Origin of the sequence: Devosia insulae DS-56 (assembly GCF_000970465.2) — a bacterium.
GTDB lineage: Bacteria > Pseudomonadota > Alphaproteobacteria > Rhizobiales > Devosiaceae > Devosia_A > Devosia_A insulae.
Genome location: NZ_LAJE02000222.1, coordinates 1 through 49508, shown reverse-complemented (window position 1 = coordinate 49508; position 49508 = coordinate 1). Strand labels below are relative to the sequence as shown.

Annotated in this window: 50 protein-coding genes and 1 riboswitch; of the genes, 28 read left to right on the top strand and 22 right to left on the bottom strand. The window is 65.6% G+C overall.

Translation table 11 applies throughout. The features are described from left to right. Window positions 1-77 precede the first annotated feature (77 nt). A complete protein-coding gene (locus VW23_RS16195; protein WP_069910579.1) occupies window positions 78-692 on the top strand; it encodes an ArsR/SmtB family transcription factor in 615 nt (204 codons plus the stop codon). Beyond that, window positions 689-1912 (top strand): MFS transporter, encoded by a 1224-nt coding sequence (locus VW23_RS16190; protein WP_069910578.1) that lies wholly within the window; start codon window positions 689-691, stop codon window positions 1910-1912. Before VW23_RS16195 ends, VW23_RS16190 begins: the two co-directional genes overlap by 4 nt. On the opposite strand, the gene VW23_RS16185 is transcribed toward VW23_RS16190, so the two are convergent. Together VW23_RS16185 and VW23_RS16180 are read right to left on the bottom strand one after the other, a co-directional pair. Beyond that, window positions 1913-2671: an ABC transporter permease gene (locus VW23_RS16185; protein WP_069910577.1), complete on the bottom strand. Its 759-nt coding sequence runs from the start codon at window positions 2669-2671 to the stop codon at window positions 1913-1915. Window positions 2672-2681: 10 nt separating this feature from the next. Beyond that, on the bottom strand, window positions 2682-3737 hold the full coding sequence (locus VW23_RS16180; RefSeq protein ID WP_201788059.1) for an ATP-binding cassette domain-containing protein: 1056 nt from the start codon (window positions 3735-3737) through the stop codon (window positions 2682-2684). 161 nt (window positions 3738-3898) lie between these two features. Between VW23_RS16180 and VW23_RS16175 the strand changes: the two genes are divergently transcribed. Beyond that, window positions 3899-4507, top strand: coding sequence for a MarR family winged helix-turn-helix transcriptional regulator (locus VW23_RS16175; RefSeq protein ID WP_069910576.1), 609 nt, complete (start codon window positions 3899-3901; stop codon window positions 4505-4507). A gap of 6 nt (window positions 4508-4513) precedes the next feature. Here the strand turns inward: VW23_RS16175 and VW23_RS16170 are convergent, their stop codons facing one another. Continuing rightward, complete coding sequence (locus tag VW23_RS16170; protein ID WP_069910575.1) at window positions 4514-5401, bottom strand: LysR family transcriptional regulator; 888 nt, start codon at window positions 5399-5401, stop codon at window positions 4514-4516. Window positions 5402-5558: 157 nt separating this feature from the next. Here VW23_RS16170 and VW23_RS16165 point away from each other — a divergent pair, with 157 nt between their 5' ends. Further along, window positions 5559-5831 carry a hypothetical protein gene (locus VW23_RS16165; RefSeq protein ID WP_069910574.1) on the top strand — a complete coding sequence of 91 codons (273 nt, stop codon included), beginning with the start codon at window positions 5559-5561 and terminating at the stop codon, window positions 5829-5831. Between the two features lie 440 nt (window positions 5832-6271). On the opposite strand, the gene VW23_RS16160 is transcribed toward VW23_RS16165, so the two are convergent. Together VW23_RS16160 and VW23_RS16155 are read right to left on the bottom strand one after the other, a co-directional pair. After that, on the bottom strand, window positions 6272-6967 hold the full coding sequence (locus tag VW23_RS16160) for a gamma-glutamylcyclotransferase (protein ID WP_069910573.1): 696 nt from the start codon (window positions 6965-6967) through the stop codon (window positions 6272-6274). A 12-nt stretch (window positions 6968-6979) separates the two neighbouring features. Next, window positions 6980-7459, bottom strand: coding sequence for an invasion associated locus B family protein (locus tag VW23_RS16155; RefSeq protein WP_069910572.1), 480 nt, complete (start codon window positions 7457-7459; stop codon window positions 6980-6982). Window positions 7460-7850: 391 nt separating this feature from the next. Between VW23_RS16155 and coxB the strand changes: the two genes are divergently transcribed. The 13 genes from coxB (at window position 7851) to VW23_RS16095 (ending at window position 21249) form a co-directional block, all read left to right on the top strand. Further along, window positions 7851-8759, top strand: coding sequence for a cytochrome c oxidase subunit II (gene coxB, locus VW23_RS16150; RefSeq protein ID WP_342029927.1), 909 nt, complete (start codon window positions 7851-7853; stop codon window positions 8757-8759). Between the two features lie 60 nt (window positions 8760-8819). Continuing rightward, window positions 8820-10514, top strand: coding sequence for a cytochrome c oxidase subunit I (gene ctaD / locus VW23_RS16145; protein WP_069910570.1), 1695 nt, complete (start codon window positions 8820-8822; stop codon window positions 10512-10514). Between the two features lie 55 nt (window positions 10515-10569). Next, on the top strand, window positions 10570-11499 hold the full coding sequence (locus VW23_RS16140; RefSeq protein ID WP_069910569.1) for a heme o synthase: 930 nt from the start codon (window positions 10570-10572) through the stop codon (window positions 11497-11499). Further along, entirely contained in the window at window positions 11499-11657 is a 159-nt protein-coding gene (locus VW23_RS29025) for a hypothetical protein (protein WP_176730420.1), read from the top strand. The genes VW23_RS16140 and VW23_RS29025 overlap by 1 nt, the downstream gene beginning before the upstream one ends. Further along, window positions 11657-12220, top strand: a complete 564-nt coding sequence (locus VW23_RS16135) for a cytochrome c oxidase assembly protein (protein WP_069910568.1) — start codon at window positions 11657-11659, stop codon at window positions 12218-12220. Before VW23_RS29025 ends, VW23_RS16135 begins: the two co-directional genes overlap by 1 nt. Before the next feature lie 2 nt (window positions 12221-12222). Next, the gene (locus VW23_RS16130; RefSeq protein WP_069910567.1) at window positions 12223-13062 is read left to right on the top strand and encodes a cytochrome c oxidase subunit 3; all 840 of its coding nucleotides are present in this window, start codon (window positions 12223-12225) and stop codon (window positions 13060-13062) included. A 70-nt stretch (window positions 13063-13132) separates the two neighbouring features. Further along, window positions 13133-13750, top strand: a complete 618-nt coding sequence (locus tag VW23_RS16125; RefSeq protein ID WP_069910566.1) for a pyridoxamine 5'-phosphate oxidase family protein — start codon at window positions 13133-13135, stop codon at window positions 13748-13750. A 3-nt stretch (window positions 13751-13753) separates the two neighbouring features. Further along, window positions 13754-14131: a DUF983 domain-containing protein gene (locus tag VW23_RS16120; protein ID WP_069910565.1), complete on the top strand. Its 378-nt coding sequence runs from the start codon at window positions 13754-13756 to the stop codon at window positions 14129-14131. After that, the gene (locus VW23_RS16115; protein ID WP_069910564.1) at window positions 14124-14909 is read left to right on the top strand and encodes an SURF1 family protein; all 786 of its coding nucleotides are present in this window, start codon (window positions 14124-14126) and stop codon (window positions 14907-14909) included. The genes VW23_RS16120 and VW23_RS16115 overlap by 8 nt, the downstream gene beginning before the upstream one ends. 98 nt (window positions 14910-15007) lie before the next feature. Then, window positions 15008-16408, top strand: a complete 1401-nt coding sequence (gene thrC / locus VW23_RS16110; protein WP_069910563.1) for a threonine synthase — start codon at window positions 15008-15010, stop codon at window positions 16406-16408. Beyond that, window positions 16409-17671, top strand: a complete 1263-nt coding sequence (locus tag VW23_RS16105) for a M16 family metallopeptidase (protein WP_084646222.1) — start codon at window positions 16409-16411, stop codon at window positions 17669-17671. A gap of 18 nt (window positions 17672-17689) precedes the next feature. After that, the gene (locus VW23_RS16100; RefSeq protein ID WP_069910561.1) at window positions 17690-18292 is read left to right on the top strand and encodes a GNAT family N-acetyltransferase; all 603 of its coding nucleotides are present in this window, start codon (window positions 17690-17692) and stop codon (window positions 18290-18292) included. 74 nt (window positions 18293-18366) lie between these two features. Further along, the gene (locus VW23_RS16095) at window positions 18367-21249 is read left to right on the top strand and encodes an EAL domain-containing protein (protein WP_069910560.1); all 2883 of its coding nucleotides are present in this window, start codon (window positions 18367-18369) and stop codon (window positions 21247-21249) included. Window positions 21250-21289: 40 nt separating this feature from the next. Here VW23_RS16095 and VW23_RS16090 read toward each other — a convergent pair whose 3' ends face one another. Continuing rightward, window positions 21290-22162 carry a translation factor GTPase family protein gene (locus VW23_RS16090; RefSeq protein WP_069910559.1) on the bottom strand — a complete coding sequence of 291 codons (873 nt, stop codon included), beginning with the start codon at window positions 22160-22162 and terminating at the stop codon, window positions 21290-21292. Then, on the bottom strand, window positions 22155-22733 hold the full coding sequence (locus tag VW23_RS16085) for a YqgE/AlgH family protein (RefSeq protein ID WP_069910558.1): 579 nt from the start codon (window positions 22731-22733) through the stop codon (window positions 22155-22157). The genes VW23_RS16090 and VW23_RS16085 overlap by 8 nt, the downstream gene beginning before the upstream one ends. Before the next feature lie 157 nt (window positions 22734-22890). On the opposite strand from VW23_RS16085, the gene VW23_RS16080 reads away from it, so the two are divergent. The 7 genes from VW23_RS16080 to gcvPB all read left to right on the top strand — a co-directional run bounded on the left by VW23_RS16080 (window position 22891) and on the right by gcvPB (window position 29885). Continuing rightward, the gene (locus VW23_RS16080) at window positions 22891-23682 is read left to right on the top strand and encodes a protein-disulfide reductase DsbD domain-containing protein (RefSeq protein ID WP_176730419.1); all 792 of its coding nucleotides are present in this window, start codon (window positions 22891-22893) and stop codon (window positions 23680-23682) included. Between the two features lie 60 nt (window positions 23683-23742). Then, window positions 23743-24240, top strand: coding sequence for a peroxiredoxin family protein (locus VW23_RS16075; RefSeq protein ID WP_069910556.1), 498 nt, complete (start codon window positions 23743-23745; stop codon window positions 24238-24240). 11 nt (window positions 24241-24251) lie between these two features. Next, entirely contained in the window at window positions 24252-24839 is a 588-nt protein-coding gene (locus tag VW23_RS16070; RefSeq protein WP_069910555.1) for a hypothetical protein, read from the top strand. Between the two features lie 196 nt (window positions 24840-25035). Beyond that, window positions 25036-25124, top strand: a riboswitch (glycine riboswitch). Window positions 25125-25272: 148 nt separating this feature from the next. Then, complete coding sequence (gene gcvT / locus VW23_RS16065; RefSeq protein WP_069910554.1) at window positions 25273-26442, top strand: glycine cleavage system aminomethyltransferase GcvT; 1170 nt, start codon at window positions 25273-25275, stop codon at window positions 26440-26442. Continuing rightward, window positions 26439-26792 carry a glycine cleavage system protein GcvH gene (gcvH, locus tag VW23_RS16060; protein WP_069910553.1) on the top strand — a complete coding sequence of 118 codons (354 nt, stop codon included), beginning with the start codon at window positions 26439-26441 and terminating at the stop codon, window positions 26790-26792. Before gcvT ends, gcvH begins: the two co-directional genes overlap by 4 nt. A gap of 175 nt (window positions 26793-26967) precedes the next feature. Continuing rightward, the gene (gene gcvPA, locus VW23_RS16055) at window positions 26968-28323 is read left to right on the top strand and encodes an aminomethyl-transferring glycine dehydrogenase subunit GcvPA (RefSeq protein WP_069910552.1); all 1356 of its coding nucleotides are present in this window, start codon (window positions 26968-26970) and stop codon (window positions 28321-28323) included. Then, window positions 28320-29885 (top strand): aminomethyl-transferring glycine dehydrogenase subunit GcvPB, encoded by a 1566-nt coding sequence (gene gcvPB / locus VW23_RS16050; RefSeq protein ID WP_069910551.1) that lies wholly within the window; start codon window positions 28320-28322, stop codon window positions 29883-29885. Before gcvPA ends, gcvPB begins: the two co-directional genes overlap by 4 nt. On the opposite strand, the gene VW23_RS16045 is transcribed toward gcvPB, so the two are convergent. Then, the gene (locus tag VW23_RS16045; protein WP_069910550.1) at window positions 29773-30735 is read right to left on the bottom strand and encodes an alpha/beta fold hydrolase; all 963 of its coding nucleotides are present in this window, start codon (window positions 30733-30735) and stop codon (window positions 29773-29775) included. The genes gcvPB and VW23_RS16045 overlap by 113 nt on opposite strands. 202 nt (window positions 30736-30937) lie before the next feature. Between VW23_RS16045 and VW23_RS16040 the strand changes: the two genes are divergently transcribed. After that, window positions 30938-31501 carry a methyltransferase family protein gene (locus VW23_RS16040; RefSeq protein WP_069910549.1) on the top strand — a complete coding sequence of 188 codons (564 nt, stop codon included), beginning with the start codon at window positions 30938-30940 and terminating at the stop codon, window positions 31499-31501. Here the strand turns inward: VW23_RS16040 and VW23_RS16035 are convergent. From VW23_RS16035 to VW23_RS15995, 9 genes are all read right to left on the bottom strand, one after another. Further along, window positions 31498-32199 (bottom strand): TIGR02117 family protein, encoded by a 702-nt coding sequence (locus VW23_RS16035; protein WP_069910548.1) that lies wholly within the window; start codon window positions 32197-32199, stop codon window positions 31498-31500. The genes VW23_RS16040 and VW23_RS16035 overlap by 4 nt on opposite strands. A 420-nt stretch (window positions 32200-32619) precedes the next feature. Further along, the gene (locus tag VW23_RS16030; RefSeq protein ID WP_069910547.1) at window positions 32620-33123 is read right to left on the bottom strand and encodes a F0F1 ATP synthase subunit B family protein; all 504 of its coding nucleotides are present in this window, start codon (window positions 33121-33123) and stop codon (window positions 32620-32622) included. A gap of 6 nt (window positions 33124-33129) precedes the next feature. Continuing rightward, the gene (locus VW23_RS16025; RefSeq protein ID WP_084646219.1) at window positions 33130-33792 is read right to left on the bottom strand and encodes a F0F1 ATP synthase subunit B; all 663 of its coding nucleotides are present in this window, start codon (window positions 33790-33792) and stop codon (window positions 33130-33132) included. An 85-nt stretch (window positions 33793-33877) separates the two neighbouring features. Then, a complete protein-coding gene (locus VW23_RS16020) occupies window positions 33878-34105 on the bottom strand; it encodes a F0F1 ATP synthase subunit C (RefSeq protein ID WP_055885023.1) in 228 nt (75 codons plus the stop codon). A gap of 68 nt (window positions 34106-34173) precedes the next feature. Next, a complete protein-coding gene (locus tag VW23_RS16015; protein WP_069910546.1) occupies window positions 34174-34929 on the bottom strand; it encodes a F0F1 ATP synthase subunit A in 756 nt (251 codons plus the stop codon). 27 nt (window positions 34930-34956) lie between these two features. Then, a complete protein-coding gene (locus VW23_RS16010; protein WP_084646217.1) occupies window positions 34957-35346 on the bottom strand; it encodes an AtpZ/AtpI family protein in 390 nt (129 codons plus the stop codon). Between the two features lie 281 nt (window positions 35347-35627). Further along, on the bottom strand, window positions 35628-39086 hold the full coding sequence (locus tag VW23_RS16005; RefSeq protein ID WP_069910545.1) for a chromosome segregation SMC family protein: 3459 nt from the start codon (window positions 39084-39086) through the stop codon (window positions 35628-35630). Between the two features lie 24 nt (window positions 39087-39110). Beyond that, entirely contained in the window at window positions 39111-39770 is a 660-nt protein-coding gene (locus VW23_RS16000) for a DsbA family protein (RefSeq protein WP_069910582.1), read from the bottom strand. Window positions 39771-39947: 177 nt separating this feature from the next. Continuing rightward, window positions 39948-40469: a DUF721 domain-containing protein gene (locus VW23_RS15995; protein WP_069910544.1), complete on the bottom strand. Its 522-nt coding sequence runs from the start codon at window positions 40467-40469 to the stop codon at window positions 39948-39950. 63 nt (window positions 40470-40532) lie between these two features. Between VW23_RS15995 and VW23_RS15990 the strand changes: the two genes are divergently transcribed. Further along, a complete protein-coding gene (locus VW23_RS15990; RefSeq protein WP_069910581.1) occupies window positions 40533-41597 on the top strand; it encodes an A/G-specific adenine glycosylase in 1065 nt (354 codons plus the stop codon). A 69-nt stretch (window positions 41598-41666) separates the two neighbouring features. On the opposite strand, the gene VW23_RS15985 is transcribed toward VW23_RS15990, so the two are convergent. The 3 genes from VW23_RS15985 to VW23_RS15975 all read right to left on the bottom strand — a co-directional run bounded on the left by VW23_RS15985 (window position 41667) and on the right by VW23_RS15975 (window position 44995). Continuing rightward, the gene (locus VW23_RS15985; protein WP_069910543.1) at window positions 41667-42797 is read right to left on the bottom strand and encodes a site-specific DNA-methyltransferase; all 1131 of its coding nucleotides are present in this window, start codon (window positions 42795-42797) and stop codon (window positions 41667-41669) included. Window positions 42798-42909: 112 nt separating this feature from the next. Further along, window positions 42910-43581, bottom strand: coding sequence for a ribonuclease HII (locus tag VW23_RS15980; protein WP_244513618.1), 672 nt, complete (start codon window positions 43579-43581; stop codon window positions 42910-42912). 268 nt (window positions 43582-43849) lie between these two features. After that, window positions 43850-44995 (bottom strand): PA0069 family radical SAM protein, encoded by a 1146-nt coding sequence (locus VW23_RS15975; protein WP_069910542.1) that lies wholly within the window; start codon window positions 44993-44995, stop codon window positions 43850-43852. A gap of 276 nt (window positions 44996-45271) precedes the next feature. Between VW23_RS15975 and VW23_RS15970 the strand changes: the two genes are divergently transcribed. Continuing rightward, the gene (locus VW23_RS15970) at window positions 45272-45694 is read left to right on the top strand and encodes a VOC family protein (RefSeq protein WP_069910541.1); all 423 of its coding nucleotides are present in this window, start codon (window positions 45272-45274) and stop codon (window positions 45692-45694) included. Between the two features lie 43 nt (window positions 45695-45737). On the opposite strand, the gene VW23_RS15965 is transcribed toward VW23_RS15970, so the two are convergent. Next, complete coding sequence (locus tag VW23_RS15965; protein WP_244513616.1) at window positions 45738-46130, bottom strand: DoxX family protein; 393 nt, start codon at window positions 46128-46130, stop codon at window positions 45738-45740. 122 nt (window positions 46131-46252) lie between these two features. On the opposite strand from VW23_RS15965, the gene VW23_RS15960 reads away from it, so the two are divergent. Further along, entirely contained in the window at window positions 46253-47134 is an 882-nt protein-coding gene (locus VW23_RS15960) for a LysR family transcriptional regulator (protein WP_069910539.1), read from the top strand. 186 nt (window positions 47135-47320) lie between these two features. On the opposite strand, the gene glyS is transcribed toward VW23_RS15960, so the two are convergent. Next, a complete protein-coding gene (gene glyS / locus VW23_RS15955; RefSeq protein WP_069910538.1) occupies window positions 47321-49345 on the bottom strand; it encodes a glycine--tRNA ligase subunit beta in 2025 nt (674 codons plus the stop codon). Between the last annotated feature and the right edge of the window lie 163 nt (window positions 49346-49508).

Sequence of the window (49508 nt, the reverse complement as noted above, 5' to 3'; positions counted from 1 at the left end):
CCAAGAGCACTGCGTGAGCAGCCACAGATCACAAAGAATCATTTGCAAACATTCCTTTGCGATCGTAACTTCCGGGCATGAAAGCCCCGACCCGCGAGATCACCCGCATCGTTCCCGATGCGACCGCTCTGAAAGCCCTGACGCATCCGGTGCGGCTGCGCATGCTCGGCATGCTGCGCATCGATGGCCCGGCGACGGCCACCCGCCTTGCTGAACGCCTCGGCCTCAACACCGGCGCCACCAGTTATCACCTGCGTCAGCTGGCCCAGCACGGCTTCATCGAGGAAGCTCCCGACCAGCCCTCGCGCCGCGATCGCTGGTGGCAGGCGCGACATGAGTCGACGTCGTTTTTCGAGCCCGGAGGCACGCAGGAGCAGTTCGATACCAGTGTCGCCTTCGCCCAGGCCGCGCTCACCGAGCAGGTGAACCTGATGCAGCGTGCGCAGGAGGAGTTCGTGCGCCTGCCGCCCGACTGGCAGGCCACCACGCACATCAGCGATTTCACCATCGCCATGACCACCGAGCAGGCCAACGCGCTGAAAGGCAAGCTCCTCGAGCTGCTCTGGCAGGCGATGCGTGAAGCCCCCGGTCTCGGCGCCAACCTGCCGCCGGGCATGGAGCTCTACACCGTGATGCTGCACGCCTTCCCGCATCCCGGACGACTCACCGGCGAAGAGGGGGAGAAGACATGAACCGCCGCCCCTTCCTGGCTTTCGCCGTTGCCGAGACCCTCTCGATCTCGGGCACGCGTCTTTCCACCATCGCCATCCCCTGGCTGGTGCTGACCTCCACCGGCAGCCCGGTGCTGACCGGCATCGTCGCCATGGCCGAGATGCTGCCTTATGTCGTCGCCAAGGCGCTGTCCGGCCCACTGATCGATCGCATCGGTCCCAAGCGCCTCGCTATCGGTTGCGATCTTGCTTCCGTGCTGGTGGTTGGACTCGTCCCGCTGCTCGCCCTTATCGGTTGGATCGGTTTCGAGCTGCTGCTGCCCATCGTCGTCGCCATGGGGATGCTGCGCGGTCCGTCCGATGCGGCCAAGCACGCCATGGTGCCCGAGATCGCCCGGCTCGCCGCCGTGCCGCTGGAGCGCGTCACCGGCGTTGCCGGCGTCATCGACCGCCTCGCCTCCACCGTTGGCGCGGCGGCGGCTGGCGGGCTGATCGCGCTCATCGGTCCCGGCCTCGCCCTGGCGCTGAATGCCGCTACCTTCGGGCTCGCCGCATTGGTCGTCGTTGTGGGCATCCCGGCATTTCGCGCCACCCAGCCGGAAACCCGGGCGTCCTATTTCACCGAGCTGCGCGAGGGCTTCGATTTCATCCGGCGCGATGCCCTGCTGGTCGGCATCGTCATCATGATCTCGACCACCAACTTGCTCGACGCCGCCTACTCGGTCGTGCTGCTGCCGGTCTGGACGCAGAGCTCCGGCCACGATGCCGCGCTGCTCGGCCTGCTCTTTGCCGTGATGTCCGCCGGTGCGATCGCCGGCGCCGCTATCGCCACGGCGACCGGCGAGCGCCTGCCACGGCTCACGGTCTACACCGTGGCGTTCCTCATCGCCGGCCTGCCGCGCTTTGCCATCTTCGCCATCGACGTGCCCCTTATCGCCGCCCTTGTCACACTGGCCATTGCCGGCTTTGCGGCCGGTTTCATCAACCCGATCCTCAGCGCCGTGATCATCGAGCGCATCCCATCGGCAATGATCGGCCGCGCCACGGCGCTGATCGGCGCCTTCACCTGGGCGCTCATCCCCTTTGGCGGGCTCGTCGGCGGCGCCTTGATCGCCCTGTTCGGGCTCGGGCCGACGCTGTGGCTCACCGGCCTTCTCTATTTTGCCGCAACGCTGTTGCCGCTTGCCCGGCGCAGCTTCCGTTCCTTCGGAAGCCGGCCGAGCGAAGCGCAGTCGGTCTAGCTATTTCGTCTGCGCCGCCAGCACCCGGCTGCCGACCCAGGCGCCGATCACCACCAGCACCACGGCCAGCAGCAGCCCGATCCACACGATCGGCGAGTCGAATTGTCCGAGGAACACCGCGCGCAGCGCCTCGACGATGTGTTTGAACGGGTTGAAGTTGGCCACGATCTGCAGCCAGGCCGGCGCCAGCGTCATCGGCAACAGGATGCCCGAGAGCAACAGGATCGGCAGTGCCAGGGTGTTGACCATCGGTGCCAGCGCATCCTCGCTCTTGGTCGCCATGCCGATGGCGTTCGAGATAAACGAGAACGCCGCGCCGAGCAGGGCTACCAGCACCAGCCCGATCAGCAGCGCGCCCACCGGTACGCGCAGCCCCAGGAAGAATGCGGCGCCGACCAGGACAATCGCCTGCACCGTGATCACCACCACGTCGCGCAGCGTTCGCCCGGCGATGATCGCCGTGCGCGCCGCCGGCGAGACCAGTTGCCGATCGATCACGCCGGAGCGCCACTCGGCAATAATGCCGAAGCCGACGAACAGCCCACCGAAAATCCCGAGTTGCACGAGGAGCCCCGGCACGAACACCTGCCAGGCGTCACCCTGAAAGCCGGAGGTCGCGGCAATCGTCTGCAGCAGCGGGCCGAACAGCGTCAGATAGAGGATTGGCTGCAGCAGCCCGATCACCACCCAAAGCGGCTGCCGGAGCGACAGCACCATCGAGCGCCTGAAGATGATCCACGTATCGCGAATGAAGGACATGATGCTCTCCTTAATCCCTCAGTGACCGGCCGGTCAGCGTCAGGAACACGTCGTCGAGGGTAGGGCGGTTCACGTCGACGCCGATCGCGTCGATCCCCGCCTTCGTGAGGTCACCGAGCAGCACCGGCAGCGCCGTCGCCCCATCCGGCACGTGGAAGCGCACCACGTTCGCCTCGATCACCGGCGCATCCGCCCCATTGAGTCGCGTCGCGATCCCGCCCGAGTTCACTGCATCGGCCTCGGTCCTCAGCGTCAGCGTAATGGTGTCGCCCGACACCCGCTTCTTCAGCTCGGCTGGCGTGCCTTCAGCGACGATGGTGCCGTGGTCGATGATCAGGATGCGGTCGGACAGCGAGTCGGCCTCATCCATGTAATGAGTGGTGAGGAACACCGTGGTGCCGAGCTCGTCGCGGAGCTTCCTGATGTGATTCCACAGGTTCGCCCGGCTTTGCGGGTCGAGTCCGGTCGAGGGTTCATCGAGGAACACCAGCCGCGGCTGGTGGATCAGCCCCATCACGATATCGAGCCGCCGCCGCTGCCCGCCCGACAGCGAGCCGCAGGTGCGGTCCCAGATCTCGGCGAGGTCGAGCGCCGTGAGCAGTTCCTTGCCGCGCTGGATCGCCACCTGCTTGTCGATGCCATAGAGCCGGGCGTGGCTGACGATTTCCTCGCCGACCTTGGCCTCCGGTGAGGTCGAGCCCGCCTGGCTGACATAACCGATACGCCGCCGCACCTCGACCGGGTCACGGCGGAGGTCGGCGCCGACCACGGTCGCCGAGCCGTCAGTCGGCGCCAGCAAGGTGCAGAGCATCTTCAACGTCGTGGTCTTGCCGGCGCCGTTAGGCCCCAGAAAGCCGACGATCTCGCCCTCGCGCACGCTCAGGTCGATGCCGCGCACGGCGTCGATCGTCTTGCCCTTGGCGCCCTTGGCCTTGAAGCTTCGTTTGAGGCCTTTGGCCTCGATGATGGTGTTGGTCACTTGCGCCTCGTTGTCGTTGTGCGGCACGGCGATCAGCTCGACCGGCAGGCGCCGGATCGGCTGGAACGGATGCGATTGCGGTTTCATCTGCCGGCCCTCCGGCCGTCATCTTTGCGTCGTCTTGGGTTGCGTGGTCTTCATGCTGGTTTGGCGGTCGGCCGGCTTGATTTCGGTTGCTTGAGCCCGGACGACCACCTGCGACATCCAGGAATCTTGCTTTCCCCGATATCTCATCGTATAATTATCTTATGGATCAAGATATCAACGAGTCAAGAGAAACTGCAGCTGAAGGCTTCGGCCTGCATTTCAAGGAAGCCACCCGTGCCAATCAGGCCGCGACCGACCTGTTCGACGAGACGCTGACGCAGTTCCTCGGCATCAATCGCACCGATGGCCGCTGCCTCGACCTGATCGATCAGCGAGGCAGGGTGAGTGCCGGCCAGCTCGCCAATGACAGCGGACTGACCACCGGCGCGGTGACCGCGGTGATCGATCGGCTGGAGGCCGCCGGCTATGTGCTGCGCACTCGCGATACGCTCGACCGGCGCAAGATCTGGATCGAGGTGACCGAGGACATGAAGGCCATCACCCACCGCATCTTTGGCCACTACGAGAAGACCGGGCCGATGATGCTGGCCCGTTTCTCGCCCGATCAGCTCGCCGCGATCATGCAGTTCCTCGAGATCGGTACGTTCCTGCAGACCGAGCTGGCGGCAGCTTTGCGCGAGCACCTCGACCCGCGCGCCACCACTCCCGCTGCCCGCCTGATCCAGGCCCGCGCCTTCGAGCGCGCCGTGGAGGCCAACCGGGGTAGGTTGCAGGCTGAGCTGAGCGGGCTGCTCGACAAGAAGAAGTAGCGGTCGCTACTCCGCCGCCATCGGCAGGCTGTCCTTGCCGTCGAGGTTGCCCATGCTGGCGACGATGTGGCTGGCCAGCGCGTCATAGATGCCGCCATAGGCGTGGCTGGCGCGCATGATGGCGATCTCGGCGTCGCGCAGCCGCGGCAGGTCCTTGTCCTCGGCGATCACCCGCATTCCCGGCTGCAAGGCGCTCTCGGGCAGAAAGCCGACCGCGAGATCGGTCAGCACCGCGCTGGCGATCGCCATGGCGTTCGACGAGGTGTAGGCGATGCGATAATCGCGGCCGATGCGGTTCAGCACCTCGACCGCGTTCTCCTTCCAGCAGCAATGCAGGCCCCCCGCGATCGGCAGCGGCTCGGTAGCGAGCGCCTGCCCACCATGCGAGGCCACCCAGAACATCCGCTCGGTGCGGAACATCTCGCCATACTCGTGGTTGGTGCCCTGGGTGAAGACGATCAGGTCGTAGCGGCCCTTCTTCATCCCATCGAGCAGCTCTTCCGACGGCTGGCAGCGCACGTCGACCACGATCTTGGGGTGGGTACGCTGGAAGCTCGACAGGATCACCGGCAGCAGGCGCACCGCGTAATCGTCCGGCACGCCGAAGCGGATCGAGCCCTTAAGGTCGCCATCCGAGAACACGTCCATGATCTCGGCATTGATTCTCAGCATGCGGCGCGCCCGCGCGTAGAGCGCATCGCCATACTCGGTCAGCGCCACCGTACGGCCGTCACGGCTGAGCAGCGCCTGGCCGAGCCGCTCCTCCAGCCGCTTGATCTGCATCGACACCGCCGACTGGGTCTTGTTCACCCGGCGCGCCGCCTCGGTGAAACTGCCGCAATCGGCGATGGCGCAGAAGCTCTGCAACTGGTCGAGATCGAGGGGAGTGGTCATCCCGCTTCTCCATCACGAAATTTGATGATCGGGATGAAATCTATTTGTTGGACGAATACATGGCAAGGGCTCATATCAGCCGGCATAGGCGGTCGCGTGATCGCTACCCCGCCCCGGCACTCCCTGCCCAGGCAAAAATGAAAATTGGAGAAGGACCATGGTCCACTTGCTTTCGAGCGAGCGGCCGTCGATGGCTGCCGCGTCGTCCACCCCGTTGCGCGCTCTGGTGAACTGGTTCGCCAAAGTCCGGGCTGCACGAGCTCGCCGCGTCGCCTTCGAGTCGCTTCTCGACTACGACACTGCCCGCCTCGAGGATCTCGGCATCAATCGCCAGGATCTGTTCGAAGCGCTCGACAGCCCCAGCCAGCGCCCCGGCTACAAGCTGCAGCAGAAGCGTGCCGAAAGCTCCCGCCATTGGCTTAACCCCTGAGGCTTCCCGCACGGAAGACCATCTGAGCGCGTCCAGGAAGGGTTGCAGCCCTTTCTGGTTCAGCAGCGCGCTCGCTCAGGCCTAGCCTTCACCCATGGCTCAACCCCAGTTGTGCCATCTTCGGGCCGGCTCACCCGCCGGCTCTGTTTCCTGATGAACTGCCGGGCTCTAGGGCCCGGCTTTTTTCATTGGTGGGCTGTTGGCCGTGCCCAATCCCCGCGAAAGGGCACCTCGATGAGCTTGCCACCATAAGCACCCCAAGCTCGGTGTCATCCCCGCGAAAGCGGGGACCTCCGTTTGCGACGGTGCAAAGGCCAAGAAAACAGAGGTTCCCGCTTTCGCGGGAATGACCCGGTGGGTGGGGCGCCGCCATAACTCAGCGCCAAAAGCTTTCACTGAGATGCCGAGCGAGTTGATAGCCCTTCGATCAACGAGTGGGTTCAGGTTCCGTCCAGCCGCTCCGCCACCAGTTCCTGCAGCCGCCACAGATGCGGGTCGTGGATGCCGAGCTGCTCGAGGTGGCTCACCGTGTTGAACAGGTACTCGACCATCGAGCCACGCGAGCCGACGGCCTTGGCCAGCACCTCGGCGATCTGCGCCTCGCTCAACCCCGAGACATAGCGTCCGCTATTGCGATCGATGCAGAAGGTGAAGGCTCGCACCGGACCCTGCTCGGTCATCACCGTCACCCAGCGCGGCGGAAACGACGTGGGTTTGCGGCCCATTTCGCGCCGGCACAGCTTTTCGATGTTCTCCTGGGCGGCGCCCGGCGGCAAGCGGTAGAGCGCGCCTTTGCACGAGCCGCCGCGGTCGAGCGCCAGCATCAGCCCGGGATTGGCCTCAGAGCCACGGAACCAGGTGTTCCAGCCGAGGCAAAAGGCGCGATGCCAGCCGCGCAACAGGCCGGTGCGGATTTCGACGAAGTCGCAGGCCGGCTTCCAGATCAACGAGCCATAAGCGAACACCCAGATCTGGTCCGAGCCGTCGCTGCCGGCGAGGATATCCTCGGCGAACTGCCGAAAATCCTCGTCGGTCGCAGCTTCCTGCGGCGGCAGCGGCCCATCCGGTGTCACCAGCAGCGCCATCCGGGCCACGTGGGCCTCAGTCAGGCGCATCTGCCGAGCGGGCCGGGGCATCGGGCGCTGTCCTTAGGGGAGCTGTGCGAACCCGTCGCCGAAGCCGTTGAGTGACACCGGGATGCCGATGCCTTCTTCTGGTGTCTTGAACACGAAGAAGATGGCGCTCTTACCGGTGGTCAGCTTGGTGATCAGCTCGTCGTCGAGCACCACTTCGGCCACGCACCCATTGGGCAGGCAGCGCACGAACGCCACCCGACCGATATTGGCGCCATCGATATTGAGCCCCAGTCCATTGGGCAGCAGCACGCCGAGCGGCGCCAGGACGCGCAGCAGCCGCGCCTGCTTGTCGGCGGTCTTCAAGACGATCACCGACAGCCCGACATTGGGCTGGTCCTCGGCAGAGACGTTCTGGATCAGCGCGCACTGCTCGAAGCTGGCGCCGGGCGGCGTGTCGCAGCTCATCTGCCAGTCGCCGTACTGTGCCTTGACCACGCCCTGCGCCAGGGCAGGGGACATCAGCCCCGCGGCAATCGCCAGCACCGCGAACATCCGAACAACAAGCCCGAGGATTGGCTGCACCGATCCACTCTCTCTATATGTGACATAACGAATCCCGCGTTCCCGCAGGCTTTTGTACTTAGTCGGCTGGCCCCACGCGGCTGTCAACAAGCCGGCCGGCGGGACGCCGCGGATAAACGCCTGCCAATCAAGGCGAGCGTGAGGCGTGCGAGCCAGGACCGCCGATTTGCCCCGAGGTGCGTTTTGACGCACGGTGCGACGAGAGGCATGAATTGCCTTGGGTCTGCCGATGTGGTTTAGACACGTTCCAAGTTTCAAGCGCTCCGAGGTTGAGTCGGGGCGGCGTTTCGCTATGCCGCATTTGCCCACCTCAACCTGCGCTAGATACCGGACCAGACGGGATCTCAAGGGGGTTTTTTAGGTGACCGGCAAACTACTGAGTTCGATTGGCTCGCTGGGAGCCGCTGCCCTCGCTTTCGCGCCCATGGTCGCGACTGCGCAGGAGCAAGGCCATCCGGTGCCGGGTCAGATCGGGCTGCAGCCCTCCGTGACCCCGATCATGGATTCCATCCACGCCTTCCACGATGGCCCGCTGCTCTGGACCTCCGTGCTGATTGCCCTGCTGGTGCTGGTGCTGCTGATCGTCGTGATCGTGCGCTTCAACGCCAAGGCTAACCCCAAGCCGTCGACCACCACGCATAATACGCTGGTCGAGATCGTCTGGACGGTTGTGCCGATCCTGATCCTTGTGATCATCGCGATCCCCTCCTTCGCGGTGCTGACCGATCAGCTCACCGTTCCCGACGGGCAGCGCAAGTATCTGGGCTCCAACATCTTCTCGTTCGGCGACGTCGAAGTTCCCGCCGCCGCGCTGACGGTCAAGGCGACCGGCCAGCAGTGGTACTGGGACTATGAGTATGTCGACCAGGGCAAGTCGATCTCCTCCTCGATTCTCTCTGAGGAAGCGCGCCAAGCCCAGGTGCCGGTGCAGCCCCGTCTGCTCGCCGTCGACTACCAGCTGGTCGTTCCGGTTGACACCACCGTGCGCATGCAGATCACCGCCGACCCGTCGGGCGTGATCCACGCGTTCGCCGTGCCCTCGTTCGGCATCAAGATCGACGCGGTCCCCGGCAAGCTCAACGAAACCTGGTTCAACGCCCGCAAGACCGGCATCTATTACGGTCAGTGCTCCGAGCTCTGCGGCAAGGACCATGCCTTCATGCCGATCGCCGTGCGCGTCGTGACGAAGGAAGAATTCGCAGCCTGGATGGCAGCGTTCGAGGCGGGTACCGTCGACGACGCCAACGCTACCCTGCCTGCACTCAGCTAAGGACCCGTGCGCGGGTCCTCGACCCGGCGCAGCGAGAATTCGATAAAGGGATCGCTCAGAATGGCCGATACTCACGCTTTGGAAGCCCATGACGGCCACGGCCACGCCGCGGCGCATGATCATGGCCATCCAACCGGCTGGCGACGCTACATCTACTCCACCAATCACAAGGACATCGGCACGATGTACCTTATCTTCGCGATCTGCGCGGGGGTGATCGGTGGCCTGCTGTCCGGTGCCATGCGCCTCGAGCTGCAGGAACCTGGTATCCAGATTTTCCACGGCCTTGCCGCGCTGGTTTACCAGACCGATGCCGATGCCGCGCTCGATGCCGGCAAGCATATGTACAACGTGTTCACCACCGCGCACGCCCTCATCATGATCTTCTTCATGGTGATGCCGGCGATGATCGGCGGGTTCGGCAACTGGTTCGTGCCGCTGATGATCGGCGCGCCGGATATGGCCTTCCCGCGCATGAACAACATCTCGTTCTGGCTGCTTCCGCCGGCCTTCCTGCTGCTCATCCTGTCGCTGTTCTTCGAAGGACCGGCAGGGGCGCACGGCGTCGGCGGCGGCTGGACCATCTACCCGCCACTATCGACATCCGGGCAACCGGGGCCGGCGATGGATTTTGCCATCCTGTCGCTCCACATCGCCGGTGCGTCGTCGATCCTTGGCGCCGTCAATTTCATCACCACGATCTTCAACATGCGCGCGCCGGGCATGACCTTGCACCGCATGCCGCTGTTCCCGTGGTCGGTGCTGGTCACCGCCTTCCTGCTGCTGCTGTCGCTCCCGGTGCTCGCCGGCGCCATCACCATGCTGCTGACCGACCGCAACTTCGGCACCACGTTCTTCGCGCCTGAAGGTGGCGGCGACCCGATCCTGTTCCAGCATTTGTTCTGGTTCTTCGGTCACCCCGAAGTGTACATCCTGATCCTGCCGGGCTTCGGCATCGTCAGCCACATTGTCTCGACGTTCTCGCGCAAGCCCGTCTTCGGCTACCTCGCGATGGTCTACGCCATGATCGCCATTGGCGGCGTCGGCTTCATCGTGTGGGCGCACCACATGTACACCGTCGGCATGTCGCTCGACGTGCAGCGCTACTTCGTGGCCGCCACCATGGTCATCGCAGTGCCTACAGGGGTGAAGATCTTCAGTTGGATCGCCACCATGTGGGGCGGCTCGATCACCTTCCGCACCCCCATGCTCTGGGCCATCGGCTTCATCTTCCTGTTCACCGTCGGCGGTGTGACGGGCGTGATCCTGGCCAATGCGGGCGCCGACCGCGCGCTGCACGACACCTATTATGTGGTGGCGCACTTCCACTACGTGCTGTCGCTGGGTGCGGTGTTCGCCATCTTCGCCGCCTGGTACTACTGGTACCCGAAGATGTTCGGCATCATGTACAACGAGACGCTGGCCAACATCCACTTCTGGATCACCTTCGTCGGCGTGAACGTGATCTTCTTCCCGCAGCACTTCCTCGGCCTCGCCGGCATGCCGCGTCGTTACATCGACTATCCGGATGCCTTCGCGCTGTGGAACCGCGTCTCCTCGATCGGCTACTACATCACCTTCGCCGGTCTGGTACTGTTCCTCTACATCCTGTTCGAGGCTGCCCGTAAGAAGCGTCCGGCCCCGGCCAACCCGTGGGGTGATGGTGCGACCACGCTCGAGTGGACGCTCCCCAGCCCGCCGCCGTTCCACCAGTTCGAGACGCTGCCGCGTATCGGCGCCGACGACAAGCACTGACCAACAGACTGCGCGCGGGACCTCCCGGGTCCCGCGGCAACCAAGGCGAGAGACATTGGCCTACGTGCACCACAGCAATGAGATATCGACCGGCGCCCACGAGGCGCGGGTCGAGGACTATCTCGCGCTGCTGAAGCCGCGGGTCATGTCGCTCGTAGTGTTCACGGCGCTGGTGGGTCTGCTGCTGGCTCCCGGCGGCATCAATCCCTTCATCGGCGCGGTCGCCATCCTCTGCATCGCCATCGGGGCAGGGGGCTCGGGCGCGCTGAACATGTGGTACGACGCCGATATCGACGCCGTAATGAGCCGCACCGCCAACCGGCCGATCCCGGCGGGCCGCATGGAGCGCGATCACGCGCTGGCCTTCGGCCTCGTGCTCTCGGTGTTCTCGGTGGCGCTGCTCGGCCTCGCCACCAACTGGCTGGCGGCTGGCCTGCTCGCCTTCACCATCTTCTTTTACGCCGTGATCTACACGATGTGGCTGAAGCGCTCGACGCCGCAGAACATCGTCATCGGCGGCGCCGCCGGCGCCTTCCCGCCAATGGTCGGCTGGGCTGCGGTCACTGGCACGATCAGCATCGAATCCGTGGTGCTGTTCCTCATCATCTTCCTCTGGACCCCGCCGCATTTCTGGGCGCTGGCGCTCTATAAGCAGTCCGACTACGGCGCTGCCGGTATCCCGATGCTGCCCAACGTCGCCGGCGAAAAGGCCACCAAGGTCCAGATCCTCGTCTACTCGGTGCTGCTCGTCGCTTCGACGCTGGTGCCGAGCTGGATCGGCTTCATGAGTCCGATCTACACCGCCGCCGCGGTCGCTACCGGCGCCGGCTTCCTGTGGTTCGCCTGGGCGCTCTTCCGCACCACCGAGACGGTGGCGATGAAGAAGGCCGGGCGCGTGCTGTTCACTTATTCTCTGAGCTATCTAGCCGTGATCTTCCTGGCGCTGATCACCGACCACGTAGCCAACATGCTGGGATGGCTCTGATGGTCGAACCTGTGAAGCGCGACGAAGCGGCCGAAGCCGCCGCCCGCCGCCGCCGTCGCTCGGTGGCCCTGGGCCTGGCGCTCGCCGCCTTCGTCATCATTGTCTACGTCCTGACCATCGTGAAGATGGGGCCGGCCGTGCTCGATCGGCCACTCTGATGACCGACGCGTCGCTGCCGCAATCGCCGCCCAATTCGCCCCGCAATCGCCGCGTCGCCATCACGCTGCTGCTGCTGGTCGCCGCCATGGTCGGCGCTGCCTATGCCGCCGTACCGCTCTATGCGCTGTTTTGCCAGGTCACTGGTTTTGGCGGCACCACGCAGGTGTCCGCCGGCAACCTCAAGGGCGCCATCGCCCGCGAGATGACGGTGCGCTTCGACTCCAACGTTGAAGGCGCGCTGCCCTGGACCGTGACGCCTGCTAAGCCCGTCACCGACAAGATCGGCAACAAAGAGACGGTGGTCTTTGTCGCTCACAATCTCTCCGACAAGCCCGTCACCGGCCAGGCGATCTTCAACGTCACGCCCGAGCAGACCGGCATGTACTTCAACAAGATCGAGTGCTTCTGCTTCACCGAGCAGACGCTGCAGCCCGGCGAGACCGTCGAGATGCCGATCGTCTTCTTCGTTGACCCCGATATCGCCGAGAACCGCGATCTCGACACCATCCGGGACATCACCCTGTCCTATACATTCTACGCCGTTAAGAGCGAGGGAAGCTGACCATGGCTGCGCACGCCAAGCCCAACCACGACTACCACCTGGTAAACCCCAGCCCCTGGCCCTTCGTCGGCTCGGTCTCGGCCTTTGTCATGGCCGTCGGCGCCGTGCTGTGGTTCCATGAAATCACCTCGTTCTGGATCCTGATCGCCGGCTTGGTTGGCGTGCTCTACACCATGTACGCGTGGTGGAGCGACGTCATCAAGGAAGGCAAGGCCGGTGACCATACCCCGGTGGTGATGATGCATCACCGCTACGGCATGATCCTGTTCATCGCCTCCGAAGTGATGTTCTTCGTGGCCTGGTTCTGGGCCTATTTCGATGGCTTCTTCAACCAGGAAGCGCACGAGCAGTATGCCCGCATCGCCGCCATGGGCCCGACCTGGCCGCCGACCGGCGTCGAGCTGTTCAGCCCCTGGCACCTGCCGCTGTTCAACACCCTGATCCTCTTGACCTCGGGCACCGCCGTCACCTGGGCCCACCATGCGCTGCTGCACCGCGACAAGCGCGGCCTCGTCTGGGGCCTCGCCATTACCATTGCGCTCGGCGTGCTGTTCACCTGCGTGCAGGCGCTCGAATACTCCGAGGCCGGCTTCCAGTTCAGCGGCAACCTCTATGGTGCCACCTTCTTCATGGCGACCGGCTTCCATGGCTTCCACGTGCTGATCGGGACGATCTTCCTGATCGTCTGCCTGATCCGCGCCCTGCGCGACTCGTTCACGCCCGAGCATCACCTCGGCTTCGAGTTCGCCGCCTGGTACTGGCACTTCGTTGACGTGGTCTGGCTGTTCCTCTTCGCCTCGATCTACGTCTGGGGCAGCTGGGGCGTCACCCTGAGCCACTAAGGCGAGGGGTACCCAACAACTTCCCGAGGGGCGCGGCAAAGCTGCGCCCTTTGTTTTTCCGGGGACAGAGATGACCGATCACATCATCCGCGACGTCGAGAGCCTCGAGGCGCTCTATGGCGAGGTCAGCCTCGGCGCCTCGCTCAAAGAGATGCCGTATCTCCACCCGCACTATGCCGAGCTGATCAAGGCTTCGCCTTTCGCCATCCTCGCGACCTCGGGTCCCGGCGGACTCGATGCCTCGCCGCGCGGTGACCCACCCGGCTTCGTCGAAATCCTCGACGACAAGACCCTGTTGCTCGCCGACCGTCGCGGCAACAACCGCATCGACAGCCTCCGCAACGTCATTGCCGATCCGCGCGTCGCGCTGCTGTTCCTCGTCCCCGGCGTCGGCGAGACGTTGCGCGTCAATGGCACTGCCGAGATCTCCGTCGCCCCCGAGCTGATGCAGCGCCTCGCCGTCGCCGGTAAAGAGCCGCGCAGCGTGCTCGTCATCCATATCGACACCGTGTTCTTCCAGTGCTCGCGCGCCCTGGTGCGCTCCGAGCTGTGGAATCCGGCGCGCCAGGTCGAACGCGCCGCTTTGCCGAGCCCCGGTCAGACGCTCGCCGCGACCAGCGAGGCGCGCATCGACGGCGAAGCCTATGATCGCGCGCTGCCCGAACGCCTCAAGACCACGCTGTACTGAGCCATGACCGAGCCGTCTCCCGAACGCCTGCCATCTCCTTTCGCCACCGGCCTTGCCTGCCGTTGCCCGCGCTGTGGGGAAGGGGCCTTGTTCACCGGCTTCCTGAAGCCGGTGTCGCGCTGCGAAAGCTGTGGTGCGGACCTGAGCTTTGCCGCCGCCACCGAGGGGCCGGCGGTGTTCATCATCCTGATCGTCGGTTTCGTCATCGTCGGCGCGGCAGCAACGGTCGAGGGGCTGTTCCATCCGCCGCCGTTCGTCCACCTGCTGCTCTGGCTGCCCAGCACCGTCATCCTGTCGCTGCTGCTGCTCCGCCCGCTGAAGGCGACGATGGTGGCGCTGCAGTACCATAACCGCGCCGGCGAAGGCCGCCTCGATGGTTGACGACAGCCGCCCCAGCCGGCGTGCGGGCTGGTCGTTCTGGGCCTTTATCGGCTTCATGCTGGTGCTGATGGGCCCGTTCGTGATGCTCGGCATCTGGCAGGTCGAGCGGCTCGGCGAGAAAGAGCAACTGATCGCCAACGTCGCCTCGCGCATGACCCTCGCCCCCGAACCGCTGCCGCCGGTCGGCGAGTGGGGTGCTTTCGACGCCGACGCCTGGAACTACCGCCCGGTCACTGCCGCCGGGACTTTCCAGCCCGAACAGACGGTGCTCGTGTTCACCAGCCTTGCCGACCAGCGGGGCAAGTACTCCGGCCCCGGCTACTGGGTGATGACCCCGCTCGAGCTGGCCGCCGGTGGCACCGTCTTCATCAACCGCGGCTTCGTGCCCGAGGAGTCCGCCGGGGCCTTCGCTGCCGGCGGCACCGTCGCGCCGGGCCTCGTCAGCCTCGTGGGCGTCGCCCGTGCCAGCGAGGAGATCAACAGCTTCACCCCGGCGCCCGATACCGCCAAGCGCATCGAATGGGTCCGCAACACCGAGCGCCTGGCATCGCTCTCCGGCCCGGTTTCGCAGCCGGTGGCGCCGATCTATATCGACCTGCCGGCCATGGGCGATGGCATCCTGCCGCAGGGCGGTGAGACCATCGTCAGCTTCCCCAACAACCACCTTGGCTACGCCATCACCTGGTTCGGCTTCGCCACACTAGTGCCGTTCCTGCTGTTCTTCTGGGCCCGCCGTCAGCGGGTGCCCAGGCTACCCAAGCTACCACCCAAGCCATGAAACTTGCGGCGCAGCCGCAGTTTCACTAGGGTGCCGCGCAATCCCAAACCGCGTGCGCAGCAGGCACGTGTGAGAACAAGGCGGGGCGCTTTCCCTACATGCAGTTCGTTTCTACGCGCGGCGGGGCGGTCGTGCCCGGCTTCTCCGATGCAGTCCTTGCGGGTCTGGCAAGTGATGGCGGCCTCTATGTCCCAGAGCACTGGCCGCAGATTTCCCCCAGCGAGATCGCGGCCTATGCCAACCGGCCTTATGCCGAAGTCGCCTTCGACATCATTCGCCGCTTCGTCGCTGGCGAAATCCCCGATGCTGAGCTGAAGCGCATCATCGATGGGGCCTACGCCACCTTCCGGCACCCCTCGGTTGCGCCGCTGGTGGAAATCGAGCCTGGGCACTTCGTGCTCGAGCTGTTCCACGGCCCGACGCTGGCGTTCAAGGACGTGGCGATGCAGTTCCTCGGCCGGGTGATGGACCATATCCTCGCCCATCGCGGCAGCCGCGCCACCATTGTCGGCGCGACCTCGGGCGATACCGGCTCGGCCGCCATCGAAGCCTTCCGCGGCCGCGAAGCCACCGACATCTTCATCCTCCATCCCGAGGGCCGCACCTCCGAAGTGCAGCGCCGGCAGATGACCACGGTGCTCGACGCCAACGTCTACAACATTGCGCTGCGCGGCACGTTCGATGACTGCCAGGACATCGTGAAGGGCCTGTTCAACAACCGCGGTTTCCGCGAGGCGACGCACCTCAGTGGCGTCAACTCGATCAACTGGGGCCGCATCGTCGCGCAGATCGTCTACTATTTCACCGCCGCTGCCTCGCTCGGGGCGCCGCAGCGCGAAGTGATCTTCACCGTCCCCACCGGCAATTTCGGCGACATCTTCGCCGGCTACTGCGCGGCGCGCATGGGGCTGCCGATCAGGACGCTGGCCATTGCCACCAACTCCAACGACATTCTCGCTCGCACCATCGAGACCGGGCGCTACGAGGTCACCGGCGTCACCCCCACCATCAGCCCGTCGATGGACATCCAGGTCAGCTCGAACTTCGAGCGGCTGCTGTTCGAGGCGGTCGATCGTGATGCCGATGCGGTCAAGTCGATGATGAGCGGCCTGAAGCAATCCGGCGGCTTCTCCATTCCCGATCGGGGCATGGTGGCGATCCGCCGGCAGTTCGTCGCCGGGCGCACCGACGAGACCGCAACGGCGGCCACCATCAAGGCCGTAGAGACCGGCTCGGGCTACCTGCTCGACCCCCATACCGCCGTCGGCGTCGCCGTTGCCCGCTCCCTCGTGGGCGGCACCGCCCCGGTGGTGACGCTCGCCACCGCGCACCCCGCCAAGTTCCCGGCGGCGGTCAAGGCCGCTGCGGGCATTGAACCGGCCTTGCCGGCGTGGTTGTCTGATCTTTACGAACGAGAAGAACGCTTGACGGTACTGAACAACGATCAGTCCGAGGTTGAGCAGTTCATTGCGGCACGCTCTCGTGCCGGAGGAGCATAAGTGACGGTCCGGAGTACGACGCTTCCCAACGGCATGACCGTTCTCACCGACGACATGCCGCACCTTGAAAGCGCGTCGCTGGGCATCTGGGTCAAGGCCGGGTCGCGCAGCGAAACCGAAGCCGAGCACGGCATCTCGCATATGCTCGAGCACATGGCGTTCAAGGGCACCAAAACCCGCGATGCGCTGGAGATCGCCTCCACCATCGAGAATGTCGGCGGCGATCTCAATGCCGCGACCTCAGTGGAGCACACCGGCTATTTCGCCCGGGTGCTGAAGGAAGATGTCGCGCTCTCCGCCGACATCCTCTCGGACATCCTGCAGAACTCGCAGTTCGAGCAGCATGAGCTCGATCGCGAGCAGCAGGTGATCGTCCAGGAGATCGGCGCAGCGCGCGACAACCCCGACGATCACGTGTTCGACCTGTTCCAGCAGGCGGCCTTTCCCGATCAGGCCATCGGCCGCACCATCCTCGGCACCGTCGAGTCGGTGAACAGCTTTGGCCCGGATTCGATCCGCGCCTATATGGAGCGCAACTATGTGGGCGACCACATGGTGCTGTGCGCCGCCGGCAACGTCGACCACGATGCGCTGGTCGACATCGCCAATAACCGCTTCCACGATCTGAAGCCCACCGGCGCCCCGCCACCGGAGAAGGCGGCCTATGTCGGCGGCGAGCAGCGCCTCGTCTCCGATCACGAGCAGGCCCATATCGTGCTCGGCATGGAAGGGCGCGCCTACAATTCCGATGGCTTTTATGCCGTGCAGATCCTCGCCTCGATCCTCGGCGGCGGCATGAGCTCGCGGCTGTTCCAGGAAGTGCGCGAGAAGCGCGGCCTCTGCTACTCGGTCTATGCCTTCCACTGGGCCTTCGCCGATAGCGGTATTTTCGGCGTCGCTGCCTCGACCGGCGAGGACGAGGTGGCGGAACTGCTGCCGGTCGTGCTGGATGAGCTGCGCAAGGCCACCGAGACCATCACCGACGAAGAGGTGGTCCGGGTTCGCAACCAGATCCGCGCCGGCCTCCTGATGTCGCTCGAAAGCCCGTCGTCACGCGCCGGACAGCTGGCACGCCAGCAGATCCTGTGGGGCCGCACCATTCCGCTGCAGGAGACGGTCGATCGCATCAACCGCATCACCGCCGACCGGGTGAAGCAGATTGCGCGGCAAGTGTTCGACGCCGGCCAGGTTTCGCTGGCGGGCATCGGCCCGGTCGCCAAGCTCCCCGACTATCGCGACATCGCGGCACAGCTGAAGAACTGAGGGCTTGGCAGCGTCATCATGATGCTCACCTGGTTTGCGCGCGACGATACCCCGGTGCTGACGGGCCAGCGTGTGATCCTGCGCGCGCCACGCGCCACCGACTACACCGCCTGGCGCGACCTGCGCCGTGCCAGCCGCGATTTCCTCCGCCCCTACGAGCCGCGCTGGACCGACTCGGATCTCGGCCAGCGGGTCTACGCCGCCCGTCTCAGACGCGGCCGTGAAGAGGCGAAAGCCGGCACCGACTACGCCTTCTTCATCTTCACCCGCAGCGACGAAGAACTGGTGGGTGGCATCACCCTCTCCAATGTGCGGCGCCGTGCCGCGCAGTTCGTCAACCTCGGCTATTGGATGGGGCACAGCTTCGCCGGCAAGGGCTACATGACCGAGGCAGTGAGCCTCGTGATCCCCTACTGCTTCGAAACCCTGGGTTTGCACAGAATTCACGCCGCTTTCCTGCCCGACAACCAGGCGAGCCGCCGCGTCCTTGAAAAAAACGGATTCACCGAAGAGGGCTACGCCGAACACTACCTTCAGATCGATGGCAGGTGGGCAGACCACGTGCTGTTCGGCCTTACCCGAGAGCGCTACGACGCCGCCGTTAGGCACGGCCGCCGGTGAATGCTTGTCCCAAGGGGGAAACCCCGTTACCTAGGTTCCCCAACCATGACTGCGGCAGGGCCATTTTTCAGCTAATGCGTCACATCCTCTACCTCGCGATGTGTATTGCGTTTGCGCTGGTCGGGACCCTTCCCGCTGCCGCCTTCGACGTCATCACCGCCCCCGAGAACGTCAACGCCGTGAACCTCACCGGCGTGGTCGATATCGTTCCCGGCGAGGCCGGCAAAGTGCAGCTGTCCACGGCCGCCGGTGAGGACGGCATCATCCGCCGCATCGAGGTGCTCGCTTCGGTCGGTGGCAGCAACCCGAACTGGGCGCTGTTCGCGCTGCGCAACGATTCCGACGTGCAGCTCGAACGCCTGCTGGTCGCCCCGTATTTCCGCCTGCCGGGCTCCGGGGTGTTCCGGCCCGATCTCGGCGCCGAGCGCATCAAGGTGCTGACCCCCAGCGCCGGTCTCCGTCCCACCCGCCTCACCGACCGCGAGGCCGACGTGTTCGAGGTGGTGCTCGATCCCGGCGCCACCGTCACTTTCGTCGCGGAACTCTCGAGCGGCGCGCTGCCCGAACTCTACCTCTGGAAGCCCGACGCCTACCGCGACTACGTGAACTCGTTCACGCTGTTCCGCGGTGTGGTGCTGGGCGTTGCGACGCTCGCCGCGGTGTTCCTCACCATCATGTTCGTGGTGAAGGGGCGCGGCATCTTCCCGGCCACCGCGGCGTTCTCCTGGGCGGTGCTGATCTACCTGCTCGTCGATTTCGGCGTGCTCGGGCCATTGCTCGGCATCTCCAATGGCGCGATGCAACCGTTCCGCGCCGCTGCCGAGGCCGGCATCGCCACCACCTTGTTCGGCTTCCTCTTCATCTACCTGAACCTCCATCGCTGGCACCTGCGCTTCATCCATCTGGCGCTGGCGCTGGTCGTGGTGTTCCTGGCGCTGTTCGGCTTTGCCTTCTTCCAGCCCTCGATCGCCGCGACGGTGGCGCGGCTGGTGCTGGCGCTGCTCGGCATTACCGGCTTCTTCCTGATCCTGCTCCTGGCGCTGCGTGGTTACGACCGCGCCGTGCTGCTGGTGCCGACCTGGATCATCTACATCGCCTGGCTGTTCTATGCCTGGCTGGTGGTGACGGGTCAGGTCTCCAACGATGTGGCGCAGCCCGCCGTCGCCGGCGGCCTCGTGCTCATCGTCATGCTGTTGGGCTTCACCTCGGTGCAGCACGCCTTCTCGGAAGGGCAGGTGTCGATCGGCACCCTCTCGGAAGTCGAGCGCCGCGCCCTGGCGCTCACCGGCTCGGGTGATTTCGTCTACGACTGGAACATCGAGCGCGACCGCGTCGCCGTCTCCGATGAGCTCGGCACCCGCCTCGGCGAACGGCGTGGCGCGCTGCGCGGCTCGATCAAGCGCTGGCTCGATCGGGTCCACCCCGAGGATCGCGACCGCTTCCGCACCGCCTTCGATACACTGGTGGAGCTGCGCCGCGGCAAGGTCTCTGCCGACGTGCGCTTGACCGCCCACGATGGCAGCTTCCGCACCTTCCGCATGCGGGTGAAGCCGGTGCTCGGCGGCGACGGCCAGGTCAACCGCATCGTCGGCACCCTGCAGGACGTCAACGAGGATCGCGCCAGCCGCGAGCGCCTGCTGCACGATGCCGTGCATGACAGCCTCACGGGCCTGCCCAACAAGCAACTGTTCCTCGACCGGCTGGAGCGCGCCCTGGTCCGCGCCCGCCTGCCCAACGGCACCAAGCCGGCCGTCTTCCTCATCGATATCGACCGCTTCACCGAGCTCGAGGAGCGGGTAGGGCACTCGGCCGCCGATTCCGTGCTGCTGGCGATCTCGCGCCGCGTCGCTCGCGTCATGCGGCCGCTCGATACCGTCGCTCGCCTCGGCGGCGACCAGTTCGGCGTCATCCTCGCCTCCGAGCAGGCGGCCGGCAAGATCGCCGAAACCGCCGAGCAGATCCGCAAGGCGCTGAAATCGCCGTTCAACTTCGGCGAGCGCGACCTGAGCCTCACTGCCTCGATCGGCGTCACCATCTATGACGGCAACCCGGTGGCCGCGCCCGACGTGCTGCGCGATGCCGAGCTTGCCATGTACTACGCCAAGCGCCTGGGCGGCGACCGCATCGAAGCCTTCCGCGCCTCGGCCCGCTCCATCGCCGCCTACTCCAAGGCCGGCGAAGAGGATCTCGACCGCGGCCTCCGCCATGGCGAGCTGGCGGTGCAGTTCCAGCCGATCATGGACATCCATTCCGGCACCATCGCCGGTTGCGAAGCGCTGATGCGCTGGAACCACCCGCAGCGCGGCGTGGTGGCGCCCGAGGAGTTCGTGCCGCTGGCCGAGCGCACCGGGCTGATCGAGCGCCTCGGCCGCGTTGCCTTCGAGCAGGCCGCCGGCCAGGCCCGCGAATGGGCCGCCTCGTTGCCGCTGCCCGAGGATTTCTTTGTTTCGGTCAACCTGTCGCCGGCGCAGCTCGCCACCGAGTCGCTGCTCAACGACATGCGCGCGCTGGTCTCCGACCACCGCCAGATCGCCCGCCACCTGAAGCTCGAGATCACCGAGAGCCAGGTGATGAGCAACCCCGAGCACTCGGCCTATGTGCTGAATGCGCTGCGGGCCCTCGGGCTTCGCCTGGCGCTTGACGATTTCGGCACCGGCCACAGCTCACTGAGCTACCTGCACCGCTTCCCGTTCGACACCATCAAGATCCCGGCCGCCTTCGTGCAGCTCGGCGATGACACCGGCATGAGCCACACCCAGGTGCCGATCATCCGCGCCATCATCACGCTCGCCACCGAGCTCGATCTCAGCGTCATCGCCGAGGGGGTCGAGACCATCGAGGAAATCGAGCGCCTGCAGCAGCTCAACTGCCAATACGCCCAGGGCTACGCCTTCGGCGCCGCCATGACCGGCCAGGAACTCGGCAAGCGTTTGCAGAGTCAGTTCAGCGGGAAGTAAGCACCGTCGGTGCGTGGGGCCGCCCGGCAGGGCCGGCCCGTCAGGCCCGCATCGCCATCGCGGGTCCGAAGCGGTCGTCAGGGTCGACGCCGCCTGGTACCTCGGCATAGTGGCTGAACCGTATGGTGTACCGGCCGGCGCCGCTGCTGAGAGCCCGCAGCGAATTGGCATAGCCGAACATCGTGGAGAGGGGGACGAGAGCCACGACCAGATGGTCGCCTCCCCGTGCCTCGGTCCGCTCGATCCGTCCCCGCCGCGAGTTGAGGTCGCCGATCACCTCACCAATGACGGTTTGTGGCGCCAGCGCTTCGAGCCACATGATCGGCTCGAGAACTTTCGGGCCGGCCTGCTCGATGGCCTGGTAGTACCCGGCGCGAGCGGCGGTCTCGAAGGCGAGGGTCGAGGAGTCGACATCGTGATAAGCGCCATCCATCAGCGTGAACCTGACGCCGGCGATGGGAAACCCGATAACCGGCCCTGACCCCATGACCGATGCAACACCCGTCTGCACGGCGAGGATGTATGCCGCGGGCAGATTGGCCTCGTCGACCACCGCGACGAACTGAGGGCCGTCGGCTGGTTCGACGCGGAACTTGATACGGGCGAACTGGCTGCCGGCCTGCGACTGCTTCCTGTGGACGTAGTCGCGCTCAACCCGGCGCGTGATCGTCTCGCGATACGCCACCTGTGGCGTGCCCACGTTCAGCTCGACGCCAGCCGCTTTCAGGCGTTCGATCAGGTGCACGAGATGGTGCTCATCCTGGCCCGAAACTATGACCTGGCCACTCTCGGCGTCGATCCTCACACGGCAGTCCGGATCATCGTCCGCAATTCGCGCGAGCGCCTGGCTCAGCCGATCGCGGTCGCTCGAACGGCGCGGCTCGATGGCGATGTCGACGACTGGTTCACCCATGCCCCGCCGTCGCACTCAGCGACGCGCGTGTGATCCCGAGGCTGGCCAGCGCCGCATCGTAGCGGTTCTCGATCGGCAGCCCGAACAGCAGCTCGCGCGAGAACGGCACGGTCAGCCAGCCATTGCCCTGGATTTCGGTCTCGAGCTGCCCCGGACTCCAGCCGCAATAGCCGAGCGCGAACAGCGCATCGCTCGGCGCGTTCTTGAACGCAATGGCCTTGAGGATATCGAGCGTTGCGGTGAGGCAGATGTCGTCGGTGACTTCGTAGGAGTTGCCGACGCGGAAATAGTCCGACGAGTGCAGCACGAAGCCACGGCTCTTCTGCACCGGGCCGCCGCGCAGCACCTTGCGGTTGCGAACCGCGTCCGGCAGCTGGATCAGCTCATCCTTGGCGCCCAGTTGCAGCTCTTCGAGGATATCGGCGAACTTCATATCTTCGAGGCTCTGGTTGATCACCAGCCCCATGGCGCCTTCGTCGCCATGGCCGACCAGATAGATCACGGTCTCGCGGAAGCGGTCGTCGCCCATATCCGGCATGGCGACGAGAAACTGGCCCCTGAGCGACTCCATATCCAACACTCCTGGCACCGGCGGAGCCGGATCGAACTAGTTTAGACTCAGCCCGGCCGCTCTGCCTAGCTTCACGAAGACCTGATCCGCCTTTCTATTTGGGGTGCGCTCGGCTATCCGGAAACCCATGCGCATCCCGGCACTTCTGCTTATCCCCATGCTTTTCACCCCTGCCGTCGCGGCCGAAACGCCGTGGCAGGAAGTGGCGCCCGGCGCCAAAGTCCGGCTGATCTCGTCCGACGTGCTGAAACCCGACGGCACCACCATGGTGGCGCTGGAGATCGACATGCCCGAGGCCACCAACACCTATTGGCGCGTCCCCGGCGAGACTGGCATTCCCACCGAATTCGACTTCGCTGCATCCAAGGGGGTCGCCGGCCACGAGGTGCTGTGGCCATTCCCGTTGATCGAGACCAAGACCGGCTATGTCGATTTCGTCTATCGCGGCCCCACCGTGCTGCCGGTCGAGCTGCAGTTGGACGGCAACACGGCGGACATCAGGGTCGGCGTGGTTATGGGCGTCTGCTCCGACATCTGCGTGCCGGTGACCGCCAGCTTCCAGCTGCCGCTGGCGTTCGCTGCCCCGGACCGGGCGCAGGGACTGCGTATTGCCCAGGCGCTGGCCTTGACGCCGATGCCGTGGGACGACCCGCGTGACCCCATCGCCTGGGTCGGTTTCGACAGCGCCGCCGGGGCACTGGCGGTGCGCCTCGACGACGGCAAGGTCGATCCGCAATCGCTGATCGCCGACACCGGCGAGGCCGGGCAACTCTTTGGCGCGCCGCAAAAAAGCCCGGATGGAAAACTAGTCCTCCTGCCACTGCTCGGGGGAGAAAGTAGCCGCGGCGTGGAGGGCATGCCCGTCCGGCTCACATTCATGACCGAAATGGGTCCGTTCTCGGTGGAACGGCGGATTTTGTCCGCCGGGTCGACGGCAGCGGGCGACTGATCTAAGGTCCGTCGCGCCCGGGCAGAGGGTGTACGTTCGATCATGGGAGCTTTCACTGAGATGACCATCCAGCGCGGGGACAGGATTCCGTCCGTCCCGGTCAAACTCGTGGGGAATGGCGACACCGTCGACACCACGTCCGATGCAGTTCTGGGCACCGGCCGGGTGGTGTTCTTCGCCGTTCCGGGCGCCTTCACCCCGACCTGCGACACCTCGCATCTGCCGGGCTTCGTCGTCAATGTCGGTAAGTTCAAGGCGTTCGGCGTCGACCGCATCGTCTGCGGCGCCGTCAATGATCACCACGTGACCAAGGCCTGGGCCGAGCGTTCCGAAGCGATCGGCAAGGTCGAGTTCATCGCCGATGGCGACGGCAACCTGGCCGATGCGCTGGGCCTCTCCAAGCAGATCGCCGGCATGGGCAAACGCTTCGCCCGCTTCGCCATGATCATCGAGAACGGCGTCGTTAATGACCTCTTTGTGCAGGATGTGTCAGGAGTGACCGTCAGCGGCGCGCCGGCGGTTCTGCTGGCGCTCGAAGCGTCGCGAGTTAGTGCGTAAGGAGCAGTCGCATGGGGTTTGTTGATTTGGCGGCGACGCGCGGCGCAAAACTGGTTTCGATGGGCGCCCTGGCGCTCGCTCTCTCGGCCTGCTCGATGGGCAACATGTTCGCGCCCGCCGCGAGCGGCCCGTCGCCGATGGCCACCGCCAACCCCACGCAACAGGAATTGGCGACCGCCAGCACCAACGCGCTGCCCGCCATTGCCACCGAATGCCCGCCGATCAAGGTGCGCAATGGTGGTGAGGCATTGTTCTACTATGGTAAGGGCAAGGTCGGTGACGCCCGCGCCCTGAACTACCAGGCTGTGATCGAGAAGCAATCGCGCAACTGCGTGGTGTCCAACGGCTTGATCACGGTGAAGATGGGCATCGTCGGCCGGCTGCTGCTCGGCCCGGCCGGCAACCAGACCAATGTCAACGTGCCGGTCCGCTTTGCGGTCGAGCGCGACGAGGTGCCGCTGTTCTCCGAGCGCTACGAGATCCCCGTCACCATCACCCCGCCGAACCAGTCCGAAGAGTTCGTCAAGGTGGTCGAGAACGTCGCCATCCCCTATACCGGCGGCGAGCAGATCGTCATCTGGGTCAGCTTCGACAAGTAAGTAAGGCTGAGCTCCGGGACTGTCCCCCGACAGCGCAACAAACTCGGTGTCATCCCCGCGAAAGCGGGCAACTCCGTTTGCGATCGTGCAGCGGGCACAAAACAGAGGTTCCCGCTTTCGCGGGAATGACCCTGTGGGTCGAACCGGCTCCGGTGCGCATCGCGATTGACTTCGCCGCGCAAACCCGGCTTAGCATAACCCAACAGCGGGAGAGTCCGGTTTCGAGCCGGCGCCGAAGGAGCAACCGCCCCGGAAACTCTCAGGCACCCGGACCGCTGTCGTACTGAACTCTGGAAAGCAGGCGATCTCGCCTCACCGAAGGAGCAACTGACCCATAGGTGGTCAGGAAATCTCTCAGGTTAGCGGACAGAGGGGGCACCGACGCGGGGGCGTTCGCTCGTGCGTTGTTGTGCAACAAGCCCCTGGTGTCCCAATGGCCGATCAACCGGCAGACGACCTCAAGACCGTAGTTCTCAACGACAAGCATGTGGCGCTCGGCGGCCGCATGGTGCCGTTCTCCGGTTATTCGCTGCCCGTGCAGTATCCCGCCGGCATCATCGCCGAGCACAAATGGACCCGCGAGCACGCCGGCCTGTTCGACGTGTCGCATATGGGCCCGAGCTTCCTCGTCCTCGACGATAAGTCGGGCAATGGCGAGGCGGATCATGCTGCAGTCGCCGAAGTGGTCGAGCCGCTGATCTGCGGCGACATCAAGGGGCTGAAGCCCGGTCAGATCCGCTACACCCTGCTGCTCAATGATCAGGGCGGCACCTATGACGACCTGATGGTCGCCCGTCCGGCCGCCGCCGGCTGGGGCGGGGCGCTCTACATCGTCGTCAACGCCGGCACCAAGGAGGCGGACTTCCAGCGCATCGCTGCCGCTGCCCTGGGCCGCGCCACGCTCAACCGCTCGGACCACTGTGCGCTGCTGGCGCTGCAGGGGCCGGAAGCCGCCGCGGTGATCGATGCCATCGTCCCCGCTGCCGCCGAACTCGGCTTCATGCACTACGCCTCATTCGACTGGCGCGACACCAAACTGGTGATCTCGCGCTCCGGCTATACCGGCGAGGACGGCTTCGAGATCCTCGTCGATCCCGAACACGCCGCCGCCTTCTGGGACACGCTGCTCGCCGATAACAGGGTCAAGCCGATCGGGCTCGGCGCCCGCGACAGCCTGCGGCTCGAGGCCGGGTTGCCGCTTTATGGCCACGACCTCGACGAAACCATCTCGCCGGTCGAGGCTGGGCTCAACTTCGCTATCTCCAAACGCCGCCGCGAGGCCGCCGATTTCCCCGGTGCGCAGCGCATCCTTGCCGAACTGGGCGGTGTGCTCGAGCGCGTCCGCATCGGGCTGACCGTCGAAGGGGCGCCGGCCCGTGAAGGCGCCGCGATCCTCGATCAGTACGGCGCCGAGATCGGCGTCGTCACTTCGGGCGGCTTCGCCCCCACCCTCAGCCGGGCCATCGCCATCGGCTTCGTGCCGCCCGATCACGCCGCCCCGGGCACCAAACTGCAGGTGCTGGTGCGCGGCAAGACCCAGGCGGCGGAAGCCGTCGCCACCCCATTCGTTCCCCATCGCTATGTCCGGAAGGCCAGCAAATGACCAAGTTCACCAAGGACCACGAGTACATCACCGCCGACGGCACCGTGGGCATCACCCCCTATGCGCAGGAGCAACTGGGCGACATCGTCTATGTCGAGCTGCCCAAGGTCGGCCAGAAGCTGAAGGCCGGCGACGAGGCCGCGGTGGTCGAATCGGTGAAGGCCGCATCCGAGATCTACTCGCCGGTCTCCGGCACCGTTACCGCCGTCAATGTCGCGCTCTCTGGTGAACCGGGGCTCATCAACTCGTCGCCCGAAACCGACGGCTGGATCTTCAAGCTCCAGCTCGATGACGCCAGTGAACTGGATGGGCTGATGGATGCAGCGGCCTATGCGGACCTGACCAAGTGAGCACGCCTCTGGCAGACGGCCCCCTCCCATCCTCCCCCATAAAGGGGGAGGTGCCGCACCGAGCGTATGGCACGATCGAGCCGCAACCTCGACTCTTCACCTCCCCCTTTATGGGGGAGGCCGGGCGGGGGCCGTCTGCTGCCGTTACCCACTTTTCCTCCTACGGAATCAACTGATGCGCTATCTCCCCCATTCCGAGCACGAGCGGGCCGATATGCTCGCCGTCATCGGCGCCAGCACGGCCGAGGATCTGTTCGCTCGCGTCCCCCGCCATGCCCTGCTGCGCGAGCCGGTGAACCTGCCGCGCCATTCGCCCGAGTTCCTCGTCGAAGCTAAGATGAAGGCACTGGCCGGCCGCAACCACGCTGCCGGTGACGGTCCGTTCTTCATCGGCGCCGGCGCCTACCGGCATCATGTGCCGGCCAGCGTCGATCACCTGATCCAGCGCTCGGAGTGGCTCACCGCCTATACCCCGTATCAGCCGGAGGTCTCGCAGGGGACGCTCCAGATGCTGTTCGAGTTCCAGACCCAGGTGGCGCACCTCACCGGCATGGAGGTCGCTAACGCCTCGATGTATGACGGCTCGACCGCCACCGCCGAAGCCGTGCTGATGGCGCGCCGGCTGACCCGCCGCAGCCGCATCATCCTCTCGGGGGGCCTGCATCCACACTACCGCGACGTGGTCCGCACCTATCTCGGTGACGGCCCCGACCTCGTCTGCCTGCCGGCTTCGCCGGAAGGGCAGGGCGATATCCTCAACCGCATCGACGGCGACACTGCCGCCATCGTGGTTCAGACCCCGGACTTCTACGGCCACCTGCGCGACCTCCGCGCCGCCGCCGACGCCGCCCACGCCGCCGGTGCCCTGCTGATCGTCGTGGTGACCGAAGTGGTGTCGCTCGGCCTGATCGAGGCGCCCGGCGCGCTCGGTGCCGATATCGTCGTCGCCGAGGGCCAGTCGATCGGCAACAGCCTCAACTTCGGCGGCCCCTATGTCGGCCTGATGGCCACCAGGAAAGAGTTTATCCGCCAGATGCCGGGGCGGCTCTGCGGCGAAACCGTCGATGCCGACGGCAATCGTGGCTTCGTGCTGACGCTTTCGACCCGCGAGCAGCACATCCGTCGCGAGAAGGCGACGAGCAACATCTGCACCAACTCGGGCCTCTGTGCGCTTGCCTTCTCCATCCACATGTCGCTGCTCGGCGAGGCTGGCTTGAAGAAGCTGGCCCGCCTCAACCACCACAATGCGGTGAAGCTGGCGAAGATGCTCGGCACCGTCCCCGGTGTCGAACTGCTCAACCATAGCTTCTTCAACGAGATGACCATCCGGCTGCCGGTTCCGGCCGCACCGATCGTCGAGCTGCTGGCGAGGGCCGACGTCCTCGCTGGTCTGCCGGTCAGCCGCCTCGAGCCGGATAACCCGGCCTGCGAGAACCTCATCGTCCTCGCCGCCACCGAACTCACCACCGACGACGATATCGCGATGCTGGCCGAGTGCCTCCACGCCGCCCTTTCGGAGGACGCCCAATGAGCATGAACAACCAGGGTCGCCCGACTGGCGTCGGCACGCCCGTGCCCGCCGGCACGTCGGATTTCACCTCGGTCTCCGGCTCGTCGCTGCTGCCCAACGAGCCGCTGCTGTTCGAGATCGGCGATCGCGAGCATTCCGGCGTCGACCTGCCTGATGTGGCGATCGACGGCAGCTTCCTTGGCGGCTTCGAGCGGAAGTCGGAGATCGACCTCGCCGGCCTCACCGAGCCCGAGACGCTCCGTCACTATGTGCGCCTCAGCCGCCTCAACTATTCGATCGACAGCGGCATGTACCCGCTCGGCTCGTGCACCATGAAGCACAACCCGCGCTTGAACGAGAAGATGGCGCGGCTGCCGGGCTTTGCCGACATCCACCCGCTGCAGCCGGTGTCGACCGTGCAGGGTGCCCTCGCCCTGATGGATGAGCTCGCGCACTGGCTGATGACGCTGACCAATACCGCAGCGGTCTGCCTCACTCCCAAAGCCGGCGCGCATGGCGAGATGGCCGGCATGATGGCCATCAAGGCGGCGCAGGACGCCGCCGGGCAGGGGCACCGCAAGGTCGTGCTGGTCCCCGAAAGCGCCCACGGCACCAACCCGGCGACCGCCGCCTTCCTCGGTTATTCTGTGCGGGCGGTGCCGGCGCGCGATGATGGCACGGTCGATGTCGAGGCGGTGAAGGCAGCTCTGTCGCCCGATGTGGCGGCGATCATGCTGACCAACCCCAACACCTGCGGGCTGTTCGAGCCCGAAGTGATCGAGATCGCCGCCGCCGTGCACGAGGCCGGGGCCTTCTTTTACTGCGACGGCGCCAATTTCAACGCCATCATGGGCGTGGTCCGGCCGGGTGATCTCGGCATCGACGCCATGCACATTAACCTCCACAAGACCTTCTCCACCCCGCATGGTGGCGGCGGCCCGGGCGCCGGTCCGGTGGTCCTCTCGGCCGCGCTGGCACCGTTCGCACCAGTACCGTTTGTCCGCAAGGGGAGCGGCGGGACGGAACTGGTTGAGCATGCTGAAGGCCAGCACCTCGGCCGTATCACTGCCTTCAACGGCCAGATGGGCATGTATGTTCGCGCCCTCACCTACATGCTGAGCCATGGTGGCGACGGCCTGGCACAGGCCGCCAAGGATGCGGTGCTCAACGCCAACTACATCAAGGCGCGGCTCGAGCGCGTCTTCTCGGTGCCGTTCCCCGGTCAGCCCTGCATGCACGAGGCGCTGTTCGACGACAGCTTCCTCGAGGGCACCGGCGTCTCGACCCTCGATTTCGCCAAGGCGCTGATCGACGAGGGTTTCCACCCCATGACCATGTACTTCCCGCTGGTCGTACATGGCGCCATGCTGGTCGAACCCACCGAGTCCGAGAGCAAGCAGACGCTCGACCGCTTCTGCGATGTAATGCTGGAACTGGCCGAGGACGCCAAGGCCGGCAACGCGGCCCGCTTTACCAGCGCGCCGCTGAACGCACCGCGCCGGCGCCTGGATGAGACCCGCGCCGCACGCTCGCCGGTGCTGAAGTGGGAGCGGCAGGAGCTGCTGCCGCAGGCGGCGGAGTGACCTCCGCGACGACAGGCGTGGTGGCGACCGGTTTTGCCACCACGTCGGCCGCGAAGCTGCCGAGTAGCTCGTTGAACCGTTCGGGCTGATCCCAAAATGGCGCATGTCCCGCGTCGGGAATGATGTGGCAGACGTTGCCCCAGAGGTTCCGGTAGTGCAGGCCCGCGAGATAGCTGAGCCGCGCCACCGGTTCGTTCGCCCCATTGACCACGGCAACCGGGACGTTTGCCTGCTCGACCGCCAGCTTCTGGTCGGCGGTATCGCCGCGCAGCAGGCTCTTCGACACGGCAACGCGCACCCGTCCATCCGCCCGGCGGATCGACTGCAGGAAGGTCGGGTCGCCCGCGCCGTGGTAGCACATCTCGTAGAAGCGTTGCGCCTCGCGCTCGTTGAACTGCTCTTTGGCCGCCAGCAGCAGGTCGAGGTTGGTCTGAAAGCCGCGCAGCATGGCGACCGGCCCACGGCCGACCGGCGGCGCGCCGACGATCATCAGCCCGCGAACGCCCGGATGCCGCGCCAGCAGCTCGATACCGACATGGCCGCCCAGCGACCAGCCCATCACCAGTGTGCGCTCGATGCCCTTGTGCTCCAGCACCTCGGCCACGGTGCGCGCCAACCCGTCGATGCCATAGTCGGCGGGGGACTCCGCGTCGCCTGAGGCCCCGTGCCCCGGCAGGTCCAGCGCGATCAGCCGGTGCCGCTCGCTGAGCTCGCTGTCGAACTGCTTGCTGAACACTTTGCGCGAGGCGCCCGAGCCGTGCAGCAGCAATAGCGGTTCGCCCCGTCCGTCGCTTTCGCTGAGGCGGATGGAGGCGGACCGGGTTTGCACCGTGCTGTGGTAGATGGTCATTGCGAGGCCGTCATGCTGAGTGCCCGGACTCTGCCAGACACTCACTACGTCCTGGTCAACCAGCACGGTGAAGCAACGACGAAACGTAAAGCTTGCATTTTATCAAAACGCAGAGCGTCGTTGTACAACTGCACCTTGTCTCCTGGGCGATCTCTACGTAGCGTGATCAGGCAGCCCAAGTAGCGTCATAGGGGGACTACGCATGGACCTTGTCCTGGATCTGATCGTCAGTGTCGTCAGCGTGGCGGTGATTGCCCAGTACAGCTGGTCCCTGAAGGCGCATTTCAACTCACCGAAAATGCCAACGGGCACCGTAGTGATCTCCGTGGTGGTCCTGACCACGGCGGCGATCTATCTGACGCTGTTGTGGATCGAGACCCAGCCCGTCTTGGCCTTGTCCATCGGCCTCGTCGTCGAGTGCCTGGCGCTGTGGCTGTTCTGGGCAGCGATCAAGGCATCGCGCGCCGCGCGCCTGAAGATGGCCTTCGACGTGCAGAACCCGCACGGGCTCGTCATGACCGGCCCCTATCGCTACCTGCGGCATCCGTTCTACACCTCCTACCTGATCTTCTGGGTCGGCTGGGCCATCGCCACCTGGTCGCTCTGGTCGGTCATCCCGCTGGCGGTGATCACGGTGATCTATGTGCTGGCCGCACTCGGCGAGGAAAGGAAGTTCTCCCGCACTCCGATGGCCGCCGACTATGCCAGCTATCGCGAGAAGACCGGCTTCTTCTGGCCTCGCCTGCCGGGCGTGGCAAAGGGCTAAAGCGCCGCCTCGGGCAGCCGATTGAACAGGTGAATTGAGCCGGCAAGCGTTGTCGGCAGCGGCGCCCACAGTCCGGTTCGCACGCCGGCGCTGCGCAGCATTCGCGCCGTCCAGGCATTGCACCCCACGAAGATGGCGTTGAAGCTGCCCTCTGCTTCGTAGAACCGATCGCTGCCGGTCAGTGCATAGCCATCGATCGGCTGCACCTGGCCATCGATGCGCGAGAAGCTGCCGGCCATCTCCGACAACATCCGCGCGTAACCAGCCTCCGACAGGTCCACCAGAGTCACGATAGGGTTCGCCTGGTCCACCTCGCCCAGCACGTCGATATGCATCACCGAGCGGTCGATCGTCAGCGCCTTGAACGTCGGTCCGGGCTTCATGTCGGCAAAGCTCGGTGTCTCCAGGTAGAAGGCCCGGCCGCCCCAGCCGATCAGCAGCCAGCGGGCGTCCGGCAGGTCGACCGGCAGCCCGGTTTCGGCGAGGAACGGCAACGCCGCCCGACTCTGCGCGTCAAGGGGGATGGCAATGTCGGTATGGATCGGGTTCGAGACCACGAGAATGCGCCGCGTAAGTGGCGTGCCGTCCGGCTGCCCGAACACGGTTGGATGCGGGATCACCGCGCCCAGCAGCACCGCGAGCGCCGGCAGGCCGATCAGCAGCAGCAGCACCAGCGCGATGCGCCTCAGGATCCGCATGTTTCCCCCGGGGGACTCGCTTGGCAGCTCGCGAGCCACGGAGGCTAAGCACAATAGCGGTGCAAAGGCACGTTCCGCCCTCGGCTGCTGGGGCAGGGCAGTCGGGAGCACGGTGGCTCCCACGACCCCCTCTCTGGCAAAAACTAAGGACTTAGCTACGCTAAGCCCAAGTTTTCGCTTTCTCCCCCGCCAAGGGGGAGAGTCCTGACTGCAACGCCGATGCGTGTGGAGGGCACCGATCATCTCCCCCCTTGCGGGGGAGAAAGCGATTTCTTGGGCTTAGCTTCTTGGCTAAGCCTTAGAAATCGCAAGAGAGGGGAAGCTGGAGGGCACGGTGTCGCCCCAGCAGGCCCGCGCGTACCCCCAAAAGAAAATGCCCGCTGGCGCGGGCATCTCAATCTTCAGCACTGCAACCGAACCTCAGTTCAGGCGGGCAGCGACGTCCTTGATGGCCTGGTCGACCAGCACGTCGCCCTTGGCGGCGACCTGCTTTTCCAGCAGCACGCGGGCGGCTTCGACGGCGAGGTCGGCCGAACGGGCCCGAACTTCGGCGACGGCCTGGGCTTCCGCCTGGGCGATCTTGTCGGCCACGGCCTTCTCGCGGCGGGCCACCATGGCTTCCAGTGACGACTTGGCCTCGGCGGTCAGCCGGAACGCCTCTTCGCGGGCGGCGGTGACGATGTCCTCGGCTTCCTTCTCGGCTTCTTCGCGACGGCGCGCGTAGTCCTCGAGCAGGGCCTTGGCTTCGGCGCGCAGCGCCTCGGCCTCGGCGAGATCGGTCTCGATCTTCTTGATGCGCTCATCGAGCATCTTGGTGATCATCTTGGGCACGCCGAAATAGACGACGATGCCGATAAAGATCACCAGCGCGATGGTCGCCCAGATGGTGGCGCCGGTGGTGGCGTCAAACCCGAAGGCCCACATGCTGCCTTACTCCTTCGAAACCGCGGCGACCGCGGCGCGGGCTTCAGCCGCAGTGACAGTGCCCGAGATCTTGGCGACCAGCGCCTGGGCCGTCTCGGCCGCGATGCTGCCGACATTGGCAAGCGCTGCGTCCTTGTCGGCCTGGATGCGGGCCTCGGCTTCCGAGACGCGCTTCGCAAGCGTGGCCTCGACGTCGGCACGGCGTCCGTCGATGTCGGCCTTGATGCCGGCGCGGGTTTCTTCGGCAATGCCGTGGGCGTTCTTGCGGGCCTCGGCCAGCGCGGCCTCATAGGCGGCGGCAGCCTTCTCGGTCTCCTGGCGGAGCCGCTCGGCTTCCTTCAGGTCACCTTCGATACGGGTGCGGCGCGTTTCAAGGATTGAGCCGATGCGGGGCAGGGCCACGCGGCTCATCAGGAAGTAGAGCGCCGCAAACGTGATGGCGAGCCAGAGCAGCTGGCCACCGAAGCTCGCGGGATCGAAGGGCGGAAACACCTCCGAATGCGCCTCGGTCGAAGCATGCGTGTCGGTCGCGCCATGGGCGTCGGCCGGTGCGGCATGCTCACCTTCGGCGGCATGCTCCTCGGCGGGTGCGACGACCTCGCCCTGCTGGAGCGCGTCGCCACTTTCGGCCTGCGCCACGATAATGATGTCTTGGGCTGAACCCGCCATCTCGAAACCCTTTTGCGGCCGTTAAAGCCCCGGATCGAAACCCGGAGCCCTTACTCGGTCTGCGCTAGCGCAGCCCGTCGCGAAATCAGACTGCGAACAGCAGCAGGAGCGCGATCAGGAACGAGAAAATGCCCAGAGCTTCGGTCACGGCGAAACCGAAAATCAGGTTACCGAACTGGCCCTGAGCCGCTGCCGGGTTGCGCAGTGCGCCCGACAGGAAGCTACCGAAAATGTTGCCCACGCCGATGGCGGCGCCGGCCATACCCACGGCCGCAATACCCGCGCCGATAAACTTTGCTGCTTCAGCTTCCATTTGTAGTCTGCTCCATTTTGCGACCGATTGGCGACGCTTGCCGTCGCCTCACTGTGAACCGGCCTAGATCAATGCGACGGATGGATCGCATCGTTGATGTACATCGAGGTCAGCACTGCAAAGACGTAGGCCTGCAGGGCCGCCACGAGGAATTCGAGCGCCGTGATCGCCACGGTCATGATCAGCGGCAGCAGCGCACCGAGCCAGCCGAGGAAGCCGAGGCTACCCAGCGTCACGATGAAGCCCGCGAACACCTTGACGGTGATGTGACCGGCGAGAATGTTGGCGAAGAGACGAACCGAGAGCGAGATCGGGCGCGAGAGGAAGGAAACCACCTCGATCGGCACCACGATGGGAAGCACGTAGCCGGGGACGCCCGACGGCACGAACAGTTTGAAGAACTTGAAGCCGTTCTTGTAGACGCCGTAGACGATGACCACCACGAACACCAGGAGCGCCAGGGCGAAGGTGATGATGATGTGGCTGGTGAAGGTGAAGAAGAACGGGATCATGCCGAACATGTTGGCGACCAGCACGAACATGAAGAGCGAGAACACGAAGGGGAAGAACTTCATGCCGGCTTTGCCGGCCGAGTCCGACACCATCTTGGCGACGAACTCGTAGAGCATCTCGGAAACCAGCTGCACCCGGTTCGGAACCAGGCTGCGCTTCTGCGTCGAGAGCAGGAGATAGAGGGCGATCACGCCAACCGTCAGCACCATGAACAGGGCTGAGTTGGTGAAGGAGACGCCGCCTTCACCGAAGGAGACGATATCGGTGATCTGGAACTGGTGGATCGGGTCGACTTTATTCGGATCGGCCAACTGCTGTTCCCTTTAGGCTTGGAGCCTTCACTCGTCTTCTTCGTCGTCCGGCACGCGGATCGCGGCCGTGGGCCGCGGCGCCGCCCGGTTCATTTCTGCTGCGGACCGCACCACATTGAGTACGCCCGCCGCAAAGCCGACCATCAACATCACCAGCATCAGCCAGGGACCGGTCTTCAGCCACAGATCGAGCAGGTAACCCATACCCGCGCCGACCAGGATGGCCGCAATAAATTCCGTTCCGAGTCGCATGCCCCGGTTCCAGCCGGACATGTTCCGGTTGGCCTCGGCAGTTTCCGCGTCGCCCGGTGCCTGCTCGGAGGCCTGCGCCCGCCTGATGCGAGCCGCAAGATCCGAGGTCAGCGACCCTGATTTCCCATCACTCGGCGGACGCCCGGTATTGCGTGACTTTGCCATCCCGCTCTCCCTTGCGCCTCCGGGCCTTTAACAGGAACTGGAGCCCCTCGAAGTCGCGGGCAACATAGTGGCGCCCCCTACCAGTGTCAAGGCTGTGAACAGACTGCTAACACATTGATAAATAACGAAGTTTGTTCGGCGGAAGGAGGTGTGACATTGAGTCATCGCGACTCTGGCCGCCACTATTGCGGCAAGCGTGGGGCATCGGGAACGCCTCGACGCCATCCTTAGTGCGGCGCTTCGGCAAATTGCTGGGTCGGAGCGGGAGGAGGCAAGCTCCGCTAGCTTGCCACCCGCACCGCCGCCTCGGCGCCCTTGAGGTCCACGGACACCAGTTGGCTCACCCCGCGCTCGGCCATGGTGACGCCGAACAGCCGGTCGACCCGGGCCATGGTAATCGGATTGTGGGTGATCACCAGGAAGCGGGTTTCCGTCCGCTCGGTCATCATGTCGAGCAGGTTGCAGAAACGCTCGACATTGGCGTCGTCGAGCGGCGCGTCGACCTCATCGAGCACGCAGATCGGCGCGGGGTTGGTGAGGAACACCGCAAAGATCAGCGACATTGCGGTGAGCGCCTGCTCGCCGCCCGACAGCAGCGTCATGGTGGTCGGCTTCTTGCCCGGCGGTCGCGCCAGAATCTCGAGCCCGGCTTCCAGCGGGTCGTCGCTCTCGACGAACTGCAGCTCGGCGGTACCACCGCCGAACAGCGAGGTGAACAGCTCCTGGAAATGCGCGTTGACCTTCTCGAACGCCTCGTTGAGCCGCTGCCGGCCCTCGCGGTTGAGGCTCTGGATGCCGCCGCGCAGCTTGGCGATCGCGGCTATCAGGTCGTCACGATCCTTGACCATCAGGTCGAGCTTTTCACGGACCTCTTCGGATTCCTTTTCGGCGCCCAGGTTCACCCCACCCAGTCGCTCGCGCTCTGCCTTCAGCCGATCGACCTGCGATTCGACCTGGGGCTCGGCAGGCAAAGCGTGTTCCGGCCTGATACCGGCGAGCTGCGCCGTCTGCGATGCTTCGACGTTGAGCGTCTCGTGCACCTGCCGCTCGATCTGATGGCGCTGCGCAATCAGGCCCTTGATCCGCTCCTCGACCCTCGCCAGTTCGGCCCGGAATCCGGCGAGCGCGTCATGCGCCAACCGCTGCGCCTTGTCGGCCTCGCGGTGCCGGGTATCACCGACGTTCAGCGCGTCGGTCGCCGCCTTGTGCGCCTCGCGCGCCACGGCGATCTCGGCATCGAGGGTGCGGCGGCGCTCGGCGAGGCTCTCAGGCGAGGCCTGCAGCACCGTGATCTGCTCGCGCACCTCGGCGGTGCGGGCATCGAGCGTCGTGAGCTGGGCCGCAGCGCCCTCGCGGCGGCGGGACCAGGCGGCAACATCGGCGGCGATCTGGGTGAGGCGCGCACTGCGCATCCTTGCCGCCGTCTCGAAGCCACCGAGCTTCAGCCGCGCTTGATCGGCGGTTTCGCGCAGTCCGCCGAGCAGTGACTGGAGCGATGTCGCCAAAGCTGCAGCCTCGGTTTCATCGCCGGCGTCCCACAGCAACAGCTCCGCCTCGGTGGCCGCAGCCACCGCCTCGGCGAGGTTGGCATCGAGCCGAGTCCGCGTTTCGTCGAGCGCCACCTGGCGCGCCGCGAGATCGCTGATGGCGCGCTGCGCCTTGTCCAGCTCGCCCTGCGCGACGGCAATTTCGCGCTGCGCGTTGCGCCAGGCGTCGCGCTTCAGCCGCTCGTCGGTGCGAGCCGCGTTCAGCGCTTCGGTGAGCGCCGTGGCATCGGCCCGCCGGCTGTTGCGCCGGGCCCGTGCCTCTTCGACTTCGGCTTCGAGCTCGGCCAGCCGGTTGCGCTGTGCCAGCCGCTCTGCCGCAGCGGTCGGCGCATCGGCGGCGGCGACGAAACCGTCCCAGCGCCACAGACCGCCAGCTTTGGTGGTCAGCCGCTGTCCGGGCTGCAGCTGCGCCATCAGCCGAGCCGCGTCGGCCGTGTCGACCAGCCCGATCTGGTCAAGCCGCCGCTTCAGCAGCACGCTGCCCGAGACGAACTGCGACAGCGGCGTGGCGCCAGGCGGTAAAGCCGGGTCGGCACCGGCATTGGCGCCGGCCCAGTGCAACGGCGCGCTGGCATCGGATGAGGCATCGAGATCGTCGCCCAGCGCCGCGCCGAGCGCCGTTTCATAGCCCGCGGCAACTTTGAGCTGATCGACCACTGCCGGCCACTTGCTGGCGCCGCCATGGTTGAGGATACGGCTCAGCGTCTGCGCCTCGGCTTCCAGCCGGTTCAACGCTGCCTCGATCTGCTGCAGTTCCGGGCGTAGCGCGTCGGCGGCGGCCTGCGCCGCGACAGCGGCAGTCTCGGCGGTGACGGCGGCAGTCTCCGCCGCCTTGGCATGGTTCTGCGCCGTGTCGAGCGCCTCACGCCCGGCGTTCAGCGTCGCGTCGGCGCCGAGCGTCCGCGCCAGTTGCTCAGCCTCCCGCGCCACGTCGGCGATCTGCGTTTCGAGCCGCGTCACTCGCGAGCGAGCCTCGGCGACGCTGCGCTCGGCCGCGCCGCGTCGGGCCCGCAACTGCGCCAGCGCGTCGGCGGCAGCGCGGGCCTCGCCCTCGGCCTTGGCCACTTCGCTTTGCGCCGCGTCGGTGGCAACGCGCGCTGCTTCAAGCGCCTGCTGCTCGCCTGCCACCTCGGCCTCAAGGTGCGCGCGCTCCTCACTCGCGGCCCCCAGGGCATCATCGCTCTCGCCGACCAGGGCGCGTTCGCGCACCGCGTCCTGTTCGATCTGCTTCAGCCGTTCGCCGAGTTCGTTGAGCCGCGCCGCGGCGCGTCTTGCCTCACCCTCGAGCTGCTCGGCGAGGATGGTCAGCCGCTGCAGCACGGCGCCGGCAGCGGCTTCCTTGTCGCGCAACGGCGCCAGCGCCTTGTCGGCGAGGAACACCACCTTCTGCGCTTCGAGCTCGACATGCTGCGCCTCGGCGAGATCTCGCACCAGCTTAGCCTGCGCAGCCTCGGCATCCTTCTCGTTGAAGCGCGCGGCGATCCAGCGGATGTGGAACAGCGTCGCTTCGGCCTTGCGGATATCGCCGCTCAGCGCCCGGTAGCGCACCGCCAGCCGGGCCTGTCGCTTCAGGGTTTCGAGCTGCTGCTCGACCTGGGCGATGACGTCGTCGACGCGTTCGAGGTTCTGCTCTGCCGCCCGCAGCCTGAGCTCTGCCTCATGCCGGCGCGAGTGCAGCCCGGAAATACCGGCGGCCTCTTCGAGCAGTGCCCGGCGCTGCTGCGGCTTGGCGGCGATCAGCTCGCCGATCTGTCCCTGGCGGACGAGGGCCGGGGAGTGCGCACCGGTCGAGGCGTCGGCGAACAGCAACTGGACGTCGCGCGCCCGCACTTCCTTGCCGTTGACGCGATAGACCGAGCCTTCCTCGCGCTCGATCCGCCGGGTGACTTCCAGCACATCGGCATTGTTGAGTGGCGCTGGGGCGGTGCGGTCGGAATTGTCGAGGACGAGGGTGACTTCAGCAGTGTTGCGGCCTGGTCGGCTGCCCGAGCCGGAAAAGATCACGTCGTCCATGCCCGATGCGCGCATCGCCTTGTACGAGCTTTCGCCCATCACCCAGCGCAGCGCTTCGACGAGGTTGGATTTGCCACAGCCGTTCGGTCCCACCACGCCAGACAGACCGGGCTCCAGGTAGAGCTCGGTCTGGTCGCAGAAGGATTTGAAGCCGTGCAGTTTGAGGCGCGTGAATTTCATCGCGCGCCCCTTGGGGGCAGCGCGTTAGGAGAGCAGTGGATCGATTTCGGCCTTGAGAGCCTCAAACGAGTTTTCTCCGGTCAGCATCTTGCCGTTGATGTAGAACGTCGGCGTGCCCTGGAGCTTGAACTCGTCCAGCGCCTGATCCCGCACCGCTTCCAGTCCCTTGAACAGGTCCTGATTCGTCAAGGCAGCGTCGTAGGTTTCCTTGGTAAAACCGAGCTGCTGGGCGATGCCGAAGATGGCGTCATTGGGCGTGTTGGACGCGGCCCAAGTGTCCTGCGTCTTGAAGAAGGTGTCGATCACCTCGTGATACTTCTCGGGGCCAGCCGCCTCGGCGAGCATGAACACCACGGCATCCAGCACGTTGCGCATGAACGGGCGCGGGATGAACTGGATCTTGTTGGTGTCGATGTACTCGGTCTTGAGCTGCGGATAGACCGTGTTGGTGAACGCCGCGCAATGCGGGCAGGTCGGTGACAGGTACTCGATCAGCGTCACCTTGGCGTCCGCCGGCCCGAGCGGATGATCGGCAACGCCGCCGGCCGGCGCCATCAGCTTGGCCTGGTCGAACTGCTGGGCGAGAGCGCCGGTGGCGCCGAACAGGAAGGACACGCTGGTCCCCGCCGCTGCCGCGGCGACTGCAGCACCGGACCCGATGAGAATGTTGCGACGGTTGGCCACGAGTTTCACTCCGTTTTTTCGTTGCTCGCCCTAATATCGGGGCAAAGTAGGCCGGGCAAGTTCAACCGGCGATGAACACTTCGCGATGTCCAGCAGGGCAAATCGCTCCAGTGGAGCGATTTGAGGCGAGAAGGCCATGAGAGCTACGCTCGAATGGCAACGCGGAACACGCACTTATCAACGTGGCTTTCTCCGGGCGATCGCCTGTCCGAGTTGTCGCAGGGCGTCACGTACCCCGGGATCGCTAACCCGCTCGACCGTGCGGCTGATCCGCGCCCGGGCAACCTCTGGCAGCGCCGGGATCGTCTCGGGCGCCTCGTCCTCGATCGCGAAAGGTTCGGCGCTGAGCCGCACCTGTCCGACGAGGAAATAGCCATAGTAGCGGTTGATCGAGGCTGCGACGCGCTGACCTTCATGGGCAAGTGCCAGGGCATGGCCAGGATGGCAGCGCAGGTAAAGCGTCGCCCCTTCGGCGCCTTTTTCGCCGCGCGGCCAGCTCAGCTTGTCCGGCCGGGTCACCTTGTCGTAGGGCGCCGGCGCGATGGTCGGCCAGTGCGAGAGGATATCGCGGCTGGCAAAGCCGCGCTTCTTCAGTGCCGGATCGAGCACCCCGCCAAGCGCTTCGGCCACGCCGACGGCGCGGTTGAGCCGTTTGGGCGGCGCATCGTCCTTGGGTTTCGATTTCGGCTTGTCCGCCACTGGTAACAACTTCCCGCCGCCGCTTGCGCCCGCTGCTGCGGCGCGCCATCTGTGGCCGCCATCATGTCAAATGCCGCGCCCCAGCAAAACCCCGTGCCGCTCGATGCGGCTGCCGTGCTCGCCTGGTACGACCGGCACGCCCGTACCTTGCCGTGGCGGGTCGGCCCGGCCGACCGCGCCCGCGGCATCACCGCCGACCCCTACCGCGTCTGGCTCAGCGAGATCATGCTGCAGCAGACGACAGTTGCGGCGGTCGGACGCTACTACGCGCGCTTTCTCCACCTCTGGCCGACCGTCGCCGATCTCGCCGCGTCGCCGCTCGAAGCCGTGCTCGTCGAATGGGCGGGGCTCGGCTACTACGCCCGGGCTCGGAACCTCCACGCCTGCGCCAAGGCGGTGGTCGAGCGCTTCGGCGGCCGGTTCCCGACCAGTTCGGCCGAGCTGCTGACCCTGCCGGGCATCGGTCCCTACACTGCAGCTGCCATCGCGGCGATCACCGGCGATGAGCGGGTGGCGGTGGTCGATGGCAATGTCGATCGGGTGGTGGCGCGTTACCTGGCGCTGGAGGTTCCGGCGCGCGACGCCAAGGACCTGGTGCGCGGCACAGTGCAGGCGGTGGTGCCGGAACGTGCCGGAGACTTCGCGCAGGCGCTGATGGATCTGGGCGCTACCATCTGCGCCCCGCGCAACGCCAGCTGCATGCTCTGCCCGATCCAGCCGGGCTGCCGCGGCACCAAGCTCGATCCGCTGCTCTATCCGGTCAAGCCCGAAAAGGCCGACCGCCCGACCCGCTACGGCCACGCCTTTGTCATGCGCGACACCGATGGCGATGTGTACCTGCAGACACGGGCCGAGAAGGGGTTATTGGCGCAGATGACCGAGACGCCGGTATCGGATTGGACGCCTGACAAGCGCGCAGTGGTGCATCCGGTCGCTTCCGACTGGCGCTATGACGGCCAGGTCGTCCATGTTTTCACGCACTTCCGGCTCGAACTCGACGTGTGGTCGGCGGTGGTGGCCGATCCGGCCGAACTCAAAGCGGGCTGGTGGGCCGATCCGCGCGAGCTCGACGCCGAAGCCCTGCCCAGCGTCTTCCGCAAAGTGCTGGCTGCCGCCGGGTTGCAGTAGCGTGAAGCAAAAGCCGCCGGCTCTTTCGAGCCGGCGGCGAGCGCAGCCTGAGTTGAATGGAGGTCAGATTCAGGCCGAAAGTCGTTCCATCTGCGCGCGCACCTGGCTGCGGAAATCATCGATGGGGGCAAGCCGGCTCCCTTGCCGGGCATGCCAGAAGGTCCAGCCGTTGCAGGCCTCGGCGCCCTGCACCAGCGCACCAACCCGGTGGATCGAACCCATATGATCGCCCGATACCAGCGAGCCATCGGCACGCACCAGGGCGCTCCAGCGCTGGCGGTCGTCGTAGAGTTCGGTGCCGGGGGTAATCAGACCCATCTCGACCAGCGAGCCGAAGGCCACGCGCGGCGCCGAACGCTTCGGCACCGCCGTCTCGATGGTGGCGGCGCTGAGCGGGCGGATCGAAGCAATGCGCTTCAGTGCGCCGGCAATATAGGTGTCTTCGCGCTCGATGCCGATGAAGTGGCGGCCCAGTTTCTTCGCCACCGCGCCGGTGGTACCGGTGCCGAAGAACGGGTCGAGCACCACGTCGCCGGGCTTGGTCGTCGCGCTGATCACCCGGTAGAGCAGGGCTTCGGGCTTCTGCGTCGGGTGCAGCTTTTCGTCGTCGTCGTCCTTCAGGCGTTCGGCCCCGGTGCAGATCGGGAACAGCCAGTCCGAGCGCATCTGCACATCGTCATTGGCCTGCTTCATCTGCTCGTAGTTGAAGGTGACGCGGCTATCGCGATCCTTGGCCGCCCAGATCAGCGTCTCGTGCGCATTGGTGAACCGGGTGCCGCGGAAGTTCGGCATCGGGTTGGCTTTGCGCCAGATCACGTCGTTGAGCAGCCAGTAATCGAGGTCCTGCAACGCCGCGCCGACGCGGAAAATGTTGTGGTACGAGCCGATCACCCAGATGGCGCCATCCGGTTTCAGGATGCGCCGCGCCGCCTTCAGCCAGGCGCGGGTGAAGATGTCGTAATGGGCAAAGCTGTCGAACTTGTCCCAGGCGTCATCGACGCCGTCGACGCGCGACTGGTCCGGCCGGGTCAGGCCCTGGTCCAGTTGCAGATTGTAAGGCGGGTCTGCGAATACGAGGTCAACCGAGCCGGCCGGCAAGGCATTCATGTGCTTGATGCAATCGCCCACAAGGATGGTGTCGATGGGGAGCAGGCTCCCCTCCGCATTGGCGGAAGCCGCCATACGCGCGGTACGCAACATAACTCGAACCCTGACGCAGTACTAACGGGATCGGTTGTAAGGCGTTAGGGTTAAAGGGGATTTAAGCTTCGAGGTTAGCGAGAGGTTAAGGCGCGGATACGTGTCGTCCGCCTCAGGCGGCGATCGTCTTCATCCGCTGTGCCTGGATACAGGGGGCGAAGTCCATCCGATGATGACGGCCCGGGCCGTGCGCGGTGAGCGCTTCTAGGTGCTGCGGCGCGGCATAACCTTTGTGGCTCGAAAAGCCGAATTGCGGCTCCTCGAAGTCCATGATCAGGCACATCCGGTCGCGGGTCACCTTGGCGACGATCGAGGCCGCGGCGATCGATACCGAGCGCCCGTCGCCGCCGACGATCGCCTCGCCGGGGCAGGGCAGGTCCTTGGGCAGCTTGTTGCCGTCGACCAGGATGTGGTCGGCTTTCACCTGCAGGCCCAGCACCGCCTTGCGCATCGCCCAGAGCGAGGCCTGCAGGATGTTGAGCTGTGCGATGATCGTCGGCGGCGCCACCACGATCGAAACGATGGCCGAGGCCATGATCTTTTCGTACAGCGCCTCGCGCTGCGCGGCGGTCAGCACCTTGGAGTCGTTGAGCCCTTCCGGCACCTTGCGATGGTTGAGGATCACCGCCGAAACCACCACCGGCCCCGCAAGCGGTCCGCGCCCGACCTCATCGACGCCGCAGACGAATTTCGCCCCGCGTTTTATCGCGGCACGCTCGAACTTGAGCGTCGGCTTGCTGATGATGATAGGCGAATCGGACGGCATGTCCTCAAGCATCGCCATGCACGGCTCAGGGGCAAGTAGGAAGTACGTGAACGGACTGTCTGGCATCGCTCCTTGCGTCCGCTCGGATCGCGCATCGCAAGCGATGCGACACCCCTCATCCGCCCTTCGGGCACCTTCTCCCTCAAGGGGAGAAGGCTACGGAACCGAGAGCTCTCAGACTGGTGCCTTCTCCCCTCGAGGGAGAAGGTGGCGCGTAGCGCCGGATGAGGGGTATCGCAACCATAGGTTGCGCGATCCGAGCGGAGCGAGGAGCGGCTACGCCCGCTCAGAACAGACTCATCTGCCCATCGTCCACCGTCGGCGGCGTGAACAGATCGGTGCGCAGCGGCGCGATCGGCCGGTCGAGCTTGTAGCGTGCCTTGGCAAGGTCGACGCGCTGGCGCAGCAGCGTCGCGTACGGACCCTCGCCGACGAAGCGCGTGCCGAAATTCGGGTCGTTATCCTTGCCGCCACGCGTGTCGCGCACGAGGCTCATCACGTGGCTCACCCGATCGGGAAAATGCCGCAGCAGCCACTCGCGAAAAATGTCGCGCACTTCCCCCGGCAGCCGCAGCAGGATGGCATTGGCGCCCACCGCGCCCTGCGCCGCCGCCGCATCGAGGATGCGTTCGAGCTCCATGTCATTGATCGCCGGGATCATCGGCGCCGCCATCACCGTCGTCGGAATGCCGGCTTCCGACAGCAGCCGCACCGCTTCCAGGCGCTTTTCCGGCGTCGAAGCCCGCGGCTCCATCTTGCGCGACAGGATGTGATCCATGCTGGTGATCGACAGCGCCACGCGCACCAGGTTCTGTTCGGCCAGCGGCTTCAGGATGTCGAGGTCGCGCACCACCAGCGCCGATTTGGTAGTGATGGTCACCGGGTGTTTGGTCTCGAGCAGCAACTCGAGGATGCCGCGGGTCAGCTTATGCTGCCGCTCGGCCGGCTGGTACGGGTCGGTATTGGTGCCCATGGCGATGGGCTTGGGCTTATAGCGCTTGTCGGCCAGCTCGCGCCGCAGCAGCTCGACGGCATTGGCCTTCACATAGATGTCGCGCTCGAACTCCAGCCCCGCCGAGTGCCCGAGATAGGCGTGGGTCGGGCGGGCGAAGCAATACGAGCAGCCATGCTCACAGCCGCGATAGGCGTTGATCGAGCGATCAAAGCCGATATCCGGGCTTTCGTTGCGGGTGATGATCGATTTGGCGCGCTCGACATGCTCGATGGTTTCGAACGGCTTCAAATCCTCGACCTGTCCCCAACCGTCGTCGAACTCTTCGCGGCTTTGCCGATCGAAGCGACTGCCCTTGTTGGTCTGCGCGCCACGGCCGCGATTGAGCGCCGGATCGACATACCGCCGCGCGATCAGGTCCGCATCGCGTGTGCCGTTCAACCGCTCCAGCTGCTCGAAATTGGGGGCGCTGACCCGCATGTCCGTTCTCCAAACCCTTAAGCGACTCGCCAGGGGTAACGTTCCATTAGGATTAGCATTCCGATGAGAACAGAACAAGAACAAACCAGTGGAGAGGAACTGCCGCGGCATTGACCTGATAGCGCCGGCTGCTAGCCTAGATGGGTCAGAAAAGGAGAGGCAGGTGCGGTTAGCCCTGTCCCGCTGCGGCGGTCCTGGCCTTCGCTTCGGCGACTGAGTCCCATGGCCTTGAACGCCGCTCCATCGGGGAGCGGCGCAGTGAAAGGTCTTGGCCAAATGAAGCCTGCAGTATCCGTTATCACCCTCGGCACCACCGACCTCGCTCGCTCACGGAGCTTTTACAGCGAAGGGTTCGGCTGGGCGCCGGTCTATGAGAGCGACGTGATCACCTTCTACCAGCTCAACGGCATGGTGCTCGGCACCTTCCTCAGCGCTGAGCTGGAGGTGGACATGAACCGCACCGGGCTGCGGACGCCCGGTGCCTTCGCCTTGGCCCACAATGTCGCCACCGAAGCCGAGGTGGCTCCACTGATCGAGGCCCTGGCGGCAGCCGGCGGGCGGATCATCCGTCCGGCCGACGCCCCGCCGCATGGCGGGCTGCGCGGCTACGTCACCGACCCCGATGACCATGCCTGGGAGATCGCCTGGAATCCGGGCTTCGCCATGGACGATGATGGCAACGTGACGTTCGGGCTGTAAGCGAAGCGATCGGGGTGAGGTCTCGGCCCCACCCCGTCCAGCATCAGAGGCCCAGGAGGCCGCGGCGTCCCCACAGCACGAAGGCCGAGAGCGCCAGCAGCACGATGTTGAGGCCGAGCGTCTGTTTCGTCTCGCCTCGCTTGCCGTGAAAGCCGATCGCCAGCACCTGCAACACCACCGAGCCGAGTGCCGCGAGCGGGGTGAGGAAGGTGAGAATCCCCGTGGCCAGCGGCAGCACCATGCCGAGCCCGGCAGCGAGATCGACGAGGCCGATGCCGCGCACGAAACCCGGCGACACGTCGCCGGGCCATTTCATCATCCCGGCGAGCTGCGGGATCGGCATCAGCACCTTCCAGTATGCCGCAAGCAGGTAGAACAACGCCGCGATGGTCGCGGCAACCCAGAGCCAGAAATCGAGGGAGGTCAGGAAGTCCATTGTCGTCATCCTTTCAGGCGGCGCCTGCCGCTTTCTGTTGGCGCGGACTGTCCTCGATCGCTTCCCGTCCCACAATCGGGCTATCTCTGGAATGATCGTGCAAAATCCTGCATAATGCCGGGATGAATCTCGATGGCATCGACGTCTTTGTGAGGGTGGTGCAGGAGGGCAGCTTCGCGGCTGCCGCGCGTTTGCTCGGCATGCCGACCACCACGGTTTCGGCCAAGATCGCGCGGCTCGAGGAGCGGCTCGGCGTCACGCTGATCCAGCGCTCCACCCGGCGCATGCATGTCACCGAGGCGGGCGAAGCCTATTTCGCTTCCTGCGTCGAAGCGCTGAATGCGCTCGATGCCGGGCAGAGCCGGCTCGCGGCCGCGAGCGGCAAGCCGAGCGGCCTGCTGCGCATCACCGCCGCGTCCGATATCGCCAGCACCGTGCTGCCGCCATTCTGCGAGCGCTTTCTCGATGCGTATCCCGATGTCAGCATCGAGCTGGTCATCACCAACCGGCAGCTCGACCTGATCGGCGAGGGCATCGATCTCGCCGTGCGCGCCGGCCCGATGCGCGATTCCGCCCTGATGAGCCGCAAGTTCGCCTGCGGCGCTTTGGGCCTATGGGCCAGCGAGGACTATGTGCAGCGTCACGGCCTGCCACAGACGCCCGATGAACTCGATACCCACCGCATCGTCGGCTTCTCGCGCATCCCCGAGAGCTTCCGGCTGATTGGTCCTGCGGGCGAGAGCATCATGCCGCCGCAACGCTCGCGCCTCACTGCCGACGACATGCAGGCGATCCGCGCCTTCGTGCTCAGCGGCTACGGCATTGGCCTGTTGCCCGACGCCATCACGCCGGGCACGTCGCTGCGTCGTGTGCTCCCCGAGTTCAGCACCGAGCAGGCGCATGTCTATTTCGTCTATCCAGCGCAGCGCTACCTGAGCCCGAACGTGCGGGTGTTCATGGAGATGGCGCGGGCGGCGGCGAAAGAGCTGGAGGGTGCGGAGTAGGGCGGCGGATTGCCCGTTCCGGATGCTCCCCCATGAAGGGGGAGGTGCCCTGCTGGTGCGTTTGGCACGATCGAAGATCGAGCCTCGACTCTTCACCTCCCCCTTCATGGGGGAGGCCGGGAGGGGGCCGTCTCTATCAGTCGGGCCCAACGAGGGCTCGGACGAAGGCCGAGACCAGGTGAGGGTCTAGCCCGCGACCTTCGAGAAATCCGCCACCTGCCGCATGGTGTCGCGCAGCTTGCTGAGGAGGCTCAGGCGGTTTGCGCGGATCGCCGCATCCGGATCGTTGACCAGCACCGCTTCGAAGAACCTGTCGACCGGCTGGCGTAGCGTGCCGAGCGCGGTGATGGCGCCCTGGTAGTCATTGGCCCCGACTTTGGCAGCAACTGCCACATCTACCGAGGCAATGGCTTCGGCCAGCGCGGCTTCCTCGGCGAGCGACAGCAGCGCCGGATCGACCGGAGCAGAAAACCCCTTGCCGTCCTTCTTTTCTTCGGCGGCGAGGATATTGGCGGCGCGTTTGTAACCGGCGAGCAGGTTCTTGCCGTCTTCCGAGCCGAGCAGCTTCGACAGTGCCTCGACCCGTTCGGTGATTTCCAGCATGTCGTTGCTGTCCTTGCCGATCACCGCATCGACCAGGTCGTGGCGGGCGCCGGCATCGCGCAGCGTCACCTTCAGGCGGTCGTGGAAGAAGCTCAGCAGGTCCGGCTCGACCTCGAGCGGGAAGCGCAGGTTATTGTCGGTGACGATCCGGATGACGCCCAGCGCCGCACGGCGCAGCGCAAACGGATCGCGCGAGCCGGTCGGCTTCTCGTCGATCGACCAGAAGCCTTTGAGCGTATCGAGCTTGTCGGCCAACGCCACCGCGATGGCGACCGGCTCACCGGGCACCAGGTCGGTGGGGCCGAGCGGCTTGTAGTGGTCGGCAATGGCATTGGCGATGGCCAGCGGCTCGCCCTGCGCCAGAGCATAGTAGCGGCCCATGATGCCCTGCAGCTCGGGGAACTCGCCGACCATGCCGGTGGTGAGGTCGGCCTTGGCCAGCATCGCGGCGCGCTTCGCCAGTTCAGGGTTGGCCCCGACCTTGGGCGCGATCTCGCCGCTGAGCTTCACCAGCCGCTCGACGCGCTGGAACTGCGTGCCGAGCTTGGCGTGGAATACGCTCTCCTCGAGCTTGGGCAGGCCATGCTCGAGCGGCAGCACCAGGTCGGTCTGATAGAAGAACCGCGCATCCGACAGGCGGGCGCGGATGACCCGCTCGTTGCCGGCGACGATGGTCTTGCCGCCATCGGCTGCGACCTGGTTCGAGGTGATGATGAAGAACGGCGCCAGCTTGCCTGAGCTGTCGCGCAGGCAGAAACACTTCTGGTTGGCGCGGATGGTGGCGATGATCACTTCCTCGGGCACTTCGAGGAAAGCCGGGTCGAACGAGCCCATCATCACCACCGGCCATTCGACGAGGCCGGCGACCTCTTCGAGCAGGCCTTCGTCGTGGATGACGCTGAGCCCCTGCGCGAAGGCGAGGTTGTCGGCGTCGGCCCGGATGATTTCCTTGCGGCGATCGATGTCGAGGACGACCTTGGCCTTTTCCAGCGCCTGCACGTAATCGTCGAAGCGCTTCACCCAGATCGCGTCGGGCGCGAGGAAGCGGTGACCGAAGGTGGTCTGGCCGGAGGCGACGGTGTTCGACTTGAATGGGATGACGACCGGCTCGTCATTGTCGGTGCCGAAGGTGGCGGTAATGGCGCGCAGCGGCCGCACCCAGGTCAGCCCGCCATTGCCCCATTGCATGGATTTCGGCCAGTCGAAGCCGGTGATCACCTTGGGCAGCAGCGTCGCCAGAATGTCGGTCGCCTCGGCGCCCTGCTTCTCGATATGGGCGACATAGAACTCGCCCTTCTTAGGGTCGGTCTCGATCTTGGCCTCGTCTATCGAACCCAGCCCCGCCGCCTTGAGGAAGCCGTCGATCGCCTGCTGTGGCGAGCCTACCCGCGGGCCCTTGCGCTCTTCGCGCGTGTCAGGCGAACGGGCCGGGAGGCCAGTGACGGTGAGCGCCAGCCGTCGCGGTGTAACGAACGCCTTGGCGCCCTCGTAGACGAGGCCCGCATCGACCAGCGCATTGGTCACGGCCTTCTTCAGATCCTCGGCGGCCTTGCGCTGCATGCGCGCTGGGATTTCTTCCGAGAACAGTTCGACGAGGAGTTCGGGCATCTCTTAACCGGGCGTTTGAAAGCGCGGTTTGCCTATCAAGGGCAGGGGAGATTGTCCATTGCGGGGTGCGCGTCCTCATCCGTTAGCCCGGTGCGTGGGGGTATCTTTGTAACTCGATGTTCAACCAACCCGCCAGCGCGCCGAGGCTCGCACGCTACCACCC

What these genes read in the sequence shown, in the direction of transcription:
- VW23_RS16125 (WP_069910566.1), top strand. Translation starts at nt 13,133, where the DNA reads ATGACCGATCACATCATCCGCGACGTCGAGAGCCTCGAGGCGCTCTAT.
- VW23_RS16100 (WP_069910561.1), top strand. Translation starts at nt 17,690, where the DNA reads ATGATGCTCACCTGGTTTGCGCGCGACGATACCCCGGTGCTGACGGGC.
- gcvPB (WP_069910551.1), top strand. Translation starts at nt 28,320, where the DNA reads ATGAGCATGAACAACCAGGGTCGCCCGACTGGCGTCGGCACGCCCGTG.
- VW23_RS16080 (WP_176730419.1), top strand. Translation starts at nt 22,891, where the DNA reads ATGCTTTTCACCCCTGCCGTCGCGGCCGAAACGCCGTGGCAGGAAGTG.
- VW23_RS16085 (WP_069910558.1), bottom strand. Translation starts at nt 22,733, where the DNA reads ATGGAGTCGCTCAGGGGCCAGTTTCTCGTCGCCATGCCGGATATGGGC.
- VW23_RS29025 (WP_176730420.1), top strand. Translation starts at nt 11,499, where the DNA reads ATGGTCGAACCTGTGAAGCGCGACGAAGCGGCCGAAGCCGCCGCCCGC.
- gcvPA (WP_069910552.1), top strand. Translation starts at nt 26,968, where the DNA reads ATGCGCTATCTCCCCCATTCCGAGCACGAGCGGGCCGATATGCTCGCC.
- VW23_RS15985 (WP_069910543.1), bottom strand. Translation starts at nt 42,797, where the DNA reads ATGTTGCGTACCGCGCGTATGGCGGCTTCCGCCAATGCGGAGGGGAGC.
- VW23_RS16180 (WP_201788059.1), bottom strand. Translation starts at nt 3,737, where the DNA reads ATGAAACCGCAATCGCATCCGTTCCAGCCGATCCGGCGCCTGCCGGTC.
- VW23_RS16070 (WP_069910555.1), top strand. Translation starts at nt 24,252, where the DNA reads ATGGGGTTTGTTGATTTGGCGGCGACGCGCGGCGCAAAACTGGTTTCG.
- VW23_RS15960 (WP_069910539.1), top strand. Translation starts at nt 46,253, where the DNA reads ATGAATCTCGATGGCATCGACGTCTTTGTGAGGGTGGTGCAGGAGGGC.
- VW23_RS15975 (WP_069910542.1), bottom strand. Translation starts at nt 44,995, where the DNA reads ATGCGGGTCAGCGCCCCCAATTTCGAGCAGCTGGAGCGGTTGAACGGC.
- VW23_RS16075 (WP_069910556.1), top strand. Translation starts at nt 23,743, where the DNA reads ATGACCATCCAGCGCGGGGACAGGATTCCGTCCGTCCCGGTCAAACTC.
- VW23_RS16130 (WP_069910567.1), top strand. Translation starts at nt 12,223, where the DNA reads ATGGCTGCGCACGCCAAGCCCAACCACGACTACCACCTGGTAAACCCC.
- VW23_RS16025 (WP_084646219.1), bottom strand. Translation starts at nt 33,792, where the DNA reads ATGGCGGGTTCAGCCCAAGACATCATTATCGTGGCGCAGGCCGAAAGT.
- VW23_RS16115 (WP_069910564.1), top strand. Translation starts at nt 14,124, where the DNA reads ATGGTTGACGACAGCCGCCCCAGCCGGCGTGCGGGCTGGTCGTTCTGG.
- gcvH (WP_069910553.1), top strand. Translation starts at nt 26,439, where the DNA reads ATGACCAAGTTCACCAAGGACCACGAGTACATCACCGCCGACGGCACC.
- VW23_RS16090 (WP_069910559.1), bottom strand. Translation starts at nt 22,162, where the DNA reads ATGGGTGAACCAGTCGTCGACATCGCCATCGAGCCGCGCCGTTCGAGC.
- VW23_RS15990 (WP_069910581.1), top strand. Translation starts at nt 40,533, where the DNA reads ATGTCAAATGCCGCGCCCCAGCAAAACCCCGTGCCGCTCGATGCGGCT.
- VW23_RS16010 (WP_084646217.1), bottom strand. Translation starts at nt 35,346, where the DNA reads ATGGCAAAGTCACGCAATACCGGGCGTCCGCCGAGTGATGGGAAATCA.
- VW23_RS15970 (WP_069910541.1), top strand. Translation starts at nt 45,272, where the DNA reads ATGAAGCCTGCAGTATCCGTTATCACCCTCGGCACCACCGACCTCGCT.
- VW23_RS16160 (WP_069910573.1), bottom strand. Translation starts at nt 6,967, where the DNA reads ATGCCCCGGCCCGCTCGGCAGATGCGCCTGACTGAGGCCCACGTGGCC.
- ctaD (WP_069910570.1), top strand. Translation starts at nt 8,820, where the DNA reads ATGGCCGATACTCACGCTTTGGAAGCCCATGACGGCCACGGCCACGCC.
- VW23_RS16195 (WP_069910579.1), top strand. Translation starts at nt 78, where the DNA reads ATGAAAGCCCCGACCCGCGAGATCACCCGCATCGTTCCCGATGCGACC.
- VW23_RS16185 (WP_069910577.1), bottom strand. Translation starts at nt 2,671, where the DNA reads ATGTCCTTCATTCGCGATACGTGGATCATCTTCAGGCGCTCGATGGTG.
- gcvT (WP_069910554.1), top strand. Translation starts at nt 25,273, where the DNA reads ATGGCCGATCAACCGGCAGACGACCTCAAGACCGTAGTTCTCAACGAC.
- VW23_RS15965 (WP_244513616.1), bottom strand. Translation starts at nt 46,130, where the DNA reads ATGGACTTCCTGACCTCCCTCGATTTCTGGCTCTGGGTTGCCGCGACC.
- VW23_RS16095 (WP_069910560.1), top strand. Translation starts at nt 18,367, where the DNA reads ATGCGTCACATCCTCTACCTCGCGATGTGTATTGCGTTTGCGCTGGTC.
- VW23_RS16165 (WP_069910574.1), top strand. Translation starts at nt 5,559, where the DNA reads ATGGTCCACTTGCTTTCGAGCGAGCGGCCGTCGATGGCTGCCGCGTCG.
- VW23_RS16135 (WP_069910568.1), top strand. Translation starts at nt 11,657, where the DNA reads ATGACCGACGCGTCGCTGCCGCAATCGCCGCCCAATTCGCCCCGCAAT.
- VW23_RS16030 (WP_069910547.1), bottom strand. Translation starts at nt 33,123, where the DNA reads ATGTGGGCCTTCGGGTTTGACGCCACCACCGGCGCCACCATCTGGGCG.
- VW23_RS16120 (WP_069910565.1), top strand. Translation starts at nt 13,754, where the DNA reads ATGACCGAGCCGTCTCCCGAACGCCTGCCATCTCCTTTCGCCACCGGC.
- VW23_RS15980 (WP_244513618.1), bottom strand. Translation starts at nt 43,581, where the DNA reads ATGGCGATGCTTGAGGACATGCCGTCCGATTCGCCTATCATCATCAGC.
- VW23_RS16045 (WP_069910550.1), bottom strand. Translation starts at nt 30,735, where the DNA reads ATGACCATCTACCACAGCACGGTGCAAACCCGGTCCGCCTCCATCCGC.
- VW23_RS16170 (WP_069910575.1), bottom strand. Translation starts at nt 5,401, where the DNA reads ATGACCACTCCCCTCGATCTCGACCAGTTGCAGAGCTTCTGCGCCATC.
- VW23_RS16005 (WP_069910545.1), bottom strand. Translation starts at nt 39,086, where the DNA reads ATGAAATTCACGCGCCTCAAACTGCACGGCTTCAAATCCTTCTGCGAC.
- VW23_RS16175 (WP_069910576.1), top strand. Translation starts at nt 3,899, where the DNA reads ATGGATCAAGATATCAACGAGTCAAGAGAAACTGCAGCTGAAGGCTTC.
- VW23_RS16035 (WP_069910548.1), bottom strand. Translation starts at nt 32,199, where the DNA reads ATGCGGATCCTGAGGCGCATCGCGCTGGTGCTGCTGCTGCTGATCGGC.
- VW23_RS16155 (WP_069910572.1), bottom strand. Translation starts at nt 7,459, where the DNA reads ATGTTCGCGGTGCTGGCGATTGCCGCGGGGCTGATGTCCCCTGCCCTG.
- thrC (WP_069910563.1), top strand. Translation starts at nt 15,008, where the DNA reads ATGCAGTTCGTTTCTACGCGCGGCGGGGCGGTCGTGCCCGGCTTCTCC.
- glyS (WP_069910538.1), bottom strand. Translation starts at nt 49,345, where the DNA reads ATGCCCGAACTCCTCGTCGAACTGTTCTCGGAAGAAATCCCAGCGCGC.
- VW23_RS16040 (WP_069910549.1), top strand. Translation starts at nt 30,938, where the DNA reads ATGGACCTTGTCCTGGATCTGATCGTCAGTGTCGTCAGCGTGGCGGTG.
- VW23_RS16190 (WP_069910578.1), top strand. Translation starts at nt 689, where the DNA reads ATGAACCGCCGCCCCTTCCTGGCTTTCGCCGTTGCCGAGACCCTCTCG.
- VW23_RS16020 (WP_055885023.1), bottom strand. Translation starts at nt 34,105, where the DNA reads ATGGAAGCTGAAGCAGCAAAGTTTATCGGCGCGGGTATTGCGGCCGTG.